This window comes from Streptosporangium sp. NPDC053982 (assembly GCF_055585205.1).
This window is the reverse complement of the sequence record NZ_JBVJKQ010000011.1, coordinates 54558-110335: the sequence shown is the minus strand read 5'-3', so window position 1 is coordinate 110335 and position 55778 is coordinate 54558. Positions and strand designations below refer to the sequence as shown.

50 protein-coding genes and 1 tRNA gene (1 of these 51 only partly in view) are annotated in these 55778 nt (G+C 72.8%); 29 read left to right on the top strand and 22 right to left on the bottom strand.

Annotated elements, in window-relative coordinates:
• Positions 1–53: 53 nt before the first annotated feature.
• Entirely contained in the window at positions 54–896 is an 843-nt protein-coding gene (locus tag ACZ6W9_RS21185; RefSeq protein ID WP_389966766.1) for an AraC family transcriptional regulator, read from the top strand.
• A gap of 32 nt (positions 897–928) precedes the next feature.
• On the opposite strand, the gene ACZ6W9_RS21180 is transcribed toward ACZ6W9_RS21185, so the two are convergent.
• The 3 genes from ACZ6W9_RS21180 to ACZ6W9_RS21170 all read right to left on the bottom strand — a co-directional run bounded on the left by ACZ6W9_RS21180 (position 929) and on the right by ACZ6W9_RS21170 (position 4389).
• Positions 929–1768, bottom strand: a complete 840-nt coding sequence (locus ACZ6W9_RS21180; RefSeq protein WP_389966763.1) for a class I SAM-dependent methyltransferase — start codon at positions 1766–1768, stop codon at positions 929–931.
• A gap of 643 nt (positions 1769–2411) precedes the next feature.
• A complete protein-coding gene (locus tag ACZ6W9_RS21175) occupies positions 2412–3731 on the bottom strand; it encodes a carotenoid oxygenase family protein (RefSeq protein WP_389966760.1) in 1320 nt (439 codons plus the stop codon).
• A 37-nt stretch (positions 3732–3768) separates the two neighbouring features.
• Positions 3769–4389, bottom strand: a complete 621-nt coding sequence (locus ACZ6W9_RS21170) for a hypothetical protein (RefSeq protein ID WP_389966757.1) — start codon at positions 4387–4389, stop codon at positions 3769–3771.
• An 87-nt stretch (positions 4390–4476) separates the two neighbouring features.
• Between ACZ6W9_RS21170 and ACZ6W9_RS21165 the strand changes: the two genes are divergently transcribed.
• The gene (locus ACZ6W9_RS21165; RefSeq protein WP_470119180.1) at positions 4477–5061 is read left to right on the top strand and encodes a PadR family transcriptional regulator; all 585 of its coding nucleotides are present in this window, start codon (positions 4477–4479) and stop codon (positions 5059–5061) included.
• Positions 5062–5214: 153 nt separating this feature from the next.
• Here the strand turns inward: ACZ6W9_RS21165 and ACZ6W9_RS21160 are convergent, their stop codons facing one another.
• Complete coding sequence (locus ACZ6W9_RS21160; protein WP_362941322.1) at positions 5215–5616, bottom strand: hypothetical protein; 402 nt, start codon at positions 5614–5616, stop codon at positions 5215–5217.
• 308 nt (positions 5617–5924) lie between these two features.
• On the opposite strand from ACZ6W9_RS21160, the gene ACZ6W9_RS21155 reads away from it, so the two are divergent.
• The 4 genes from ACZ6W9_RS21155 (at position 5925) to ACZ6W9_RS21140 (ending at position 9846) form a co-directional block, all read left to right on the top strand.
• Positions 5925–6317 (top strand): anti-sigma factor antagonist, encoded by a 393-nt coding sequence (locus tag ACZ6W9_RS21155; RefSeq protein WP_362941320.1) that lies wholly within the window; start codon positions 5925–5927, stop codon positions 6315–6317.
• Positions 6318–6467: 150 nt separating this feature from the next.
• Positions 6468–6974 (top strand): MarR family winged helix-turn-helix transcriptional regulator, encoded by a 507-nt coding sequence (locus tag ACZ6W9_RS21150; RefSeq protein ID WP_362941317.1) that lies wholly within the window; start codon positions 6468–6470, stop codon positions 6972–6974.
• 293 nt (positions 6975–7267) lie between these two features.
• Positions 7268–8500, top strand: a complete 1233-nt coding sequence (locus ACZ6W9_RS21145; RefSeq protein ID WP_470119434.1) for an FxsB family cyclophane-forming radical SAM/SPASM peptide maturase — start codon at positions 7268–7270, stop codon at positions 8498–8500.
• Positions 8497–9846, top strand: a complete 1350-nt coding sequence (locus tag ACZ6W9_RS21140) for an HEXXH motif domain-containing protein (RefSeq protein WP_362941314.1) — start codon at positions 8497–8499, stop codon at positions 9844–9846. The genes ACZ6W9_RS21145 and ACZ6W9_RS21140 overlap by 4 nt, the downstream gene beginning before the upstream one ends.
• Before the next feature lie 130 nt (positions 9847–9976).
• Here the strand turns inward: ACZ6W9_RS21140 and fxsT are convergent, their stop codons facing one another.
• Positions 9977–12523 (bottom strand): FxSxx-COOH system tetratricopeptide repeat protein, encoded by a 2547-nt coding sequence (gene fxsT, locus ACZ6W9_RS21135; protein ID WP_470119177.1) that lies wholly within the window; start codon positions 12521–12523, stop codon positions 9977–9979.
• 237 nt (positions 12524–12760) lie between these two features.
• On the opposite strand from fxsT, the gene fxsA reads away from it, so the two are divergent.
• Positions 12761–12931, top strand: coding sequence for an FxSxx-COOH cyclophane-containing RiPP peptide (fxsA, locus tag ACZ6W9_RS21130; protein ID WP_362941308.1), 171 nt, complete (start codon positions 12761–12763; stop codon positions 12929–12931).
• Positions 12932–13234: 303 nt separating this feature from the next.
• Complete coding sequence (locus ACZ6W9_RS21125) at positions 13235–15256, top strand: nSTAND1 domain-containing NTPase (RefSeq protein ID WP_470119175.1); 2022 nt, start codon at positions 13235–13237, stop codon at positions 15254–15256.
• 21 nt (positions 15257–15277) lie between these two features.
• Here the strand turns inward: ACZ6W9_RS21125 and ACZ6W9_RS21120 are convergent, their stop codons facing one another.
• Complete coding sequence (locus ACZ6W9_RS21120; RefSeq protein WP_470119173.1) at positions 15278–15868, bottom strand: hypothetical protein; 591 nt, start codon at positions 15866–15868, stop codon at positions 15278–15280.
• Entirely contained in the window at positions 15861–18212 is a 2352-nt protein-coding gene (locus tag ACZ6W9_RS21115) for an AfsR/SARP family transcriptional regulator (protein ID WP_470119171.1), read from the bottom strand. Before ACZ6W9_RS21115 ends, ACZ6W9_RS21120 begins: the two co-directional genes overlap by 8 nt.
• Positions 18213–18803: 591 nt before the next feature.
• On the opposite strand from ACZ6W9_RS21115, the gene ACZ6W9_RS21110 reads away from it, so the two are divergent.
• The 3 genes from ACZ6W9_RS21110 (at position 18804) to ACZ6W9_RS21100 (ending at position 23470) form a co-directional block, all read left to right on the top strand.
• Positions 18804–20102 carry a hypothetical protein gene (locus ACZ6W9_RS21110; RefSeq protein ID WP_389966724.1) on the top strand — a complete coding sequence of 433 codons (1299 nt, stop codon included), beginning with the start codon at positions 18804–18806 and terminating at the stop codon, positions 20100–20102.
• Between the two features lie 12 nt (positions 20103–20114).
• Positions 20115–22235: a tetratricopeptide repeat protein gene (locus ACZ6W9_RS21105; protein WP_389966721.1), complete on the top strand. Its 2121-nt coding sequence runs from the start codon at positions 20115–20117 to the stop codon at positions 22233–22235.
• Between the two features lie 164 nt (positions 22236–22399).
• A complete protein-coding gene (locus tag ACZ6W9_RS21100) occupies positions 22400–23470 on the top strand; it encodes an alkene reductase (protein ID WP_389966718.1) in 1071 nt (356 codons plus the stop codon).
• Between the two features lie 120 nt (positions 23471–23590).
• On the opposite strand, the gene aspS is transcribed toward ACZ6W9_RS21100, so the two are convergent.
• From aspS to ACZ6W9_RS21085, 3 genes are all read right to left on the bottom strand, one after another.
• A complete protein-coding gene (gene aspS / locus ACZ6W9_RS21095; RefSeq protein ID WP_389966715.1) occupies positions 23591–24877 on the bottom strand; it encodes an aspartate--tRNA(Asn) ligase in 1287 nt (428 codons plus the stop codon).
• A 563-nt stretch (positions 24878–25440) separates the two neighbouring features.
• Positions 25441–25514: transfer RNA gene (locus ACZ6W9_RS21090), tRNA-Pro, on the bottom strand.
• Between the two features lie 33 nt (positions 25515–25547).
• Positions 25548–26471, bottom strand: coding sequence for a metallophosphoesterase (locus ACZ6W9_RS21085; RefSeq protein WP_362941250.1), 924 nt, complete (start codon positions 26469–26471; stop codon positions 25548–25550).
• Between the two features lie 80 nt (positions 26472–26551).
• Here ACZ6W9_RS21085 and ACZ6W9_RS21080 point away from each other — a divergent pair, with 80 nt between their 5' ends.
• Complete coding sequence (locus tag ACZ6W9_RS21080) at positions 26552–27007, top strand: GatB/YqeY domain-containing protein (protein WP_362941247.1); 456 nt, start codon at positions 26552–26554, stop codon at positions 27005–27007.
• 101 nt (positions 27008–27108) lie between these two features.
• Here the strand turns inward: ACZ6W9_RS21080 and ACZ6W9_RS21075 are convergent, their stop codons facing one another.
• Positions 27109–29370 carry a transglycosylase domain-containing protein gene (locus ACZ6W9_RS21075; protein ID WP_389966711.1) on the bottom strand — a complete coding sequence of 754 codons (2262 nt, stop codon included), beginning with the start codon at positions 29368–29370 and terminating at the stop codon, positions 27109–27111.
• A gap of 317 nt (positions 29371–29687) precedes the next feature.
• Between ACZ6W9_RS21075 and ACZ6W9_RS21070 the strand changes: the two genes are divergently transcribed.
• Positions 29688–29984, top strand: coding sequence for a WhiB family transcriptional regulator (locus ACZ6W9_RS21070; protein ID WP_179820724.1), 297 nt, complete (start codon positions 29688–29690; stop codon positions 29982–29984).
• A gap of 193 nt (positions 29985–30177) precedes the next feature.
• Here ACZ6W9_RS21070 and bagB read toward each other — a convergent pair whose 3' ends face one another.
• Together bagB and bagA are read right to left on the bottom strand one after the other, a co-directional pair.
• Positions 30178–31326 carry an ATPase BagB gene (bagB, locus tag ACZ6W9_RS21065; protein ID WP_389966707.1) on the bottom strand — a complete coding sequence of 383 codons (1149 nt, stop codon included), beginning with the start codon at positions 31324–31326 and terminating at the stop codon, positions 30178–30180.
• Positions 31323–32327, bottom strand: coding sequence for an ATPase BagA (gene bagA / locus ACZ6W9_RS21060; protein WP_389966704.1), 1005 nt, complete (start codon positions 32325–32327; stop codon positions 31323–31325). Before bagA ends, bagB begins: the two co-directional genes overlap by 4 nt.
• A gap of 205 nt (positions 32328–32532) precedes the next feature.
• Here bagA and ACZ6W9_RS21055 point away from each other — a divergent pair, with 205 nt between their 5' ends.
• The 4 genes from ACZ6W9_RS21055 to ACZ6W9_RS21040 all read left to right on the top strand — a co-directional run bounded on the left by ACZ6W9_RS21055 (position 32533) and on the right by ACZ6W9_RS21040 (position 35168).
• Positions 32533–32688 carry a DUF4177 domain-containing protein gene (locus ACZ6W9_RS21055; protein ID WP_012887236.1) on the top strand — a complete coding sequence of 52 codons (156 nt, stop codon included), beginning with the start codon at positions 32533–32535 and terminating at the stop codon, positions 32686–32688.
• A complete protein-coding gene (locus ACZ6W9_RS21050; RefSeq protein ID WP_389966701.1) occupies positions 32685–33143 on the top strand; it encodes a RidA family protein in 459 nt (152 codons plus the stop codon). Before ACZ6W9_RS21055 ends, ACZ6W9_RS21050 begins: the two co-directional genes overlap by 4 nt.
• Before the next feature lie 125 nt (positions 33144–33268).
• The gene (locus ACZ6W9_RS21045) at positions 33269–34210 is read left to right on the top strand and encodes an NUDIX hydrolase (protein ID WP_470119165.1); all 942 of its coding nucleotides are present in this window, start codon (positions 33269–33271) and stop codon (positions 34208–34210) included.
• A 160-nt stretch (positions 34211–34370) separates the two neighbouring features.
• Positions 34371–35168 carry an MBL fold metallo-hydrolase gene (locus ACZ6W9_RS21040; protein ID WP_389966695.1) on the top strand — a complete coding sequence of 266 codons (798 nt, stop codon included), beginning with the start codon at positions 34371–34373 and terminating at the stop codon, positions 35166–35168.
• Between the two features lie 124 nt (positions 35169–35292).
• Here the strand turns inward: ACZ6W9_RS21040 and ACZ6W9_RS21035 are convergent, their stop codons facing one another.
• Positions 35293–35973, bottom strand: coding sequence for a Crp/Fnr family transcriptional regulator (locus ACZ6W9_RS21035; protein ID WP_179820706.1), 681 nt, complete (start codon positions 35971–35973; stop codon positions 35293–35295).
• 87 nt (positions 35974–36060) lie between these two features.
• Between ACZ6W9_RS21035 and nth the strand changes: the two genes are divergently transcribed.
• On the top strand, positions 36061–36780 hold the full coding sequence (nth, locus tag ACZ6W9_RS21030) for an endonuclease III (protein WP_362941226.1): 720 nt from the start codon (positions 36061–36063) through the stop codon (positions 36778–36780).
• A 176-nt stretch (positions 36781–36956) separates the two neighbouring features.
• A complete protein-coding gene (locus ACZ6W9_RS21025; protein WP_470119162.1) occupies positions 36957–37598 on the top strand; it encodes an NUDIX hydrolase in 642 nt (213 codons plus the stop codon).
• Here ACZ6W9_RS21025 and ACZ6W9_RS21020 read toward each other — a convergent pair.
• Complete coding sequence (locus ACZ6W9_RS21020) at positions 37548–38273, bottom strand: HEAT repeat domain-containing protein (protein WP_470119160.1); 726 nt, start codon at positions 38271–38273, stop codon at positions 37548–37550. The genes ACZ6W9_RS21025 and ACZ6W9_RS21020 overlap by 51 nt on opposite strands.
• 72 nt (positions 38274–38345) lie before the next feature.
• On the opposite strand from ACZ6W9_RS21020, the gene ACZ6W9_RS21015 reads away from it, so the two are divergent.
• Positions 38346–39548, top strand: a complete 1203-nt coding sequence (locus ACZ6W9_RS21015) for a MarP family serine protease (RefSeq protein WP_362941217.1) — start codon at positions 38346–38348, stop codon at positions 39546–39548.
• 8 nt (positions 39549–39556) lie between these two features.
• On the opposite strand, the gene ACZ6W9_RS21010 is transcribed toward ACZ6W9_RS21015, so the two are convergent.
• The 5 genes from ACZ6W9_RS21010 to acs all read right to left on the bottom strand — a co-directional run bounded on the left by ACZ6W9_RS21010 (position 39557) and on the right by acs (position 44863).
• Positions 39557–39997, bottom strand: a complete 441-nt coding sequence (locus ACZ6W9_RS21010) for a DUF309 domain-containing protein (RefSeq protein WP_470119158.1) — start codon at positions 39995–39997, stop codon at positions 39557–39559.
• Between the two features lie 61 nt (positions 39998–40058).
• Positions 40059–40982 carry an alpha/beta fold hydrolase gene (locus ACZ6W9_RS21005; protein ID WP_389966682.1) on the bottom strand — a complete coding sequence of 308 codons (924 nt, stop codon included), beginning with the start codon at positions 40980–40982 and terminating at the stop codon, positions 40059–40061.
• Positions 40979–41452, bottom strand: a complete 474-nt coding sequence (locus ACZ6W9_RS21000) for a phage holin family protein (RefSeq protein WP_389966679.1) — start codon at positions 41450–41452, stop codon at positions 40979–40981. The genes ACZ6W9_RS21005 and ACZ6W9_RS21000 overlap by 4 nt, the downstream gene beginning before the upstream one ends.
• Positions 41453–41465: 13 nt before the next feature.
• A complete protein-coding gene (gene nhaA, locus ACZ6W9_RS20995) occupies positions 41466–42716 on the bottom strand; it encodes a Na+/H+ antiporter NhaA (RefSeq protein WP_389966676.1) in 1251 nt (416 codons plus the stop codon).
• Between the two features lie 161 nt (positions 42717–42877).
• Positions 42878–44863 carry an acetate--CoA ligase gene (gene acs / locus ACZ6W9_RS20990; protein WP_389966672.1) on the bottom strand — a complete coding sequence of 662 codons (1986 nt, stop codon included), beginning with the start codon at positions 44861–44863 and terminating at the stop codon, positions 42878–42880.
• A gap of 715 nt (positions 44864–45578) precedes the next feature.
• Here acs and ACZ6W9_RS20985 point away from each other — a divergent pair.
• From ACZ6W9_RS20985 to ACZ6W9_RS20965, 5 genes are all read left to right on the top strand, one after another.
• Complete coding sequence (locus tag ACZ6W9_RS20985) at positions 45579–46352, top strand: Fic family protein (protein ID WP_389966669.1); 774 nt, start codon at positions 45579–45581, stop codon at positions 46350–46352.
• Between the two features lie 1074 nt (positions 46353–47426).
• Positions 47427–48485 (top strand): septum site-determining protein Ssd, encoded by a 1059-nt coding sequence (gene ssd, locus ACZ6W9_RS20980; RefSeq protein WP_470119155.1) that lies wholly within the window; start codon positions 47427–47429, stop codon positions 48483–48485.
• Complete coding sequence (locus tag ACZ6W9_RS20975; RefSeq protein ID WP_389966663.1) at positions 48482–49801, top strand: TadA family conjugal transfer-associated ATPase; 1320 nt, start codon at positions 48482–48484, stop codon at positions 49799–49801. The genes ssd and ACZ6W9_RS20975 overlap by 4 nt, the downstream gene beginning before the upstream one ends.
• Entirely contained in the window at positions 49792–50502 is a 711-nt protein-coding gene (locus ACZ6W9_RS20970) for a type II secretion system F family protein (protein ID WP_389966660.1), read from the top strand. The genes ACZ6W9_RS20975 and ACZ6W9_RS20970 overlap by 10 nt, the downstream gene beginning before the upstream one ends.
• A 690-nt stretch (positions 50503–51192) precedes the next feature.
• A complete protein-coding gene (locus tag ACZ6W9_RS20965; RefSeq protein WP_389966657.1) occupies positions 51193–51630 on the top strand; it encodes a type II secretion system F family protein in 438 nt (145 codons plus the stop codon).
• A gap of 39 nt (positions 51631–51669) precedes the next feature.
• Here the strand turns inward: ACZ6W9_RS20965 and ACZ6W9_RS20960 are convergent, their stop codons facing one another.
• The gene (locus ACZ6W9_RS20960) at positions 51670–52947 is read right to left on the bottom strand and encodes an alpha/beta hydrolase (RefSeq protein WP_470119152.1); all 1278 of its coding nucleotides are present in this window, start codon (positions 52945–52947) and stop codon (positions 51670–51672) included.
• Between the two features lie 117 nt (positions 52948–53064).
• Between ACZ6W9_RS20960 and ACZ6W9_RS20955 the strand changes: the two genes are divergently transcribed.
• The 4 genes from ACZ6W9_RS20955 (at position 53065) to ACZ6W9_RS20940 (ending at position 55221) form a co-directional block, all read left to right on the top strand.
• Positions 53065–53649 (top strand): TetR/AcrR family transcriptional regulator, encoded by a 585-nt coding sequence (locus ACZ6W9_RS20955; RefSeq protein ID WP_389966651.1) that lies wholly within the window; start codon positions 53065–53067, stop codon positions 53647–53649.
• A 212-nt stretch (positions 53650–53861) separates the two neighbouring features.
• Entirely contained in the window at positions 53862–54200 is a 339-nt protein-coding gene (locus ACZ6W9_RS20950) for a DUF4244 domain-containing protein (protein WP_362941178.1), read from the top strand.
• A gap of 185 nt (positions 54201–54385) precedes the next feature.
• Positions 54386–54763: a TadE family type IV pilus minor pilin gene (locus ACZ6W9_RS20945; protein ID WP_470119150.1), complete on the top strand. Its 378-nt coding sequence runs from the start codon at positions 54386–54388 to the stop codon at positions 54761–54763.
• The gene (locus tag ACZ6W9_RS20940) at positions 54760–55221 is read left to right on the top strand and encodes an Rv3654c family TadE-like protein (RefSeq protein WP_470119148.1); all 462 of its coding nucleotides are present in this window, start codon (positions 54760–54762) and stop codon (positions 55219–55221) included. Before ACZ6W9_RS20945 ends, ACZ6W9_RS20940 begins: the two co-directional genes overlap by 4 nt.
• A gap of 87 nt (positions 55222–55308) precedes the next feature.
• Here ACZ6W9_RS20940 and ACZ6W9_RS20935 read toward each other — a convergent pair whose 3' ends face one another.
• A protein-coding gene (locus tag ACZ6W9_RS20935; RefSeq protein ID WP_470119146.1) for a DEAD/DEAH box helicase crosses the window boundary here: on the bottom strand, positions 55309–55778 show its 3' portion. 1858 nt of this gene lie beyond the right edge of the window; 470 of the gene's 2328 nt are visible here — the last part of the coding sequence; its start codon lies beyond the right edge, outside the window; its stop codon occupies positions 55309–55311.

The window sequence follows — 55778 nt, the reverse complement described above, 5'->3', positions numbered from 1 at the left end:
CACAGGACAGGCGGCACGGGCGGTTCGGGCGGTTCAGGCGGGACAATGGACGCATGCCGCGTGACTGGTCCCGGTACTGGAGATCGCCCCGCCCGGGGCTGGAGGCGATGCACGCCCACTTCGAGCGGCACACCTACCACCGTCACAGCCACGAGACCTACTCGTTCGGGGTCACCGACGCCGGGGTGCAGGCGTTCACCTGCCGGGGCGGGCGACACCGGAGCACGGCTGGGATGGTGCTGGCGTTCAACCCCGACGAGCCGCACGACGGCCGGGCCGGCGACGAGCTGGGGTTCACCTACCGGATCGTCCACCTCGCCCCCGAACTCGTCGCCGGCGCGCTGTCCGACGCCGCGGGCCGCCCGGTGGGTCTTCCGCTGTTCCCCGATCCGGTCGTCCACGACCCGGTCCTCGCGACGGCGCTGCGCCGATTGCACGCGGCGCTGCTCGGCGGGGCTCCCGCGCTGCTCCGCGACGAGCTGCTCGACGCCGCCGTACGCGCCATGGCCGCCCGCGCCGCCGCTTCGGGCCCCGCCTCCGGTCCCCGGTGGAGCCGCGGGGCCCCGGCTTCCCGCGGCGCGGCAGTCCTCGCCGCGCGGGCGGCCGAGGCGCTGCGGGCGGACTACCGGGCCGACATCACCGCCGACGAGCTGGCCGTGGCGGCAGGCTCCAGCCGCTTCGCCGTCTACCGCGCCTTCCGGGCGGTGTACGGCATGGCGCCGAGCGACTACCGGCGGCAGCTCCGCCTGCGGGCGGCCCGCGACCTGCTGGCTGGCGGCGTGCCGATCGCCGACGCCGCGGCGGAGACCGGGTTCACCGACCAGGGGCATCTGACCCGGTGGTTCGTCCGCTGTTACGGGGTGACTCCGGGCGCCTACCGTCGGGCCGTGGCCTGAGGAGCCGCCCGGGTTCTCCGGATCCGGAGCCGTCAGCGCTGGACCCCGGCGGCGGGAGCCTGGGGAGGGACCGCCGCGACGCCCGGACGGGGGAGATCGGCGGTGACACGGTCCGGGAACGTGATACGGATCTTGGACTGCCTGTGGGAGAGCCTCTCCCAGTCGTCCATGAACGTCGCCCGCAGGCCGTGCTTCCCGGCGAGGGTGACCAGGGTCTCGGTGCGGTAGTAGAAGTCCTCGCCGAGGACCTGGTGCTCCTCGCCCTCGGTACGGTCGAAGGTGAAGTCGAACCAGCCGTCCGGCTTCATGATCCGCCCGATGTGCGCGAAGCACTCCTCGATCACCTCGGGCGGGGAGTGGGAGAACACGCTGTGCGCGTGCACCACGTCGAACATCGCGTCGGGCAGGAAGTCGAAGCGCATGTCCCTGATCACGGTGAGGTGGGGGAGCTTCTCGCGCAGGCCGTGGCCGGCGACGACGTCCTGGGCGGCGAACAGGATGTCGGGGGAGATGTCCACGCCGTAGTAGTCGCCGGTGCCCAGGTGGCCGATGAACAGGCGTCCGGCGCGCAGGTTGCCGCAGCCGATCTCCAGCATGCGGTGGCCGGGTGCGAGGCCGTGCCGTACGAGGTAGTCGAACTGCATCTGACCGGCGGCCAGCCAGCGCCGGTGCGCCTTGCCGCCGACGGCCGCGTGGGCGCCGCGGGCGGCGTCGGACCTCATGATGGCGCGGTAGTAGCCGACATGGTCGGAGGTGCGCAGCCGGAGCCAGGCGTTCCTGGTCGCGCGCCGCAGGTGCCGGGGGATCCGCCCGGGGCGGCGGAGGGCGTACCGGATCTGGTGGGCGAGGCTCGCCCGATTGTGGTTCTTCACGTCTCTCCCCACGTCGAGACCGTGTTCCGATGATCATGACAGGGATCCGATCGTATCGGAGAGTGATCGTCATGGGTCTCAACGTGAGGTTCGCGGGAGTGGCGGGCGCGCCGCCCGGCCCGTCCGCCCCGGTGAGCCTCCGGACGGTCCACGGACCCACTCGGGGGCGCCGGCGTTCTGGACCCGCTCGGGGGCGCCGGTGCCTGGACTGAGGAGAGCCGCGAGGGGCGCCGGTGTCTGGACTGAGGAACGCAGCCGCGGAGCGGCGGAGTGACGAGGGAAGACACCGGGTCAAGAGCCCCGAGCCGCGACACGCAGTGTCGCCATGAGCCCGCGAGGGGCGCCGGTGTCTGGACTGAGGAACGCAGCCGCGGAGCGGCGGAGTGACGAGGGAAGACATCGGGTCAAGAGCCCCGAGCCGCGACGCGCAGTGTCGCCATGAACAGGGAGCGCAGCGAGTGATCGACGAGGGAAGGCACCGGGTAAGAGCCCCCGAGCCGCGACGCGCAGCGTCGCCATGAGCCCGCGAGGGGGCGCCGGTGTCTGGACTGAGGAACGCAGCCGCGAAGCGGCGGAGAGACGAGGGAAGACACCGGATCAAGAGCCCCCGAGCCGCGACGCGCAGCGTCGCCATGAGCACGGTTCAGTCGTTCCCGTCGGGGATCCAGGAGCCGTGGAAGCCCGCAGGGACGCGGCGCGGGAGCCGTACGGAGGCCGTGAAGTCCAGCCCGGCGGCGTCGAGGACGAGCAGCTCGGAGCTCTCGCCCCGCCGGTCGGTGACGATCGACAGCAGCCAGCCGTCGTCCTCGGACCGGGCGGCGGAGGCGGGCACGAAGACCGTCTCGCCGGGCCGCCCGTCCAGCTCGACGGCCCGGCTCGTGCCGGTCTCGGTGTCGTACTTGACCACCGCGCCGGACGAGACCGCGTAGCGGAACCTGCTCGCCCTCCCGACGTGGGCGTCGTTCAGCGTGGGGAACTCCACGGGGCGGTCGTCGAGCTGCTCCTCGGCGGCCGTGCCGCTCACCGGGTCGAGCGTCCAGCGGTGCAGCACGGCGCCGCCGGTGCGGGAGGCGGGGTCGGGGCCGCCGCCGACGAGAGGCCAGATCCCGGTGAAGGCGTCGCGGGAGTAGCGGACGGCGTCCAGCGTGATCCGGCCCGCGGCGTCCTCGCGGGCGTTGCCGACGTGGAAGACGTAGCCGGGGTCGACCTCGAACCAGGTCACCCGCCCCGCGCGGTCCATCGCGCCGATCCTGGCGCCGTAGGCGTCGTCCCAGCGGTACGGCAGGCCGCCGCGTCCGGCGAGCTCCATGTCGAAGACGACGGGCAGGTCCAGCCACACGACGTGGTGCTCGGTGATCGCGAAGTCGTGCATCATGGTCGGCCCCGGCACGTCCACGACCCGGCTCTCCACCAGCTCGCCGCCGGCCGACAGGCGGTGGTAGGTCAGGTAGGGGGCGGTGAAGCCGTACCCGAAGAAGTGGAGCTCCCCGGTGACCGGGTCCTGCTTGGGGTGCGCGGTCATCGCGGTGGTGAGCCGGCCGCCGAAGTCGCACGGCCCGACCGTGCCCAGCTCGGGCGTCACCTCGTACGGCAGGCCGTTCTCGACGAGCGCGAGGATCCTGCCGGAGTGGTGGACGACGTGGGTGTTGGCGGGGACGGCCGTGCGGTCCACGGTGCCGTCGACGTGGATGAAGGGCGCGCCCTCGGTGAGGCGCCGGGTGCGGACCCAGCGGTTGCGGTACCACTCGGCGCGGCCGTCGCGGAGCCGCACGCCGTGGAGCATCCCGTGGCCGGTGAACCAGTGGCCCGGGTCCTGTCCGGGCAGCGGGTTGGGGCCGTTGCGGAGGTAGCGGCCGGTCAGCTCGGCCGGGAGCGCGCCGGTGACCGGCAGGTCGGCGGCGTCGATCTCGTCGGGGACGGGGGCGAGGTGGCCCGCCAGGTAGAACGGTGTCTCGGTGGTCATGTGCGGCTCCGGATCTCGCGGTCTCGGTTCGTGCGGATCAGGCGGTGTGGCCGGTGGCGTGGTCGGTCGTCCGGCCGGTGGTCCGGTCGGCGGCGTGGCCGGCGGCCCGGTGGCGCCGGGCGACGGCCTTCGGGTAGCGGACGGTGAAGACCGCCGGGGCGGCGAAGCTGAGGACCTTGACGGCGACGACGGCGGCGGTCGCGTGCGGGGCCTCGTGGAGCAGGACGGCGAGCGTGACGGCGGCGGCGGTGAAAGCCGCCCCCCACACCATGGTGATGACGGCGTTGACCCGGAGGAACAGCGGGGTCCGCCACACCTCGGGCGGGGTCGTCCGGCGGGCGATGCCGAGGGTGAACGGCCTGCGCACGGCCAGCGACCCCCAGGCGGTGAGCGCGAGCCAGGCGTTGACCAGGGCCGGGCCGTACGGCATGAGCGGGGAGCCGGGGTCGGCGAAGGAGAGCAGGGTGACCAGCAGGAAGAACACCGCGGCGCTGACCTCGATCACCATCTGGTCCCACGTGCTGCCGGTCCGGCGGTCGGCGACGATCACCCCGGCGGCGATCACGAGCCCCAGGATCGCGCCGTAGCGCCACTCGTCGCTCGTGGCGACGACGGCGTAGGCGATCCACGGAAGGAAGCCGAGCAGACTGCGGACCATGTGGGGGCTCCTGACGTTCCTGTTTAGACATGTCGAGACTAGAACCTCCTGTCACGACATGTCAACGCAGGAATATAGGGTGGGCTCATGAGCCTTCGACACGCGCTGCTGGGCCTTCTGTCCGGAGAGCCCGCCAGTGGCTACGACCTGCTGAAGATCTTCAATGTCTCACTGGCCAACGTGTGGCCCGCCACCCAGAGCCAGGTCTACGCGGAGCTGGGCCGTCTGGCGGAGGCCGGCCTGGTGGAGGTGGTCGCCGAGGGGCCGAGGGGCCGCAAGGAGTACGCCATCGCCGAATCCGGCCGCGCCGAGCTCCGGCACTGGCTGACGGAGGTCGCGCCGGTGCGGACGGGCCGCAGCGAGACGCTCCTGCGCGTGTTCTTCCTGGGGCAGGTCGAGCCCGAGCAGGCGCGCGCCTACCTGCGGCGGCTGGCGGAGACCGCCGAGCGGTCCGGGCGTGACCTCGCGGCGCTGAGCGACGCCGTCTCGGCGGAGGAGGACGACCTGGCGTTCTACGGCCGGCTCGCCCTGGAATGGGGCCTGCGCTTCAGCGCCATGCAGCGCGAGTGGGCGGACTGGGCCGAACGGCGGATCGAGGAGCGCGGCGCGGCGCTCCAGGCGGTGGGGCCGCCCGGAGCATCCGGAGCGCCCGGCCGCCTGGAGGGCCCGTGACCGTGCCGGGCGTCCGGGCCGCGACCGCCCGACCGCCCGGGACGCTGGACCGCCCGGAGCGCCTGACCACCCGGGCGGCCCGTGAGCGCGGCCTGCACCCGGACGGTGTCGTGGCGGAAGCGGAACCCCGCCGGCCCCGGCGGAGGCGGTTCGTCAGACTCCGGGCCGGAGCCGGAGCAGGCCGTCGGCGAACGCCTTCTGGCTGAGCGCGCCGAGCCGTACGACGGAGCTGGGGTAGGGGCCTTCGCAGCTCGTGTCCTGGGCGACGAGGTCCGGGCGGATCACGGCCGAGTCGATCACGCCCTGGCCGTACCCCATGAGGAAGGAACGCAGCTCAACGGGGCCGGGGCGGTCGCCCTCCCGCCGCAGGGTCTCGTCGATGACGGCGACCTCGCGGGCGATCGCGTCGGACAGGGCCCGGTCCGTGGCGGCCCTGGCCAGGATCTCGCGGCCGAAATGAACGTACAGATACTCCAGGGATGTGGCCGGGAGGTGGCTCGTCAGAGTCCGCGCCCGCATCATGCGCAGGGTGTGGGCCAGCCGAAGCATCAGCATCTTCATGCTTCTCTGAGACGGTCGCGGGCTCCGCCGGGATGGCGGTGACAGCGAATCGTTATCCGGCGGATACCGGTCGCCCCCGGCCCGCCCTGATGCGGTGGGAGGCCCGCACCGCGGTGAACCCGCTGGTCACCGAGCGCGCGACAGGGGCGCGGCCTGGTCGGGGGGCCTTTTCCCGGTTCAATTGCACTGTGCAATGATGGATCGGCAAGCCGCTCGGGCCGCACGCGGACGGTCCAGGGTGAAACGGACGAAGGGCCGCTCGGGCGCGACCGCCGCCCAGACGAGCGGGCGAAGAGGATGTCGTGCGGGAAAGAACGGGCCACGGTCGACCTGCCGCCTTCTCCGTGACCACCGGGCTGCGCGGCGACGTCGTCATCCTGCGTCTGGCCGGCGAGCTCGACCTCGCCGCGGCGCCCCTCCTGCGGGCACGCCTCTCGGAGGCGATGGCGCTCATCACCCCGCCGCATATCGTCATCGACACCGAGGAGCTCCTCTTCTGCGACTCGTCGGGGCTGAGCGTCCTGGTGGGCGGGCTGCGCGGCGTGCTGGCCGCGGGCGGGCGGCTGGTTCTCAGCGGGGTCCGGCCGCGCTTCGCCCGCCTGCTCGCGCTCACCGGCCTGACCCGGGAGCTCCGGGCGTACGCGACGGTCGACGAGGCCGCCGAGCACCTGGCGCCGTTCCGGGAGGACAGGTGACGACGCCCGGGGCGACCGGGCGCGGCGGATCGGGACCCGCGAGGGTGTCGGGACGGCCGGGGCGGCGCGGGGCCGGTGGGCGGCGACGCCCGCGGTGGAACAGGCCAGGTGAAGACGGGTCTGACGGACCCGCCGTGTAGAACAGAACCTATGTCGGAGCATCAGGCGAGCCGGGTGGGCACGGACGGGGAGGACCCCTCCGCGGTCGTCTCGGCGGTGCTCACCGGCTCGCGCCTGCTCGTCGCCATCGCCGCCCGGTCCCTCGGCGCGGTCGAGGACAAGGTCACCCTGCCGCAGTTCCGCATGCTCGTCGTCCTGGCGGGCCACGGGGACACCAAGCTCGTCACGATGGCGGAGCGGCTCAACGTCAACCCCTCGACGGCGATGCGGATGGCCGACCGCCTCGCCGCCTCCCGGCTGGTGGTCCGCGAGGTCAATCCGCGGAACCGGCGGGAGACCCTGATGCGCCTCACCGAGGAGGGGCGGCGCATCGTCGACGAGGTCACCGCCCACCGCCGCCAGGAGATCGCCGACATCGTCTCCCGGATGTCCGCCGGCCAGCGCCACGCCCTCGTCTCGGCGATGACCGCCTTCAACGAGGCGGGCGGCGAGCCGCCGGTGGGCGCCGCCCACCCCCTCGGCTGGCCCGACGTCTAGACGGCGTCCGTCCCCATGCCCCGTCCCCCGGGAGCGGGGTTTCGGACGCCGGATATGAAAAGGCCGTTACTCCGATTTCTCTTTTCTCTCATCTCCTCGCTTCTCCGGCTCGCAGATAAGTGCCGCGGGAAAGGAGTCACCTTTGGGGAAGAAGGGAGGGCATCGGGTTTTGATGGGGTTTAGCGTATTGTGTCTGACTCTGAGTTTTGCGATCCTCGAAACAGAACGGACAGGACGGCGGCGAACCCGGCCGCTCGGGCGGATCGCGGACGAGAGGCGGATCGCGCGTGGCCATGCGTGCCCAGCGGCCCTTCTCCGCCGAGGGCGGGAAGGAATGGCCCGCGACACTGGACGTTCCGGCCCTGACCGCGGCGGGCTGGCGCCCCACCCCGTTCCGGGAGTTCATCGTCAAGATCCACAGCCGGTGCGACCTCGCGTGCGACTACTGCTACGTCTACGAAATGGCGGACCAGACGTGGCGCTCCCGCCCCGTCCGGATGTCCCCGCAGACCCTCGACCGGGTCGCCGCCCGCGTCGCCGAGCACGTACGGTCCCACGGGCTGACCGCGATCCGGGTCGTGCTGCACGGCGGTGAGCCCCTGCTCGCCGGGCCCACGGCGATCCGCCGCCTGGTGGACGCCCTGCGAGCGGAGATCGGCTCCTCCGCGCGGACGGACGTGGTCGTCCAGACGAACGCGGTCCGCCTCACCGAGGACTACCTCCGCCTGTTCGACGAGCTCGGCGTCCGGGTGGGGGTCAGCCTGGACGGCACGGCCGAGGCGCACGACCGGCACCGCCGCCGCGCGGACGGCGGAGGCAGCCACGCGTCCGTGCGGGCCGCCCTCGAACGGCTGACGAGCCCCCGTCACCGGCACCTGTTCGCCGGCCTGCTGTGCGCCGTGGACCTGCGCAACGACCCGCTGGACACCTACGAGGCCCTGGTGGAGTTCCGGCCGCCGGTCATCGACCTGCTGCTTCCCCATGGGAACTGGGACGACCCGCCGCCGGGCCGCGGGCCGGACCGCTCCGCCACGCCGTACGGGGACTGGCTCGTCGCGGTCTTCGACCGGTGGTACCGGGAGCCCCGGCAGAGGACGCGGGTGCGTCTGTTCGGTGAGATCCTCCATCTCCTCTTCGGCGGGGCGTCCACCAGCGAGGCGATCGGGCTCTCACCGGTGGGAGTGCTGGTCATCGAGACCGATGGAAGCATCGAGCAGTCCGATGTGCTGAAGTCCGCCTATCACGGGGCTCCGCACACCGGTCTGCACGTGGACCGCGACCCCTTCGACGCGGCGCTGTCGCTGCCGGCGGTGGTGGCCAGGCAACTCGGAACCGGGGCGCTGTCGGCGACGTGCCTGGCCTGCCCGGTGCACCGGGTGTGCGGGGCGGGACTGTACGCGCATCGCTATCGGTCCGGCACCGGGTTCGCCAACCCGTCGGTCTACTGCCCGGACCTGTTTCGCCTGGTCACCCATGTGAAGCGGGTCGTCGAGGCGGATCTGGCCGTACGGCTGGGCCGCCCATGAACCTCGGCGCGCACCGCCTAGGAGAGACCGTTTTCCGGGCTCTCGCGGCGGGAGGCGGCGGTGCCGCGGTCCGCGACCTGGCCGCAGCCCAGCACAGCAGGCACATCCTGTTGATCCGCGGGGTCGTGGACGCCGCGGCCGGAACCGGCCACCCTCAGGCCGCCCGGGTCCGCCGGGCCTACGACCTGCTCGCGGACGTGCAGGCCCACGCGCCCGCGGAGACCGAGGCGGTGATCCGGCATCCGGGCACGGGCGCGTGGGCCCGCCGTACGCTGCGCGCTCTGCACGCCGGGGCGGCGGCTCCGGACGGCGGGAGTCCGCAGCGGGCCCCGGCCGTTCCCGAGGGCCTCGCGGCCGTCGCCGTCGCGGCGGCGATCAGGGCGGGTTTCGCGGCCGTCATCGAGGTGCCCCTTCATGAGGGGACCGTCGTGCTGCCCACTCTCGGCCGTGCCGTCCTGGTCCCCGGCGGGGACGCTGACCGCGCGGTCGTGCGGGTCACTCCGCATCGTGAGACGGAGATCATGGCCGGTGACGACCGCGTGCGGGTGCCGGCGGACCATCGGACCGACGCCCCGGGCTGGCATGGCGTGCGCCGGTTGTCAGCCGAGGTGGGAGGGACCGGGATCGAGCTGCTCCTCGACGACGTGGACGCGCACTGCCTGCCCGCGGCGACGACCGCGGCCGGCCGGTTGACGGGAGCCGAGGCCGGGAACTGGTGGACGCTCCTCGACGGAGCGTGGGAGCTGCTCGTCAAGCACCACTGGACCGTCGCCGCGGAGATCGGCGAGATCGTCAGGGTGCTGGCACCGCTGGCTCCACCGGCGAGCGGGCAGGTGAGCGTGTCGTCCCGGGAGACGTTCGGTTGCGTGGCGCTCTCCACGCCGGAGGACGAGAGGGTGCTGGCCGTGACGCTGGCCCACGAGGTCCAGCACGCCAAGCTCACGGCGTTGCTCGATCTGGTGCCGCTGACCCTGCCGGACACCGGGGCACGCTACTACGCGCCGTGGCGCGACGACCCTCGGCCGGTGAGCGGCCTGCTGCAGGGGGTCTACGCGCACCTGGGGGTGGCCGGGTTCTGGCGACGTCAGCGCCTTCACGAATACGGGAACTCGGCGATCAGGGCGAACGCCGAGTTCGCCCGCTGGCGGGACGCCGCGGCTGAGGCCGTGCGGACGCTCACGGCGAGCGGGGCGCTGACCCCCGAGGGGACGGCGTTCGTCTCCGCGATGGGCCGGACGCTGGCCGGCTGGTGCGGGGAGTCGGTGCCGGACACGGCTCTCGGGCTCGCCCGCCGCGCCGCCGAACGGCACCGGCGGGACTGGCGCCTGCGCAACGGTTCGCCCTGACCGGCCCGGTACGGCCCGTCCGCGTGGCTCACGGGGCGCGCCCGGGTCACCCACCCGCCTACTGCCCGGCACACACGACCCGCCCGGTCCGCTCATCAGGGCGGACCGGGCGGGATCCGGCGGGTCCGGATCAGATCGGCGGAGGGTCGAAGTCGAGGTCGAGGTGCCTGCCCTCCAGGGCGACCCTGGTATCCGGATGGTCGGGCCCGAGGGTCCGGGCGTAGGCGTCCAGGGTCTCCTCGGAGAGACTCTTCGCCTCCCCCTCGGCACCCGCCCGGTACAGGTCGGCCACGAGGTTCGCCGCGCCCGCCAGGGCGACGGGGTGCTCGCGGCCGAGGATGGTCCGCAACCGCTCCAGGGTGTCGCGCCGCAGTGGGATGGCCTCGTCCAGTTCCCCCAGCATGACCAGGTCTGTGGCGAGGTTGGTCGCGATGGTGAGGCTGTAGTGGTGGTCGCGCGAGAGCCGGGCGTCCAGGGCGGCGAGCGAGGCCCGGTCGAGGTCGCGGGCACCGATCACGTCACCCCGCACCCGGCGCAGTACGGCCAGGTTGCCGGCGCAGCCGTGGCGGTAGGGGTGGTCCGCGCCGTAGACGGCGGGGTACCGCTCGAGGGTGTCCTCGGCGAGGTGGAAGGCGTCATCGATGTCGCCGTTGCTGCGCAGCGCGTTGGCCAGGCTCATCGCGGCGGCGAGGGTGTCCGGGTGGTCCTTGCCGAAGATCCGCTCGTAGCGGGAGAGAATGTCCCGGGCGAGCTCGATGGCCTCTGGGATCCGGCCGGTCCGCCGCAGAGCGATGGACAGGTCCTTGGCGGTGCGGAGCGTCCAGGGATGCTCGGCGCCGAGTTCCTGCACGCCGTAGGCGTGGGCGTCCTCACCCAGGTCACGGGCCTCGGGGTAGTCGCCGCACAACCGCACCACCCGGGACAGGCCGTTCCAGGAGGAGAGCACGTCGGTTCTGCTGACGCCGTTGACGCCGACGTTCTGCTGCTGAAGGAGGTAGGTGTCCTCGTGCAGCTCGCGGGCCCGCTGGTACCGGCTGATCAGGCCGTAGTCGACCGCGAGGTTGTTCATCATGTTGAGTGTCCAGGGGTGGACCGGGCCGAGTACCGCCTCGTGCCGCCGCCGGGCCTCCTCGTCGACTTCCAGAGCCGCGGCGAAGTCGCCTCGGGCGCGCAGGTCGGCGGCGTGGATGTTGGTGACGACCAGCGTCTGTGGGTGGTCCGGTCCCAGGACCCGCGTCATCTGCTCCAGCGTCCGGCTGTTGAGGTCGTACGCCTCGCGGTACTCGCCCAACTCGCGCAGGACGTCGCCCAGATGCCGCTGCGCGGCCAGCACGTCGGGGTGGTCGGGGTCTGAATCTGCCCGCCAGCGCTGCAGGAACTGCTCGGCGAAGGCGCGCGCGGACTGGTAGCCGCCGGAGACGAACAGGTAGCGGAGGAGGTCCAGCGCCATCCGCCGGACGGCAGGGTTCCTGCTCTCCGGCACCAGCGCCGGCGTCACGTGGGCGAGGAGGTCGGCGTATCGCGGCCAGTTGGCCGTGTCGTCGGGGTCGAGCGGCGCTCCGGCGGCGAGCAGGAGGTGGACCTCACCGCGGTAGCGGGCCTGCTCCCGGGCGGTCAGCTCGTCGCGGATCAGCGCCTGGATCAGCCGGTGCACCTGGATGGTCCGGCTGGGGGAGTCGATGCGGGCCAGGGCGAACCGGCCGAGCTCCCGGATGGCCCTGCTGAGCAGGATGGGGTTGCCGAGGATACGGCGCAGGGCGCCGGCGGCCTGCGGGCCGTCCACGTCGGCCGTGTCGCCGGACAGCGGCCGGAACACATCTCGGGGGATGGGTTCGGCGCCGAAGAACGCGCAGCAGCGGAGCAGCTCGACCGCCTCGGGGAGCTGCTCCTTCAGCCGCTCCACCGATAGCGACCACGCCGCGGTCATCGACAGGGGGTACTCCGAGGGCTTGCTCTCGGCCAGCAACTGGCTGGTCTTCTCGGTGAGCAGCCGGAGGTACTCGTCGACGGACATTCCCGTCTCGGCCTGCAGGGCGCCGGCCTGCTCCAGCGCCAGCGGCAGGTCGCCCAGCTCATCGGCCAGACGGCCCGCGTCGACGGTGCTGATGGCCTTGGGCACGCGGCGGTTGAGGAACTCCACGCTCTCCGCCCGGTCGAAGACGTCGACGGCGAGCGTGTCGACGACTCCCTCCCACCGGTGGTTGCGGGAGGTGATCAACACGTGCCCGGGGCCTCGAGGGATGATCTCGTTGATGTCCTCGGGCTGGTCGGCGTTGTCGAAGATGAGTAGCCACCGGGAGTAGGGCTCGCCCCGACGCAGCGCGTCGAGGACGGCGGCGGAGGCGTCCTCGATGCCGGTGACCGCCGCCGAGGGCAGCTTGAGGTGGGGTGCGAGGGCGGCGAGCGACGAGCGTACGAGGAGGGGTTGGTCGGCGGAGATCCACCAGACGAGCTCGTAGTCGCCCTGGTAGCGATAGGCGTACTCGACGGCGAGCTGAGTCTTCCCGACGCCGCCGATGCCGTGGAGCGCGTGAGGCAGAACGGCGGTGACGTCCATCGTGATGCCTTCGCGCAGACGGGAGAGAAGGTCTTCCCTGCCCGTGAAGTTCATGTTGCGCTGGGGTACTTTGCCCCAAACGTGTGGAATACGCCCGTGTTCAGCCTTCACAATGGCCATCCTAAGCGCGCGACCCCCCGATCGTCGAAGAGGCGGGCGTTTCATCGGTGTCTGCTGTGGGGGAATATAGAGGGCGTCGCCCCCGTTGTCCAGAATGATACGATTAATCATTGCATGTGAATTTATCTGCGACATTCGACCGAATTTGGACATGCGCAAACGGGCGCGTGACCATGGTCGGGCGGCGTGCGAAGATAGAGGAGCGGAGCACCGGGAGCGAAGGTGACGGGAGCGCCTATGTCGGATGAAGACGTCACGCGGGACAGTGGGCTCATCGACGTCTCGGGGCTTTCTCTGAGAGATCTCGACCGGCTCGACGAGACCGCCCTGGCGCATGCGCTTCGTAGGCTCATGGAGGTCGAGGAGCGGGACGCCGACCCGGTCGCGGGTCACCAGTCGTCCGTGTGACGCCCCGCGCGCCGCGGACGGGTCCCGTCGATGACAGGTGGGTGATGAGGGTGCGGTCGATGCCCGCTCCGCGGTCAGCGGAGCCGGCGTGTCATCGTCCGCTCGCGGTACGGCGGAAGCCGTGCTCCCGATGGGCGCGCGCGGATGAGGCGGAAGCAAGGATGCGTAAAACTCGTGCACACATTCCATTTGGTCACTCGGGACACCGCTCCGCTATTTCGGCAGTGACGCAGGATTCGGTCGACGAGTGGTTGTATTGCACCGGATGGGATCGATGTGACCGTTGAGACTCTGATCGATACCGTGGACCACGGTCCTTACATCGGCCTGCGCGCGTTCCGTACCGAGGAGAGCCGCCTGTTCTTCGGGCGGGAACGGGAGTCCCGGCAGGTCGCCGGGCTCTGGAAAGCCGACCGGCTGACCCTTCTCACCGGGGGACCGGGGGTCGGCAAGACCTCGCTGCTGAACGCTGGCGTCCGCCCGCTGCTGGCGCCGGAGCGGATGCGGATCCTCCCCCTCGGCCGCCTGACGTACGCATCCTCCTTCCCCATCGTGGCGCTGCCCGAGCACAACCCCTACGTCCTCGCACTGCTGGCGTCCTGGTTCCCCCACGAGTCGCCGGCTCGACTGGCCGCGACGACGATCTCCGGACACCTGCGCAGATACGAGGCGGTCACCGGCCGCTTCACCGCCTCGGGGCCGCTGATGGCCGCCATCGACCAGGCGGAGGAGCTGTTCAACGACCGCGAGGACCGGCGGCACGTCGGCGCGTTCGTCGGCGAGCTCGCCGCGGCTCTGGACGACCATCCGGGACTGCACCTGCTGCTCGCGGGCGGGGAGGAGTTCGCCGACCTCTTCGAGCCCTACCGCGCCCGGTTCGGGGCGGCCGCAGGCTCGGAGGTCGTCCTGGCGCCCCTGGACCGCGACGCGGCGACACGGGCGGTCCGCGGCCCTTCGGAGTCCCGGGGCCGTCCGTTCGCGCCCGGCGCGGCGGAGGAACTGGTCGACGACCTCCGCTCGGTGACGCTCCTCGACGACATAGGAAGACCGGTCGCCTCCCCGGCCGATGCGGTGTACCCGGCGCTGGTCCAGATGGCGTGCTCCTCGCTGTGGGAGACGTTCTCCGGCGCCGACGTCATCACCGGACCGCACCTGCGCCGGGAGGGCGGTGCCGAGCGGTTCCTCGGCGAAACCTGGCGGCGCGTCGTCTCCGGGGTCGCCACTGATCATGACCTGTACTCCGAACGGCTGCTCAACTGGCTGGGACGGGCGCTCACCGCCGGTCCCTCCGGACGCGCGCAGGTCGGCGAACGGGAGGCGGAGGCGTCCGGCGTGCCCGGCTCCGTGCTGCGGGCACTGGCCGCCCTCCATCTCCTCCGGTCCGAAGCGGGCGCGGCCGGTTCGCGGGAGTACACGCTGTACGACGACCGTCTCGCCGCGGTCGTCCGCGGACTCGCCGCCGGCGGCCCGGTTCCGGCGGTTCCTCCGGCGCCGACGTCCTCCGCGGCGTCGCTGCACGCCGCGGTCCAGGCCCTCGCCCGGGGGGAGACCGCGCTCGCGCGCGGGCATGTCCGCAGGATCGTGGAAGCCGGTGACGACGAGCTGCGCCCGCGTGCCGAGGCGTGGTCCCTGCTCGGCAACATCGCCTGCGAGGAGGGCGACCTGGAGGCGGCCGTCCGGTCCTACGACACGGCCACGACCATGTTCGAGGCCCTGGGGGACACCTCCGCGGTGGGACGGCTGCTGGCGGCGACCGGCCGGCTGCGCCTGCGGCAGGGGGACGGAGCTCTCGCCCTCACTCTGCTGCGCGCGGCCGTCGAGCGGGTGCCCAACGACCTGACGGTGCAGACCCAGCTCGGGCGGGCGCTCGGGGAGCTGGGCCGCTCGCGGGCCGCTGTGGCGGTGCTCAACGGGGTGCTGGCCGTCGACGGGAACACGCCGGACGCCCTGCGCGTACGCGGGGAGATCCTCGCCGACCTCGGCGAGGCCGAGGAGGCGCTGCGCGACCTGGACCGGGTGCCGCACCGCGCGGAACCCGTCACCCGGGCGGCCCGTGCCTTCGCGCTGGCCACGCTGCACGACTTCGGGGCCGCCGACGGCGAACTGGCCGCCGTGCTCGCCGACGCTCCACACGAGGGTTCCGTACTGCTGTACGGCGCGCGGGCACGGGCGGCGGAGGGAGACCGGGCCGGCGCCGCCGACCTCGCGGGCAGGGCGCTGACGGCCGCCGGCCCGCCGTTGCCGCCTCACCGGCGCGAGGTCGCTCTGGGACTGCTGGCGGCCTCGGAGCCGGACGAGCCGTACCGTGACGATCCGGGGCCATGACGGCGCGAAGCCGTACGGCGTTCACTCCGCCCGGCGCGTCACCTCTCCGCCCCGGCGTCGCTCCGCGCCGGGGTCCGGCGTGTTCCCCGTCTCCGGGCCGCCGGTCACCTCGCGCCTGGCGGCGAGTTGGAAGGCGGCGAGACGGGCGTCGAGGTCACGCAGGTCGGGAGCGCTCCTCATCTGGCCGCCCAGGCAGATGTCGTCCTGGAAGGCCAGGTCGATCGACTTCACCGCGGTGGCGGCGCTCCGGCCGGCCGACTCGGCCAGGGCCAGCGCGGCGGACGCCACCTCCTCGGGGGCCGTCAGCGACACCTGTGCGGCGTGCAGCCCCGTGGCCGTCGCGTGTTCCTGGACGGCGCCTAGCCTGACGTCCATGTCCCGCCAGTGACGCTGGGCCGCGATCTCGATCGTCATTTTAAGCTGTGCGGCTGATTCGGACAGGTTCGCGCACGCCCGCTGGAGCTCGTCGCACCGTCGGTCGCGCCGGTCGCGCTCCGCCTGGCGCCTTTCGCGCCGGGCGGAGGTTCCCTGGGTCAGCGCCACTCCTCCCAGAGCGCCCAGAAGCGTCCCTACCGTCGATATCACCGTCGTGACGACAGATGGGTCAGGCATAGGTAGATCGTGCCATCGGCGGGTCATTCTCCGCAGGCCCCTGCGGTTGTTCCGTTCCGCCCCGGGCCGTCACCAGAACCTCGTCCCCTTCCCGGCAGTGCTCGCGCCCCCGCCGCGCTTCGGCCAGCCCACGCAGCGCCACGCTCTCGCCGAGCCGGTCCCCGGACCGGCGGCAGGCCGCCAGGGCGACCCGGAGGGCCCGCTCCACACCGGTCCAGGACGACCGCAGCGCCGCGTCGTTCAGCATCGCGGCGGCCAGCTCCCAGCACAGCTCGTCCAGACCGCGGACCGACGCCTGCAGCACGGCGGCGACCAGGGATTCGCGCTCGCTCTCGAACCAGGCGAGGGGGTCGGCGAGCAGCTTCTCGCGGACCCGCGCCGGGGGCGGCCAGCGTGGCGCCCTGCCCCGTATCGGGGTGTACCGGGCCGACGGCAGACGCTCGTCGGCCTCCTGCGCCAGGGTGAGGAAGGTGGCGAGCGTGCGGATGACCACCACGTCGACGGCGGTGTCGCTCTCCTCCAGTACGGCCTGCTCGCGGGCGTAGCGGCGGACGAGTTCGTGGAACCGGTAGCGGGTCTGGCCGGCGGCGTCCGGCTCGGTGGTCTCCAGCATGCGGGCGTCGGTGAGGGAGTCGGCGAGCTCCTCCGCCGCCTCCTGGGACGTCTCCAGCGCCATCGCGATGGTCCACGGGGCGAAGGAGGGAAGGTCCAGGACGCCGAGGAGGCGGACGGCCCGCCGCGCCGCCTCGTCCAGCCGGTGGTAGCCGGCGGCGATGCCGGTTCTGACGTCCGGGTCACCGAGGGCGAGTTCGTCCAGGCCGTCGCGGTCCAGCCGCTCGGCGAACCGGGCGAGCGTCCAGTGCGTACGGCCGGCCAGCCGCGTCCCCGCCGCCCGCAGCGCCAGCGGCAGGCGCCCGCACAGCCGGGCCACCTCCGCGGCGGCCTCGGGTTCCGCGGCGACGCGCTCGCGGCCCAGGACGCTCGCCAGCATGTCCGCCGCCTCCCCCGGCTCCAGCGGTTCCAGCTCGAAGCGGGCGGCGCCCGGCCAGCCGGGCAGCCGGGAACGGCTGGTCACGATGACCGAGCAGGTGGGTGAGCCGGGCAGCAACGGCCTGGCCTGCGCGTGGTCGGCGACGTCGTCGAGCACCACGAGCATCCGGCGGCCGGCGAGCCGGCTGCGATAAAGGTCGATCCGCTCCTCCAGGTCGTGGGGGACGGCGGACGCGTGGACGCCGAGGGCGCGCAGGAACCGGGCCAGCACCCGTGACGGGTCCGCGGGGCACGTGCCGGAGCCCTGCATGTCGGCGTGGAGCTGGCCGTCCGGGAACGCCTCGCCCAGCCGGTGGGCCACGTGCAGGGCCGTTGCGGTCTTGCCCACGCCGCCCTGCCCGGTGACGAGCGCCACGGCGACGGACCCGGTGCCGCGGGAGGTCAACGCCCCGCGGAGCCGGCCGACCGTCTTCTCCCGCCCGGTGAAGTCGGCGACGTCGGGAGGGAGGAGGGACGGGCGGAACGTTCCACCGGAGGGGGCGGGCTCATAGGACTCGTAGAGCTCGTAGGGCTCGCGGGGTTCGTAGGAGGAGGCCGGGCCCGTCTCCTGCCGCAGCACCTGAAGGTGCGCCGCGCGCAGCTGCGGGCCGGGATCGATGCCGAGTTCGTCCGCCAGCCTCCTGCGGGTCGCCTCGTACTCGGCCAGCGCCTCGGCCTGCGCCCCGGCTCCCGCGAGGGCGAGCACGAGCCAGGAGTGCACCGCCTCGTTCAGCGGCTCGGCCGCCGCGACGGCCCGCAGCTGCGGGATGACCTCGCAGGTCAGACCGGTCTGGAGGGCGAACTTGGCCGCCTCCAGCAGGACGTCCACGCGTTCCTGGTCGGCCGCGCGGACCCAGGGGTGCCCCCGGACCGCGTGACCGAGGTCGGACAGGCACGGACCCTGCCAGAGCTGCAGGGCGCGCAGCAACAGCTCCAGGGTCTCCCTGGGGGAGCCGGCCCGTCCGGCCCGCGCCACCGCCGTCCGGAAGCGGACCAGGTCGGTGTCGCACCGGTCGAGCCGGATCGCGTACGCGGGTCCCAGGCCGGCGAGCCAGGAGGCGCCGGACCGGGCCACGTGGGACGGATCGACGCGGCGGCGCAGCCGTCCCACGTAGGTCTGGACGAGGTTGACCACGGAGTCCGGGACTCCCTCGCTCCACACGGCGTCGATGATCTCCTGGCGGTGGACGGGCGTCCCCGCCTTCAGCAGCAGCAGAGCGAGAACGGTCCGTTGTTTGTCCGAGCTGATCGCAACCTCGGTATCCCCGCGCCATACCCGTAGTGAACCGAGCAGGCTGAACCGTATGTTCGCCATTTCTCTCCTGAAAAAGCCCACGGTCAGTGCCGGAAATCTGGAGAATCATATGTTTTGACGGAAAGTAAGGCGAGATTGTGATGTGTCCAATCCCGGCCATCACCGCTGTCACTTACTCCCCTTTCCGGTCGCCGGGGGACCGCCCCGCCGCAGGACCGCGCCGGGTCCACTGGCGATTCACTGACGGTTCACTGGCCGCGCCGCCCGCCCGTGCGCGCGCCGGGTTCAGTGCCGCGGCGACACCGCTCCAGCGGCGGCGGCCATCGTTGGCAACGACCTTCGGACCTCGGGAGGAGGTGCACGATGAAGAAGATCAAGATCCGTAAGGCCGGCCCGGTCCGCCTGACCGCCGCCGCCTGCTCGATCTACAAGAACGTGAGCTGACGTCGGCTCCCGGCGGTGCGCCGGGTACGGCACGCCCGCACCCGGCGCTCCGCCCCACGCCGCGGAAAGCCACCGCCGCGGAAAGCCACCGCCGCGGAAAGCCACCGCCGTGGAAAGCCACCGCCGCGGGACCCACCGCTCGTGGTCCCGCTCGTCGCACGACCTCGTCCACCACCCTCGCGCGACACCACCTGGGAGGGCTGCCCGTTGACCGACGCAGAGGCCGTGACCGGCGGCCCCGCGACCCGCCACGACCCCGACCGGCCGCTCCCGCTGCATCCCCTGGTCTACCTGGAGGACGGGGAGGAGGTGACGGTCGGCCGTCCGGACACCGACTCCTACGCGATCTTCCCGGTGGACGGAGCCGAACTGCTGCGCAGACTCCAGGAGGGACTCCCCCCGCGCGCGGCGGCCGCCTGGTACGCCGAGCGCTACCACGAGGACCCCGACATCGACGACCTGGTCGCGGCGCTCGGCGAACTCGGCTTCATCCGCGAGCCCGGAGAGCCCGGTGGGACCGGCGCGTCCGGCGACCCCGGCGAGCAGACCGGCGCGGCGGGCGGGCCGTACGCTCCCGACCGGCCGGTCCGCTGGCGGCGGCTCGGCGCGGCCCTCTTCTCCGTCCCCGCCTGGATCTGCTACGCGGCCGTCGTCGCGTGGGCGGTGGTCGCGATGGCGCGCCGGCCCGACCTGGTGCCGAGCTACCGCAACGTCTTCTTCACCGAGTACTACACCGTCATCCAGGCGGCGCTGTTCGTCGTGGCCATCCCGCAGCTGCTGCTGCACGAGAGCTTCCACGCGCTCGCCGGACGGCGGCTGGGTCTGCGCTCCAGCCTGCGGATCTCCCGCAGGTTCTACTTCGTCGTGCTGGAGACGTCGCTGGACGGGCTGGTCGCGGTGCCCCGGCGGAAACGGTACCTGCCGATCGTGGCCGGGATGCTGGCGGACGTGGTCGTGATGGCGGTCCTGACGATCACGGCCGACCTCACCAGGCAGCCGGGGGGCGCGCTCTCCTTCGCCGGGCGGTTCTGCCTGGCGTTCGCCTTCGCCGTGCTGCTCCGGATCCTCTGGCAGTTCTCCCTCTACCTCCGCACCGACCTCTACGTCCTCGTCTCCACCGCGCTGGGCTGCGTCGACCTGCACACCACGGCCCGGCAGATGCTGGCCAACCGGATGAACCGGCTGCTCGGCCGGCGCGACCGGCTCGTCGAGGAGTCCGACTGGCACCCCGTCGACCGGCGCGTCGCCCGGTGGTACTCCTGGCTGATCGTCGCCGGCTACACGGTGAGCCTGACCACGTTCCTCGTCGCGGTCGCCCCGATCGTCTACGAGATGTTCACCGGGATCCTCGGCCGGTTCACCGGCCACGGCGCGTCCTGGCCGGAGCTGCTGGACTCGCTCGTCTTCTGCGGATTCATCCTCGCGCAGCTCGTCGTTCTCGCCTGGGTGGCGGCCCGGGAGCGATACCGCGACCGGAGACAGCGGCTCGAACACGTCATCACCTGAAAGGGACGCACCATGGGTAACCACCACTGGATCCGGGCCGCCCGGCGCCGCGACCGCGACCTGCTGCGGGAAGGACTCGGCCTGCCGCCGGTGCTGATGGTGCTCGACGCCCACCGGCGGCTGCGCGGGCCGTACACGGCGGCCGGCACGCTGATGCGGGCGATCGCGCCGCAGGCGCTGGAACGCCGGCCCGAGCTGGGGCCCGCCCACAACATCGAGATCCTGACCAGCACCCCGGAGCTGGCCCACCTGGTGCCGCCCGCCTGGACCTCGCTGGAGTGGCAGGCCGGCAAGGGGGAGCGCACCCGCTTCTACTCCCGGCTGCACACCCTGAACATCGCCAACGGCCTGGCCGAGCTGCTGCGCGACCACCTGGAGGCGCTGGGCGGAGGGCCCCGCACCCTCGTCTTCGAGAACGTGCACCACGCCGACCCGACCGACCAGGAGCTCGTCGCCGTGCTGCTGCGCCGCGGGGACCTGGACGGGCTGACCGTCGTCGTCGGCACCGGGCCCGAGCCTGTCCCCGACCCGCCGGGGGAGGTCACGATCTCCCTGGCGCGTGTCCTCGCCCGCCACGCCGTACCGGTGGACGCCCCCGCCGTTCCGGAGGCCGGACCGGAGACCGCTGACGGGCCGGCTGCCGCGCGAGCCTACGTCGAGGGCGACTGCACCGGCGACGATCCCCGGCTGCTCGCCGCCTACGAGGCGCTGCCCGCCGCCGAACGCGCGCGGCTGCACGACGAGCGGGCGGCGGCGCTGGCCGGCCGGGGCGAGTTCTCCCTGTCGCTGGGCGCGATCCCGTACCACGCCGAGCACGGCACCGACCCGTCCGGCACCGGCCTCGCCGCCCTGCGACTGGCGATGGACCACTGCCGGGGCATCGGCCTCTACCAGGCCGCGGCCGACCTGGGCCTGCGCGGCAGGGCGCTGGTGGACCGGTCGACGCAGGAGGAGCTGTGGTGGCACTTCACCAACGCCACCAGCACCACGCTCGCCTCCCTCGGCCGGGCCGACGAGGCGATGACCATCTACGACGAGGCGCGGGCGGTCAGCGCCGACCCCATCGTCCACATGGAGCTGGCCTACAGCACCGCCATGCTGTACGCCCGGCACTATCCCGAGCCGCGGCGCGACTACCAGCGGGCGCGGATGTGGATGAACATGTCCATCGCGATCGCCTCGCTGGTGGAGGACCCGAAGAAGCGGGCCTTCCACTCGGTGTTCGGCCACAACGGTCTCGCGCTGGTCGAGGTGCGCCAGAAGCGGGCGGACGAGGCGCTGCGGATGCTGGAGGACGGCATGGCCCGGCTGGACCGGGAGCTGGAACCCGGCGAGCACGCCCTGCACCGCGCGGTGCTGCGCTACAACCGCGCCCAGGTCCTCGGCATGATGGGCAGGCTGGAGGAGTCGCTGAGCGACTACCTCGAGGTCGTCGAACTCGACCCCGACTTCCCCGAGCACCACTTCAACGTCGGCAACATCCTGCGGCGGCTCGGCCGCGACGAGGAGGCGATCGCCGCCTACGAGCGCGCGCTGCGCCTGTCGCCGCCGTTCCCCGAGGCGTACTACAACCTCGGCGACGCCCGCCTCGAACTCGGCGACGTGCGCGGGGCGCTGGCCGACTTCGGCTACACCATCGAACTCGACCCCGCCCACCTCGACGCCCGGGTGAACCGCGCCGGGCTGCTGTGCGACCTGGGCGAGACCGACGCCGCCTGGCGGGACGTCACCGAGGGGCTGGAGCTCGCGCCGGACAACGCCCACCTGCTGTGCCTGAAGGGGCGGCTGCTCGCCGAGCGGGACGACCCCGCCGCGGCCCGCGAGGCGCTGTCGGCCGCGATCGGACGCGACGATCGGCTCGCCGAGGCGTGGGCGCTGCGCGGCGAGCTCGCCTACGCGGCCGGGGACCTCACCGGGGCCGCCCACGACCTGGACCGGGCGGTCGAGCTGGGCGGCACGCCCGAGATGCGGTTCAACCGGGCCGTCGTCCACCAGGAGTCGGGCCGCTACGCCGAGGCCGTCGCCGACTACGAGCTCGTGCTGGCCGCGACCGGCGACGAGGACAGCCGGGAACGGCTGGACGCCTGCCGGGCGGCGCTGGGCGAACCCGCCACGGCCGACGTGCCGGCCTGAGCCGGCGCGCCCGGCTCAGGCCGACCTGCCGGTCTGAGCCGGGCACGCCGGTTCGGGAACGCCCCGCGGCCGCTGCGCCGGCCCGGCAACGATCCGGTGCGCCGGCCCGGGAACGACCTACGACCGGCGTGGGCCGCAAGAACGATCCGCGGAAGGGACGCACCATGCCAGACCTGTTCGAGCCCGCGCGGCTGGGACGGCTCCGCCTGCCCAACCGGCTGGTGATGTCACCGATGACCCGCAGCCGCGCCGACCACCGCGGGGTGCCCGCGGCGGAGACGGCCGTGTACTACGCGCAGCGGGCCACCGCGGGGTTGATCATCTCCGAGGGAGCCCAGCCCAGCCCGGCCGGGCAGGGGCACCCGGGAACCCCGGGCCTGCACACCGCCGAGCAGGCCGGGGCGTGGCAGGAGGTGACCGGCGCGGTGCACGCGGCCGGCGGCCGGATCTTCGCCCAGCTCATGCACGCGGGCCGCATCGGCCACGAGAGCGTCAACGGGCTGCGGCCCGTGGCGCCGTCGCCGGTGCGGGCCGCCGGGCGGATCTTCACCCTCGACGGGCACCGGGACCTGCCCGTCCCCCGGGAGCTGAGCACCGCCGAGACGCGGGCGACGATCGGCGACTTCGCCCGCGCCGCCCGGCTGGCCGTCGACGCCGGGTTCGACGGGGTCGAGCTGCACGGCGGCAACGGCTACCTGATCCACCAGTTCCTCGCCCCGGGCACCAACCGCCGCGGTGACCTCTACGGACGCGACCGCCTCCGCTTCGCCGTCGAGCTCGCCGCGGCCGTGGCGGAAGCGGTCGGCGGGGACCGGGTGGGGCTGCGCGTCACCCCGGGCGACCCGCACAACGACATCGCCGAGGACGACATCGAACTGGTCTACCCGGCGCTGGCCGCCGCCCTCGCCCCGCTCGGCCTGGCGTACTTCCACCTCGCGGGCGTCGCGCCCGGCACACCGCTCGCCGCCCGGATCCGGGCGGCCTGGCCCGGCGCCCTGGTGGTGGCGCCGCGGTCGGGAGGAGAGTTCCCCGGTGACGGCGGCCGGGCCGCCGCCGAGGAGTGGCTCGCCGCCGGGGCCGACCTCATCGCCTTCGGCCGGGCCTTCCTGGCGAATCCCGACCTGGTGGAACGGCTGCGCACCGGCGCGCCGCTGAACCGCCCCGACCCCGCGACCTACTACGGCGGCGGCCGGCACGGCTACACCGACTACTCCTTCGCCTCCTCCCGCCGCTGACCTCACCGCGACGCCCACCCGCGGCCGGCCGTACGGTTCCGGACGTGCCGGCCGTACGCTCCCGCCGTGAACCGTGTGGACCGGCCGATCCGTCGAGCACGGGCCGGCCGGTCCACGGTGTCACGGGCTGAGGCGGTGCAGGTCGCGGGGGAACAGGGTGGTCTGGCGGACGTTGGCGGCGCCCGTCAGGCGGGAGGTCCACCGTTCCAGGCCGATGGCGAAGCCGCCGTGCGGCGGCATGCCGTGGGCGAACGCCGCGAGGTACCCCTCGTACGCCTCCGGGTCCTCGCCCCGGGCGGCGAGCGCGGCCAGGTAGTCGGCGTGCCGGTGCAGCCGCTGGCCGCCCGTCACCAGCTCCAGCCCCCGGAACAGCAGGTCGAAGCTGCGTGAGCGCTCCGGCGCGGTCGGGTCGGGGTGGGTGTAGAAGGGCCGCTTGACCATCGGGTAGCCCGTGACGAACAGGAACTCCGAGCCGTGCTCGCGCAGCGCCCACTCGCCGAGCCACCGCTCGTGCGCCGGGGCCAGGTCGGGCTCGCCGCGGGGGTCCTCCCCGGTGTGCCGGGCGAGGAGCTCCTGCGCCTCGGCGAAGTCGATCGCGGGGATCTCCTCCGGGACCTTCGGCGTCTCGATCCCCAGCAGGGCGACGGCGGCCCCGGCGCGTTCGGCGACGGCCGCGTGCATGCCGCCGAGCGCGAGGGTGAGCACCGCCATGACGTCGCGGTGGTCGCGGACGAAGCCCAGTTCGGCGTCCAGGCTCGTGTACTGCGCCAGGTGCCGGGCGGTGTCGTGCGGCTCGGCCCGGAAGACCGGCCCGACCTCGTAGACCCGCTCGAACACCCCGACAAGGGCCTGCTTGAAGAACTGCGGCGACTGGGCCAGGAAGGCGGGCCGGCCGAAGTAGTCGATGCCGAAGACGTTCGCGCCCGACTCCGTCGCCGAGGCCACGATCTTCGGGGTGGACGTCTCGACGAACCCGAGCCCGTCCAGGACGGCCCGGAACCCGGCGACCCCGGCGGCGGCGATCTCGAACGGCGCCCGCAGCCGGGGATGCCGCAGCGCCGCCGGCGCGTGGTCGAGGACCGTGGGCAGCGTGCCGGAGACGACGGGCCGGTACAGGTCGAACGGCGGCGGCTCGACCGGCTCGGAGAGCACGTCGATCACCGGGTCGGCCAGCTCGGCCCCGCCGGGGGCCTGCGGGTTGGCGGAGACGGTCCCGGTGACCTCGACGACGGTCTCCTCGGCCAGGTGGACCGGCTCGCGCAGCACGACCTGCGCGAGACCGGAGCGGTCCCTGACCACCAGGAACGACACGGACTTCAGCTCGCGGCGGCGATGCAGCCAGCCGGCGATCCGTACGGTGCGGCCGACGTGCGCGGGCAGGTCGGCGGCGAGGATACGAGAGATCATCACACTCCTCGTGGAATATGAGCGGATCCCTTGGGAGTGCGGGGGAGAAGGGTGCTCCCGGTGCCACCGCACTTTCGCCGCCGCCTGGGCGGCGGCCTCATCGCGGCCCGATCACGGGGGCCGGCCGGCGGGGCATGGGGCGGGTGCGCCGTTCCTCCCCGCACTCGGGAGGGTCTTCGCCCCGGGGCGCGGGACCGCCTTCGCAGCTGCCGGCGGCTCTCTGACCCGCGTGATCCCGGGACTACTCGTCTCCGTCATCGCGTTGCGGCCAGTCTAACGCGATCACCGCCGGGGAGCGGTGCCCGCTTCATGCCGCCGGGGACGGAAGTCCGTGGTCCGGACGAACGGCCTGACCGAAAGCATGGCGTCGGCCGGTATGCGGTTCTCGTCGGACAGGAGGCTCACGGCGTCGATCACCGTGGATGAAACGGCGGTGTCGATTCCGCAGGCCGTGAGACGCCGGGACCGGGCATTCGAGCGGGACGCGGTGGGACGCGGTGAAACGACCAGGGGCCCGATCGCTGTCTCCAGCGATCGGGCCCCTGGTGTCGGGAATCCAAGCGTCGGGGTGACAGGATTTGAACCTGCGACCTCTTCGTCCCGAACGAAGCGCGCTACCAAGCTGCGCTACACCCCGGTGCACGACGGGCTTGCTCGTGCTTGAGAAAGTCTAGCGGACTTCGCGGGTGCTTGCGTCATTCCGGCGTCGCGGTACCAGGGTCAGCAGACTCGCCTCGGGGAAGCAGGCGAACCGCGCCGGAGCGTAGGGGCTGGTGCCCAGGCCGGCCGAGACGTGGAGGAACGCCGAGTCGTGACGGCTCAGGCCCTTGACCCGGGCGCGGTCGATGCCGCAGTTGGTGACCAGCGCGCCGTAGAACGGGACGCAGAGCTGGCCGCCGTGGGTGTGGCCGGCCAGCAGCAGTTGGTAGCCGTCGGCGGCGAAGCGGGTCATGTTGCGCGGCTCGGGGGAGTGCATCACGCCCAGTCGGAGGTCCGCCTCCTCGGGCGCGGGCCCGGCGATCAGGTCGTAACGGTCGCGGTTGATGTGGGAGTCGTGGATGCCGCCCACGGCCACGTCGAGATCGCCCACCTTGAGGCGGGCCGTGGTGTTGTTCATGTCCAGCCAGCCCTCGGCGGACATGGCCGCGCCCAGCTCCTCCCAGGGAAGCGAGGGGATCTTCTGGACGTGGTCGCCCTTGGAGGTGCGCCACAGGTAGCGGGCCGGGTTCTTGGGGCGCGGCGCGTACATGTCGTTGGAGCCGTAGACGAACAGGCCCGGACGGGTCAGCAGCGGCTCCAGGGCCTCCATCAGCGGGCCGACGGCGTCGGGGTGGGCGATGGAGTCGCCGGTGTTGACCACCAGGTCGGGCTGGAGCTCGCCCAGCGAGCGGACCCAGTTGATCAGCATTCGCCTGCGCGGGGTGAGGTGCAGGTCGGACAGGTGCAGGATCCGCACCGGACGCCGGCCGGGCGGCAGCACTGGCACGTCGAACCGCCGTAGGCGGAACGCGTTGCGCTCGACGACCGAGGCGTAGGCGAGGCCGGTAAGGCCGACGCCGAGCAGGGACAGGGGCACCGCGGCTGCTTTCCTCACACCCTCATCATGCCCGACACCCGGCACCCTGGGAGAAACCCTGGATACACCGGGACCGGTGAGACGGCAAGATGGACCGCATGAGCACATTGAAGGACAAGCTGAAGGCCGACCTCACGGCCGCGATGAAGGGCCGCGACGAGGTCCGCACCCGGACCATCCGCATGGCCCTGGCGGCCGTGAACGTCGAGGAGGTGGCCGGCAAGACGGCGCGCGAGCTCTCCGACGACGAGATCGTCAAGGTGCTGACCAAGGAGGCCAAGAAGCGCCGGGAGGCGGCGGAGGCGTTCAGCGGCGCGGGCCGCGCCGAGCAGGCGCAGGCCGAGCTGGACGAGCAGGCGGTGCTGGAGGAGTACCTCCCCGCCCAGCTCTCCGACGACGAGATCGCCGGGCTGGTGGACGAGGCCATCGCCGAGACCGGCGCCTCCGGGCCCAGGGAGATGGGCCAGGTCATGAAGGTCCTGAACCCCAAGGTCGCGGGGCGGGCCGAGGGCGGCCGGGTGGCGCAGATCGTGCGGACCCGCCTGAGCGCCTAAGCCCGCTCCGGAGAACACCGGGAGCCCTCCCGCGATGCGGGGAGGGCTCCGACGGTCCGGCCGCCGGTCCCTGGAAGGACCGGCGGGGCGTCCACGGGTTCCTAGCGGGTGCCCTCGTTGACGACGCCGCCGTTACCCCGGCCCCGGCCCCGTCCGTTGCCCCGGCCGAAGCCGGGCCCGAAGGTGCCGCCGTCGTTGACGACCGTGTTGTCGCCGCCGTCGTCGCCGAAGTCGCCGCCGACGTCACCCGGCTTCTTCGGCGGCGGCTTGGGCGCGCAGTTGCCGGAGCAGCCGCCGAAGCGGTCCATGTTGACCGAGTGGAAGGAGGTCGGGTCGACGCCCTTCAGCGCGCCGGGCATGGACAGCTTCCAGATCTTCCCGGAGATGGTGGCGCCGTAGACGTAGCCGTAGTAGCGGCCGCCGATCGTCACGCCCGTCAGGTCGTGGGTGAAGGCGCCGCGCGGGTCGCCGAGGCTGACCGCGGAGGCGAGGTCGGGGGTGAACCCGGCGAACCAGGCGGCGGTGTAGGCGTCGGTGGTGCCGGTCTTGCCCGCCGCCGGCCGGCCGATGCCGCCGATCTCGCTCATCGTGCCCTTGGTGAACACCCCGGACATGATGTGGGTGGCCGCGTCGGCGACCTCCTCGTCGAGGACCTCCTCGCACTTCGGCTTGTACGGCGTGGCCTTGCCGTAGCGGTCGCGGATCTCGGTGATGGCCATCGGCTCGCAGTAGGTGCCGCGGGCCGCGATGGTCGCGTAGGCGGCGGAGACCGTCACCGGGTCCATCTCGTTGACGCCGAGGGTGAAGGTCTCGACCTCGCGCAGCGGGCCGCCGTCGGACCGCTGGATGCCGAGCTTCTTGGCCGTCTTGACGACGTTGCAGAGGCCGACCTTCTCCTCCAGCTTCATGAAGAAGGTGTTCACCGAGCCCAGCGTGCCGGTGGTCAGCGACTTGAAGCCGCCGCCGCCCTCGCTGGAGTTGAAGACGTCATGAGTGGGCTCGCCGACCGCGTTGCCCTTGCAGTCGCGGAACGCGCCGTGGCTGGGGGCGTTGTAGGACTTGCCGGTGGTGTTGCCGTCGTTGAGCTTCATCCCCTGGTCGAGCGCGGTGAGCAGGGTGAAGGCCTTGAACGTCGAGCCCGCCTGGAAGCCGATGCCGCCGCCGTGCTGGGCGTCGGCGGCGAAGTTGATGCTGCTCTCGTTCTTCTTCTTGCTCGTGCCGAACTTCCGGCTGGAGGCCATCGCCCTGATGGCGCCGGTGCCGGGGACGACCATCGCCTGCGAGGCGACCGGCTTGTCGCTCGCGTGGACCATCTGCTTGATGGCCTTCTCCGAGGACTTCTGCGCCTGCGGGTCGAGCGTCGTCTTGATCGTCAGGCCGCCGCGCTGGAGCAGCTTCTCGCGCGCCTCGGGGGACTTGCCGAACAGCTTGTTGTGGCGGATCTCCTCGCGCACGTAGACGCAGAAGTAGGGGTACTTGCTGGTCTCGCAGCCGCCCGGGGCCGAGACGTCCTTGAACCCGAGCTTCTTGGCCTTGGCCTCGTCGGCCTCCTGCTTCGTGATCTTGCCGAGCTCGTACATGCGGTTCAGGACGGTGTTGCGCCGCTCCAGCAGCTTCTGCTGGCGGGCCTTCCAGGGCTTGGAGGACTCGCCCTGGTGCCGGGCCGGGTCGGTGCCGTTGGGGTCCTGTACGGCGCCGGCCAGCGTGGCGGCCTGCCACAGTTCCAGCTTGGACGCCGGCTTGCCGAAGAACCGCTTGGCCGCCGCCTGGATGCCGTGGGCGCCGGCGCCGAAGTAGGAGATGTTGAGATATTTCTCCAGGATCTCCGACTTGGTGTACTTCTCCTCGACCGCCAGGGCGTAGCGCAGCTCGTTGAGTTTCCGGGAGATGGTCGGCGCGATCGCGGCCTGCTTCTCCTCGGGGGTCTCGGCGCTGTTGAAGAGCACCTGCTTGACGTACTGCTGGGTGATCGAGGAGCCGCCCTGCGTGGAGCTGCCGCCCGCGTTCCGCACCGCCGCGCGCATGGTGCCCTCGATGTCGATGGCGCCGTGCTCGTAGAACCGGAAGTCCTCGATCGAGATGATCGCGGTCTTCATGACGTCGGCGATCTCGTCGAGCTTCACCGACTCGCGGTTCTCGTAGTAGAACTGCGCGAACGGCTTGCCGTCGGCGTCCAGCAGGACGGTCTTCTCCGGCAGCGGGGGTTCCTTGAGCGCCTCAGGGCGTAGGTGCAGCTCCTCTGTGACGGAGTTCACGCCGAGTCCCGCGCCCCCGACCGCCGGGAACGCGACGCCGGCCGCCAGAAGACCCGCGGCGGCGCCCGCGGCGACCAGCCGCAGAACCTTTCCGACCGCGCCTATCACCGTTACATGATCTTTGCCCTGAGCTTGCACACGTCAAGAGTACGTCGGACGGATGTCCCAAACGGTAACGGATCGCCAATCAGACTTGACCCGGTCATGTATCGAGTCAGGCGACGGCCGCGCACCGAGTCAGGTGACTAGTCATTCCCGGCCACGTGGCCGCTGATGACCATGCGGGAAATTGGTCCCGCCGGGGTCTGTCGGCTCGAACGTCTGATTGCGTACGTTCTCTTTCTGCGGCAACTGAATACGGAGGCCCGACGCCCGCGCCCGTCGGCCCCAAGTCACGACTGACCACCTAAGGGGAGTGGGGTCGAATGTGGATCACGGATTGGACCTCCCGTGCGGCCTGTAAGGGTGCGGATCCTGACGCGTTGTTCGTTCAGGGCGCTGCCCAGAACCGGGCGAAGCTGATCTGCCGGGGATGCCCGGTCCGTACCGAGTGCCTCGCCGATGCACTGGACAACCGCATCGAGTTCGGGGTGTGGGGCGGGATGACCGAGCGCGAGCGCCGCGCGTTGCTGCGCCGGCGACCTGACGTCGACTCCTGGCGCGATCTGCTGGAGATGGCCAAGGAGGAGTACGAGCGGACGAACGAGCTGATCGCCGGCTGACGTCCGTTCCGATCACGTATGTACGGCCGGCGCCTCGGCGCCGGCCGTATCCGCGTGTTCCGGGGCGTGTTCCGGGGGAGGCCCCGAGGCGTCACCGGACGGCCGGGAGCCCGCCGGCCTGAAGGCCTCCGGGGCACTGACCGGGGCGCCACCGGGCGGCCGGGACCGGGGCACCGCGGCCGGGACCGGTGCGCTACTGGGCTGCCAGGAGCTTGCCGATCTGGCGGAGACCCTCCAGATCGTGCACGTCCTCCCACATGGCCGGCACCTCCGCGACGGGCACCGTCGGGTGGGCGGTGACGAAGTGCTCGCGCTCGCGGTGCTCGCGGGCGGCGAGCTGCATCCGGCCGGCGTGCAGCCGGAGCACGGCGGCGGCCAGATCGTGCCCGCCCCGCGACTCCAGCTCCTCGGCGGCGGCGGCGCTGCGCGCGGCCGACAGGCCCTCAGCGGGCGAGCGGTGCACCCGGTTGATCACGACGCCCGCCAGGGGCATCCGCTCCTCGGCGAGCCGTTCCACGAAGTACGACGCCTCACGCATCGCGTCGCGCTCGGGCGCGGCCACGACGACGAACGCGGTCCCGGGGGCCTGCAACAGCCGGTAGGTCTGCTCGGCGCGCGCCCGGAAGCCGCCGAAGACGGCGTCCAGCGCGGAGACGAACGTCTGCAGGTCCTTGAGCACCTGCGCGCCCAGCAGCTTGGTCATGGCCCCGGCGATCAGGCCGAAGCCCGCGTTGAACAGCTTGAACGCGCTCCGCCCGCCCGCCTTGGCGGGGGCGGTCAGCACGCGGATCAGCCGGCCGTCCAGGAAGCGGCCGAGCCGTTCCGGCGCGTCCAGGAAGTCGAGCGCGGACCGCGACGGCGGGGTGTCCACGATGATGAGGTCCCACTCACCCGACCGGCGCAGCTGGCCGAGCTTCTCCATCGCCATGTACTCCTGGGTGCCGGAGAAGCTGGACGACAGCGACTGGTAGAAGGGGTTCGTCAGGATCTGCCGGGCCCGCTCCGGGTCGGCGTGGGCCTCGATGATCTCGTCGAAGGTCCGCTTCATGTCGAGCATCATGGCGTGCAGCGTGCCGTCGCCCGCCACGTCCTCGACCGGCCGCGGGACGTTGTCCAGCTCGGTGAGGCCCATCGACTGCGCGAGCCGCCGCGCCGGATCGACGGTGAGCACGACGGCCGCCCGGCCGCGCTCGGCCGCGCGCAGCCCCAGCGCGGCCGCGGTGGTGGTCTTGCCGACGCCGCCGGAGCCGCAGCAGACGATGATCCGGGTGTCCGGGTCGTCGACGATCGCGTCGAGGTCGAGGACCGGGACGTCCCGGTGCCCGCCGGGTCGCTCGCTCATGCTGCTCCCTGGTTGCGGATCGATTCGGCCAGCTCGTACAGCCCGGCGAGGTCGACCCCGTCGGCCAGCAACGGCAGCTCGTAGCGGGGGCGGCCGGACGCGTTGAGCGACTCCCGCTCCCGCTGCTCCAGCCCGGTGCGGTGGGCGTGCTCGACGATCTCCTCGGCGAGCGCCTCGGCCACCGCGGCGGCGTCGGAGGTGCCGTCGGCGAGCCCCGCGGCCTTGAGACCGAGCGCCAGCTCGGCCGGGTCGAACCGGCCGCCGGCCGCGGCGTCCAGCACGGAGGCGGGGAGCAGCGACTCCCTGACCATGTTCGTGAAGATCCCGCCGGGCGGGAGCCCGGCGGCGGTCAGCTCGGCGAGCCCGTCGAGGGTCTCCTGGACCGGCATCTCCTCCAGGAGCGTGACGAAGTGCACGGCGGTCTCCGGGGAGGCCACCACGCCGTTCACCAGGTCGGCGTGGTTCTTGATGGGGCCGACCCTGGCCAGGCCCGCCACCTCGTTGGTGACGTTGAGGAAGCGGGTGATCCGCCCGGTCGGGGGCGCGTCGAGCACGACCGCGTCGTAGACGCGCCTGCCGTCCTTGTTCTTGCGGCGGACCGCCTCGGTGGTCTTGCCGGTCACCAGGACGTCGCGGAAGCCGGGGGCGACGGTGGTGGCGAAGTCGACGATGCCCATCTTGGTCAGGGCCTTGCCCGCCCGGCGCATGCCGTAGAACATCTCGAGGTAGTCGAGCATGGCCTCTTCGGGATCGACGGCCAGGGCGTGGACGTCCCCGCCCCCCGGCGCGACGGCGACCCGCCGCTCCTCGTACGGCAGCGGCGGCAGGTCGAAGACCTGCGCGATGCCCTGCCGGCCCTCGACCTCGACCAGCAGGACCTTGCGTCCGCCCGCGGCGAGGGCAAGGGCGAGCGCGGCGGCCACCGTGGTCTTGCCGGTGCCGCCCTTCCCGGTGACGACGTGGAGGCGTACGCCGTCCCAGTCGGTGTCGCGAGCTCTCACGTCTCGAAGGCTACCCAACCGTCACCTCACGATTCGCCCGGACCGTCCTGCTCCGGGACCCATCACGGTGATCCCGATCACTTCCGCGGCGCGCGGCCGGCCGTACGGCCCCGAAACGGGGACGGACCAGGGGCGGAACGGGCGCGCGATCGCGGGGCGGCGTAGGGCGGACGCCGGCCGGGCCCGCCTCGCTAATGTGTCCCCCATGACGAAATGGGAGTACTCGACGGTGCCACTGCTGGTCCACGCGACCAAGCAGATCCTCGACAACTGGGGCCAGGACGGCTGGGAGCTCGTCCAGGTCGTGCCGGGGCCGAACCCCGAGCAGCTGGTCGCCTACCTGAAGCGGCCCAAGCAGTGACGCCGCAGCAGAGGCTGGACGAGCTGGGCATCGCGCTGCCGGAGGTCGCGGCGCCGCTGGCGTCCTACGTCCCGGCCGTCCGGACGGGCAACCACGTCTACACCTCGGGCCAGCTCCCGATGGTGGACGGCGGGCTCGTGGCGACGGGCAAGGTCGGCGAGAAGCTGACCGCGGAGGAGGCCGCCGGCCTCGCCGGGATCTGCGCGCTGAACGCTCTGGCCGCCGCGGCGTCGGCGGCGGGCGGCGTGGACAACATCGTGCGGATCGTCAAGGTCGTCGGCTTCGTGGCCAGCGCCCCCGACTTCACCGGGCAGCCGCAGGTGATCAACGGCGCGAGCGACCTGCTCGGCAGGGTGTTCGCCGAGACCGGCGGGCACGCCCGCAGCGCGGTGGGCGTGGCGGTCCTCCCGCTGGACGCGCCGGTGGAGGTCGAGCTGATCGCCGAGGTCCGCTGACGGCGGCTCGCCGGTGGCCGGGCCGGTCCCGGCCCGGCCGCCGGGGCCGGCCGCGATTGTCCGGAGCGGCGGACCTGCCACATGATGGTCACCGAGACCGACTGTTGTTCTGGTGGAGGATCTGAATGGGCGGGTTCCCGCTTTCCGGCGCGGACGGCGAGCGCGCGCGCGACATCCTGGCCGGGCGGGCGCGGCCCGTTCCGGCCCGGGACGCCGCCACCGTGGTCCTGCTGCGCGAGGGCACCGCGAACGCCGAGGGCGTTGAGAGCGCCGGGGACGTTGAGAGCGCTGGGGGCGCGGGAGACTCCGGGAGCGCCGGAGGCATCGACGCCGGGGGGTCCGGGCACGGGGGCGTGGAGGTCTACCTGCTCCGGCGCACGGCCGCGATGGCCTTCGCGGCGGGCGCCTACGTCTTCCCCGGCGGGTCGGTGGACCCCCGGGACGCCGACCACGCGGTCGCATGGGCCGGGCCGTCGCCCGCCGAGTGGGGCGAGGTCTTCGGGGCGGACGAGAAGCTCGCCCGCGGCCTGGTGTGCGCCGCGGTGCGCGAGACGTTCGAGGAGTCGGGCGTCCTGCTCGCCGGCTCGTCCCCGACGTCCGTCGTTGCCGACACCACCGGCGACAACTGGGAGGCCGACCGGCTGGCCCTGATCGACCGGAGCCTGTCGTTCGCCGACTTCCTCGCCGGGCGCGGACTGGTCCTCCGCTCCGACCTGCTGCGGCCCTGGGGCCACTGGATCACCCCGGTGGTCGAGCCCCGGCGCTTCGACACCCGCTTCTTCGTCGCCGCCCTCCCCTCGGGCCAGCGCACCCGCGACGTCGGCGGCGAGGCCGACCAGGTGACCTGGGCCCGGCCCGCCGACGCGCTCGCCGGGGCCAGGGACGGGCGGATCCTCCTGATGCCCCCGACCTACCGCACGCTCGGCGAGCTCGCCGGGTACGCGACCGTGGCCGACGTGCTCGCCGTACGGCGGGAGATCGTCACGCTCATGCCGGAGGTCGCCGAGGTGGACGGGGAGCTGTGCCTGGTGCTCGACGGCGAGTACTTCAGGCAGGGCCGCCGGTGAGCGCGGGCGCACTTCAGGCCGGACCCCCGGTGAGCGCGGGCGCGCGAGGGGTCACGGCGAGCGGGGCGCCCGGAGGACCGGAGACCGCCCGGCGGTCCGGGGGCATGCGGCGGTCCGGGGGCATGCGGCGGTCCGGGGACGTGCGGCGGGAGGAGAGGGTGTGAGCGGGCTGCGGATACCCCTGGGCGGGCCGGACGGCTCCGGCACGGCCCACACCCTGGCGCTGCTGGCGCCCAACCCGTCCCCGATGACGCTGGACGGCACGAACACGTGGGTGATCGGCCGTGAGGACGTGGAGGAGGACGTGCTCGTCGTCGATCCCGGGCCGGACGACGAGGCGCATCTCGCGCGGGTCGCCGCCCGCCTGGCCGGGCGCAGGGTGGCGGCGATCCTGCTGACCCACGGTCACGACGACCACAGCGGCGGCGCACGGAGGTTCGCCGGGCTGGTGGGCGCGCCGGTCAGGGCGCTGGACCCCCGGCACCGTCTCGGCGACGAGGGCCTCGCCGACGGCGACGTGGTCACCGCCGGCGACCTGGAGCTGCACGTCGTCGGCACCCCCGGCCACTCGTTCGACTCGCTGTGCTTCTGGCTGCCGGAGGACCGGGCGATGCTGACCGGCGACACCGTCCTCGGCCGGGGCACCACCGTGATCGCCCCGGACGGCGACCTGGCCGACTACCTGCGGTCGCTGGACCGGCTGCGGGCGACGGCCGAACGGGCCGGGGCCGAGGCCCTGCTGCCCGGTCACGGTCCGGTGCTGGCCGATCCGGTCGGCGCGCTGGACGGCTACGTCGCGCACCGCAGGCGGCGGCTGGACCAGATCCGGGCGGCCCGCGCCCGGGGCGCGGCGACGCCGCGGGAGATCGTCGAGATCGTCTACGCGGACGTCGACCCGTCGCTCTGGCCGGCCGCCGAGATGTCGGTCCGCGCCCAGCTCGGCTACCTGGAGGGCTGACCGCGCCGTGGCCCGCCCGCCCGTACGGCCGGCCGGCCGGGCCGGCCGCGTGGGCCCGGTCGGCCACGTGGTCCGGCCGGTCGTGGGAACGCCGTGGGAACGGTCCCAACGGTCCCGGCGGGTCCTACCGGGAGCGGTTGTGCAGGCGCTCCAGATCGAGGATGACCACGGCCTTGGCCTCGATCCGCAGCCAGCCGCGCTGGGCGAAGTCGGCGAGGGCCTTGTTCACCGTCTCCCGGGACGCGCCGACGAGCTGGGCCAGCTCCTCCTGGGTGAGGTCGTGGTGGACGCGGATGCCGTCGTCGATCCGCTGGCCGAAGCGGTCGGCCAGGTCGAGCAGCGCCTTGGCGACCCGCCCCGGGACGTCGGTGAAGACCAGGTCGGCCAGCACGTCGTTGGTGCGGCGCAGCCGCTGGGCCAGCGCCCGCAGCAGGTGCAGGGCGACCTCGGGACGGCCCGTCAGCCAGGGACGCAGGTCGTCGTGCCCGAGCCCGGCCAGCCGGACGTCGGTCAGGGCGATGGCGGAGGCGGTGCGGGGACGGGGGTCGAACAGCGACAGCTCGCCGAACATCTCACCCGGGCCGAGCACGCTCAGCAGGTTCTCCCGGCCGTCCGGCGCGGTCCTGGACAGCTTGATCTTGCCTTCGAGCACCACGTAGAGGCGGTCGCCCGTCTCGTTCTCGCTGAAGAGCGTCTGCCCCTTGGACAGGGTGACCTCGGAGATGCTCGTGCGCAGCGCCGCGGCGCTCTCACGGTCGAGCGCCGCGAACAGAGGTGCCTTGCCCAGCACGTCGTCGGTGTTCACAGTGCCTCCTGTTTCACGGCTCACGCAGTCATTGTGACGTATCCCACCGCGCGGTCCCAAAGGGGGCCGTACGCGTAGGCTGTCGGGGTGGCCCGCAACATCATCCCCGCTGGTGAGACCCGGCTCGCCCTGGTCCGTCGTGCCCGGCGAATGGACCGGATCCTGGCGGAGACCTACCCCGACGCGCACTGTGAACTCGACTTCCGCGACCCGCTCGAACTGCTGGTCGCGACGATCCTGTCCGCGCAGTGCACCGACAAAAGGGTCAATCTAGTCACTCCAGCTCTTTTTATGAAATATAGAACAGCGGAGGACTACGCCGCCGCCGACCGGGCCGAGCTGGAGGAGCTGATCCGGTCCACCGGCTTCTTCCGCGCCAAGGCCGCCAGCATCGTCGGCATGGCCCAGGCCGTCTGCGAGCGTCACGGCGGCGAGGTCCCCCGCAGGCTCGCCGACCTCGTCAAGCTGCCCGGCGTGGGCCGCAAGACGGCGAACGTCGTGCTGGGCAACGCGTACGGTGTCCCCGGCATCACCGTGGACACCCACTTCCAGCGCCTGGCCGGCCGGTTCGGCTGGACCACGGAGACCGACCCGGTGAAGATCGAGAAGGTCGTGGGGGAGCTGATCCCCAGACGCGATTGGACGATGGCGTCCCACCGCATGATCTGGCACGGCCGCCGCATGTGCCACGCGCGTAAACCCGCCTGCGGCGTCTGCCCGCTCGCCGCCCTCTGCCCCTCGTACGGCATCGGCCCGGTCGATCCCGTCCAGGCCGGGAAACTGGTGCGGCCCGGACCGTTCTCCTGATCCGGCCGCCCGGCCCTCCCGCGGACGGGCCGGAGAGGCGGGCGGGCCGGAGAGGATCATGGAACCCGCGCGCCCTCGGCCCCCGCAGCCCCGGCTTCCGCGAACCCTCCGGAAGCGGCGGGACCCGGGAAGCAACCGGCCGGGCCGAGGTGTTGCAGAAGATCGGAGGTGTACCCGTGGAAGTTCCCGGATGGTTGGAAACCCTCGCCAGAAGAGTCGCCAAGGCGCCGGTTCCCCCGATGCTGCGCCCGCCCGCCTCCGGAGGGCGCGCCGCCGCGGTGCTGCTGCTGTTCGGTGAGGGCCCTCTCGGCCCCGACGTGCTGCTGATCCAGCGCAGCCGGCGCGGGCGTCTGCACGCGGGCCAGCCCGCGTTCCCCGGCGGCGGGGTCGATCCCGTCGACGGCGGCCCGGTCGCCGCCGCGCTGCGCGAGGCGCGGGAGGAGACCGGCCTCGACCCGGCGGGGGTGCACGTCGTCGGCACGATGCCGGAGCTGTACGTCTCGCACAGCCACAACCGGGTGACCCCGGTGCTGGGCTGGTGGCACACCCCGTGCGCGGTCCACGCGGCCTCGCCCGACGAGGTGGAGTCGGTGGAGCGGGTCCCGGTGGCCGAGCTGGTCGACCCGGTCAACCGCCTCCGGTTGCGCCACCCGAGCGGCTACAGCGGCCCGGCGTTCCGGGTGCGGGGGCTGCTGGTGTGGGGCTTCACCGCCGGAGTGCTCGACGGCGTGCTCGCCGGATCGGGATTCGAGCGGCCCTGGGACCGCTCACGGGTCGAGGACATCCCCCCGGACGTCGTCAACCTCGCCACCCGCTGACGGCCGCCCGCCGTCCCCGCCGTCTGACGGCCGCCCGGCGCGGGCCCCGCCATCGCCTGGCGACCGTCCGCCGGTCCCGCCGCCTGACGGCCGCGCGCTCTCCTCGCCGGCGGTCGCCGGCCGCCCGTCACCGGTCGCGGCGGCCGGCCGGACGCCGTCGATCGCGCCGCCCGTCGACAGCGCCAGGCCCAGGCAGGCCCACTCGGCCACGTCGTCGTCGGGGTCGGCGGCCAGCCGCCGCAGCGCCGCGAGGCCCGTGGGGTCCGGCGGTCTGCCCACGATGTTCGGCAGCGCGTAGGCCGCGCCGTACCGCACCCTCGGGTCGGGATGCTCGCTCAGGCGGATCACCGACGGCAGCGCGCGGCGGTCGTGGAGATGGCCGAAGGCGATCAGCACCGAGTACAGGACCGTCCGGTCCTCCTCGCGGGCGGCCAGCGCGCGCAGGATGGGCAGGCCGCGGTCGTTGAGGCCCAGACGGCCGAGGATGTCGGCCCCGAGCGTCCGCTCGGCCACCGTCCCGCCGTCGCACAGCCGCCGCGCCGCGGCGAGGGTCTCCAGGTCGTGCCGCTCGCCCAGCAGCCCGATCACGTGCCAGCGGACCTCGCCGTCCTCCTGGTCCCGCAGCGCGGTCTCTATGAGAGCCGCCACGGGCGCCGACCCCCCGATCGTTGCCATACGGCCACGATAACGGGCCGCACGTCACCGAAGGAGTGCACGCGCGGGCCGGTCGGTGGATACCGTAAAGGGGTGAGTGGTGATCTCCTCGACCTTATCCTGATCGCACTGATGGTGGCCTTCGCGGTGTCGGGATACCGGCAGGGGTTCATCATCGGGGCGCTGAGCTTCGTCGGATTCGTCGGCGGAGGGCTGCTGGGCATGTTCATCGCCCCGCCGATCGCGGCCGCCGTGGTCGACGGGGAGACCGAGCGGGCGCTGCTCGCCATCGTCATCGTGTTCCTCAGCGCGACCATCGGGCAGTTCGCCTCCTCGACGATCGGCGCGGTGGTCCGCAGCCACGTCACCTGGGAGCCCGCGAAGGTCGTCGACGCGGTGGGCGGCACCTTCGCCAGCGCGTTCTCGGTGCTGGTCACCGCCTGGCTGATCGGATCGCTGCTGGCCTCCTCGCAGTTCACGCTGCTCAGCGAGCAGGTCAACAAGTCGCTGCTGATCAGCACCGTCGACCAGGCGCTGCCCACCGCGGCGAAGGACTTCCAGAAGCCGTTCAAGAGCTTCATCGACACCTCCGGCTTCCCCAAGGTCTTCGACGCCATAGGGGCGGGCCAGTTCGTCGAGGTGCCGCCGCCCGACCAGGGCGTGCTGAAGGGATCGCAGCTCTCGCGGGCCCGCCGGGGCATCGTCAAGGTCCAGGGCATCGCCACGAGCTGCCGCAGGCACATCGAGGGCACCGGCTTCGTCTACTCCCAGAACCGGATCATGACCAACGCCCACGTGGTCGCGGGCGTCGACCAGGGCCTGCAGGTCACCGACTACCTCAACAACGTCCACGACGCCAGGGTCGTGCTCTACAACCCCGACCGGGACATCGCGATCCTCTACGTCCCCGGCCTGAACCTCCCGGTCCTGCGCTTCGACGGCGGCGCCGAGAAGGGAGACGACGCGATCGTCGCGGGCTTCCCGCACGGCCACGGCTTCACACCCAACGTCGCCCGCATCCGGGGCCAGCAGAAGGCGAAGGGGCCTGACATCTACGACCGCAAGACGGTCTTCCGCGACGTCTACGCGATCCGCGGCCTGGTACGGCAGGGCAACTCCGGCGGGCCGCTGCTCTCCCCCGAGGGCAAGGTCTACGGCGTCGTCTTCGCCGCGGCCCTCGACCAGCGCGAGACGGGATACGTCCTCACCGCCGCCGAGGTCACGCCGGACGCCCAGGACGGCTCGCGGCTGGTCAACCGGGTCAGCACCCAGGAGTGCGACCAGAGCGGCGGCTGACCGGCCCTTTAGAGGAGGTCCCGGATCGCGGCGACGGCCGTCCCGGCGTCCGCGTCCCCCAGGGTCCGGGCGGTCCGGGCGACCTCTTCGTACGGCGCGCCGTACCCCTCGACCCGGTCCGCTCCCCGGGCGAGCAGCGCCGCGGCCCCGCGACGGTTGCCGCGCTGGAGGTGGGTGAGGCCGACGCAGATCTGCGCCAGCCCCTGCCACAGCTCCCGCTCCCCGGCCGGGGAGTTCTTCCACCGGCCCTCGAACACCTCGTGGGCGTGGAACGGCCGGCCCTCGCCGAGCAGCCGCCGCGCCTCCGACAGGGCTTCGGCGGCGCTCGGCGCGTAGTCGTCGGGGACGCGCTCGACGCCCTCGGCGTCGTGCGGCAGCGGCCTGCCGAAGGCGTCCCGGGGCCGCCGGTTGCGCGGCCGTCCCTCCGGGTCGCGGTCTCTGGGGATCACCGGCCGGACTCCTTCGCCGTACAGCGGGCCGGGGACGCCCCGGGGACGCGGTCGCGTGGGATCACCGGCCCGGCTCCGGATCGGCCAGCCACGAGATCAGCTCGGCGTCGAACTCCTCCGGGCGCTCCTCGTGCGGGAAGTGCCCGGCGCCGTCGATCATCTTCCACCGGTAGGGGCCGGTCACGTAGCGGCCCGAGCCGTGGGCGGTGCGCGGCAGGGCGTGGGGGTCCAGCGCGCCGTGCAGTTGCAGCGTGGGCGCGTCGATCCCCTTCCGCATCATCCTGGCGTACCGCAGCCCGTCGGGACGGAGCTGGGAGCGGGCGAACCAGCGGTGATACTCCACCGCGCAGTGGGAGACCGTGGGGATGCGGAACACCTCGCGGTAGGTCCTCGCCACGTCCTCCTCCGGCCAGCCCGGCCCCGACCACTCGTCGAGCATCCGGCCGACCTTCGCCCCGCCCCCGGCCGTCAGGAGGCGCTCGGGCAGGAACGGAAGCTGGAAGCCCAGCGCGTAGGAGGCCGCCCGAAGCTGGCCGAACGGCTCGCCGAACAGGGCCGCGCGGAGCCTGCGCGGGTGCGGGGCCGACACCGTCACCAGCCGCAGGACCGCCTTGGGGTCGCACACCGCCATCGTCCAGGCCAGCAGCCCGCCCCAGTCGTGGCCGACCACGACGGCGCCGCTCTCGCCCAGCGCCCGGATCAGCCCGGCCGCGTCACCGGCCAGCGTGGGCAGGTCGTAGCCGCGCGGCGGCTTGTCGCTGCCGCCGTAGCCGCGCAGGTCGACGGCGACGGCGCGGTATCCCGCCGCGGGCAGCGAGACGAGCTGGTTGCGCCAGGTCCACCAGAACTGCGGGAACCCGTGCAGCAGCAGCACGAGCGGCCCCTCACCGGCCTCCACCACGTGGAAGCGGGTCCCGCCGGCGTGCACCGAGCGGTGGGTCCAGGGGCCTTCGACCCGTACCAGGGACTCGTCGGGGGCGTTCACAGGTCCCGGCTCACCGGCTCACGGTGCGAACCGACCTGGCCCGCCGTCGGGGGGACGGGCGCCGCCGCGACGGGGAGGTCGCTCTCGCCGCTCTTGAGCGTCTTCAGCGAGTGCAGCGTCCGCTTCATCCCGGTCAGGCCCTTGAGCCGGCGGATGCCGAGGTAGACGAACAGGCCCGCCACCACCAGGTAGAACACCGTGACGATCGCGAACGCCAGCCACGTCCAGACGCCGAGGGCGACCAGCCCGTAGGCGATGGCGAACGAGGCCAGGATCAGGCAGAGGTGGGCCATGAACGCGGCGGCGCCGAACAGACCGGCCGCCACGCCGGCCCGCTTGGCGTCGAACCTGAGCTCGGACTTGGCCAGCTCGATCTCGGCGCGGACCAGGGTGGAGATCTGGTCGGTGGCCGCGGCGACCAGCGAGCCCAGCGACTCCTCCTGGGGTTCCGCGGGTGGGATCTGCGTCATTAGGGTTCTCCAATCAAGCACCGGTGTCGACCATCATCCTGCGTGCGGAGTGTTCGCGCACGCGCACCCTGAGCAGGACCGCCGCCAGGACCGAGGCGATGAGGCTCGCCGCCAGCACGCCGACGGTCACGGCGTTCGCCCGCCCCGGGTCGCCGCCGTAGGCCAGGTCTCCGATGAGCAGGGAGACGGTGAAGCCGATTCCCGCCAGGGTGGACACGGCCGCCATGTCCCGCCAGCTCAGCTCCGCGGCCAGCCTCGCCAGGCCGAGCCGTACGGCCAGCCAGGCGCCGCCGAAGACGCCGATGAACTTGCCGACGACCAGGCCCGCGACCACGCCGAGCACCACCCGGTCGCCGGCCGCGTCGCCGAGCCCGGCCAGGTCGAGCGGGACCCCGGCGGACAGCAACGCGAAGACGGGCACGGCGAGGCCCGCCGAGAGGGGGCGGATCCGGTGGTCGGCCCGTTCGGCGGGGGAGCCCGTCTCACCCGGCGCGGCGTGCACTCGCGTCATCAGTCCCAGCGCTACCCCGGCGACGGTCGGGTGAACACCGCTGATCTCCACGGCGTACCAGGCGGCCAGGGCGAGCGGGAGATAGATCCACAGACCGCGGACCCGGCGGGCCTGGAGCAGGCCGTACAGGGCGATGATCGCCGCTCCGGCCAGCAGGGCGAGGAGGTTCAGGTCGTGGCTGAAGAAGACGGCGATGACGGTGATCGCCCCGAGGTCGTCCACGACGGCGCAGGTCAGCAGGAACGCCCGGAGTGCGGCCGGCATCGCGCTCGCGGTCACGGCGAGCACGGCGAGGGCGAAGGCGATGTCGGTGGCGGTGGGGATGGCCCAGCCGCGGGCCGCGTCCGGCGCGCCCCGGCTCACCACGAGGTAGACCAGGGCGGGCACGACCATCCCGGCGATCGCCGCGATGACGGGCAGCGCGGCCTTGCGGAGGTTGGCGAGCTCGCCGTGGACGAACTCCTCCTTGACCTCGACGCCGGCGACGAAGAAGAAGACCGCGAGCAGGCCGTGCTGGGCCCACCGGTACAGCTCCAGATCGAGGCCCAGGGCCTGTGGGCCGAAGGAGGCGGCGCGCAGCGCCTCGTAGGAGTCGTGGGAGACGTTGGCCCAGACCAGCGCGGCGACCGCGGCCAGCAGCATGACGACGCCGCCGACGGTCTCGGCGCGCAGCGCCTCGGCGACCTGGCGGCTGTACCGGATGGTGGGTCCGAAAGGCCAGATCTCGGCGGGACGGCGTGCGGGACGGGGCATGGGACCTCCTGGCAACGCGGCGGAGGTCGTTCCCCCACCGGCCGACCAGACTTCCCGGCACACCTGCCCGTCAGCCTACATGGGGTGGAAAATCCCTTTTCGGCCCGTGTGGCCCCGCGGGTCCGTGGATTCACGGCCCGCGGGGCCACACGGGCCGGGGGTCACTCGTCGCTCTTGGCGCTGGGGAGTTTCTCGGAGATGAGGTTCATCACCGTGCTGTCGGCGAGCGTGGTGACGTCGCCGATGCTGCGGTTCTCGGCCACGTCGCGCAGGAGACGCCGCATGATCTTGCCGGAGCGGGTCTTCGGCAGCTCGGGGACCACCAGGATCTGCCGCGGCTTGGCGATCGGGCCCAGCGTCTTCGCCACGTGGTTCCGCAGCTCGGCGGCGACGTCGTCGCTCTCCTCGGCGTTGCCGCGCAGGATCACGAACGCCACGATGGCCTGGCCGGTGACCGGGTCGGTGGCGCCGACCACCGCGGCCTCGGCGACCTTCGGGTGGGAGACCAGGGCCGACTCCACCTCGGTGGTGGAGATGTTGTGGCCGGAGACGAGCATGACGTCGTCGACCCGGCCGAGCAGCCAGATGTCACCGTCCTCGTCCTTCTTGGCGCCGTCGCCCGCGAAGTACATGCCCTCGAAGCGCGACCAGTAGGTGTCGATGTAGCGCTGGTCGTCACCCCAGATCGTGCGGAGCATCGACGGCCACGGGTCGCGGATCGCGAGGTAGCCGCCACCGCCGTTGGGCACGGAGTTGCCCTGGTCGTCGACCACGTCGGCGCTGATGCCGGGCAGCGGGCGCATGGCCGCGCCGGGCTTGGCCGCGGTGACGCCGGGCAGCGGGCTGATCATGACGCCGCCGGTCTCGGTCTGCCACCAGGTGTCCACCACCGGGCATCGCTCGCCGCCGATGTGCTCGCGGTACCAGACGTACGCCTCGGGGTTGATCGGCTCGCCGACGCTTCCCAGGACGCGCAGGGACGACATGTCGTACTTGGCGGGGATGTCGTCACCCCACTTCATGAAGGTGCGGATCGCCGTGGGAGCGGTGTAGAGGATCGTGACCCCGTACTTCTGCACGATCTCCCAGAACCGGCCGCGGTGCGGGGTGTCCGGGGTGCCCTCGTAGATGACGCTGGTCGCGCCGTTGGCCAGCGGGCCGTACACGATGTAGGAGTGGCCGGTCACCCAGCCGATGTCGGCGGTGCACCAGTAGACGTCGGTGTCGGGCTTGAGGTCGAACACCGCGTCATGGGTGTAGGCGACCTGGGTGAGATAGCCGCCGGTGGTGTGCAGGATGCCCTTGGGCCTGCCGGTCGTCCCGCTGGTGTAGAGGATGAACAGCGGGTCCTCGGCGCCGTTCGCCTGGACCTCGTGGGTCTCGGACTGCCGGTCCACCAGGTCGTGCCACCAGACGTCCTTGTCGGTCCAGTCCACCTCCTGGCCGGTCCGCCGCACGACCAGGACGTGCTCGATGCCGGGGCACTCCTTGACCGCCTCGTCCACGGTCGGCTTGAGAGCGCTGGGGGCGCCTCTGCGGTAGCCGCCGTCGGCGGTCACCACGAGCTTGGCGTCGGCGTCCTTGATCCGGCCGCTGAGCGCGCTCGCGGAGAAGCCGCCGAACACCACCGAGTGGATCGCGCCGATGCGGGCGCAGGCCAGCATCGTGATCGGCAGCTCGGGGATCATGGGCATGTAGACGGCGACCCGGTCGCCCCTGCCCACGCCCAGCTCCCGCAGCGCGTTCGCCGTCTTGGAGACCTCGCGCTGCAGGTCGGCGTAGGTGAGGGTACGGCTGTCGCCCTCGGGCTCGCCCTCCCAGTGGTAGGCGACCTTGTCGCCGCGGCCCGCCTCGACATGGCGGTCGACGCAGTTGTAGGCGACGTTGAGCTCTCCGCCGACGAACCACTTGGCGAAGGGCGGGTTCCACTCCAGCGTGGTGTCCCAGCGCCTGGACCAGGCGAGCCGGTCGGCCTGCTTCTCCCAGAACGCCAGGCGGTCCGCCTCGGCCTCCGTGTAGGCGTCGGCCGTCACGTTGGCGGCCGCGGCGAGGGCGGCGGGAGGCGCGAACCGCCGGGTCTCCTGCAGCAGGTTCGACAAGGTCTCCTGGGTCTCACGCGACTCGGAACCAGGGGTCTCCGGGGTCACTGCGCACTCCTTACGTACGGCCGGTCGGTCTGGACGGTCCCACTTCACCAGGCTGGCGGTGCCCGCCACAAGAGGTCTAGACAGGTCTGTACCAACCGGTGATAGGGGGTCGGCGCGGTTCACAAAGGTCTCGACGGCCGATGACGCGCGTCGGAAAACCGTTGTGCTTTCGACACCATAAGAATGGATAAAGCGTTATTCACATGGTTTTACAGGGGGTTGCGGTGGGCGGTGGTATGCGTTCGCCGAACGGCGTGGCGCGCGTTTCCCGTCGCACGCACCGGGCGTTTCGGCGACGGGCCAAATCGGCCCGACGATCCGATCCGGTCCGGTCCGGCCCCGGCCGGAGACCGGCGGCGCCGTATCGGGGGCAGGAGGAGGAACGGAGACTGGGCGCGGGGAGAGGGGAGAACGGTGCGATGCCACCCGGAGCGCGGGCCGGATGCTCCGCCGGATGTTCTGCCGCTCGCTTCGCCGGGCGAGGGCCGGGTTTCGCCGCTCGCTTCGCCGGGTGAGGGCCGGGTTTCGCCGTACGGGGCGCGCGGCCGGAGACCGCCACGGGGACGCGCGGCCACAGGCCCGGCGGGCCGGGACGCCCGGCCGTGGGCTCGCCACGCGGATCCCTCGGGGTTCGGGGCCCGGGGTTCGGAGCGGTCCCGGGATCGTCCGGCGGGCGGCGGCGGTCCTTTGTTGACCGGCCGGTAGGGTCGGGGACGTGAACGACCCATTGGCTGCCATCTCCGAGCTCCCCGGGGTGCCCGAGGCCGTCGCCGAGGCGCGCGCGGCCGTGGACCGGCTCTACCGGCATCGCGTGCTGCGGCGCAAGAGCCCGCAGGTGTCGGCCATGTCCGCGCTGCACGGGGCACGCGCGTCCGCCGCGCTGGACGGTGCGGACGTCCCCCTCGAAGCCATCCCCGAGGCCACCGACCCGGTCGTCCAGGGCGCGCTGCGCGTCTCGGCCGAGCTCGGCCGGCTCGGCCCCACGTGGCGTACGGCGCCGCGCCAGGTGCTGGCCAGGCTGCACACCCTCGCCGCGACCGGCCTGACCGAGGACCTCGGGCGGCCCCGGACCGCCGCGGAGGCGCCCGACCCCCTGGGAGTGGGCCCCGCGCCCGGCCCTGAGGAGACGGTGGCCCGGGTGGACGGGCTGGTGGGCCTCGTCACGGGGACGTCCACGGCGCCGGCCCTGGTGCTCGCCGCCATCGTGCACGCGGAGCTGGCGGTGCTGCGGCCGTTCGGGTCGGCGGACGGCGTGGTCGCCCGGGCCGCGGAGCGGCTGAGCCTGGTGGAGTTCGGCCTCGACCCCAAGTCCCTGGTGGCCGTCGAGGTGGGTCACGCCGAGCTCGGTTCCGGCTACCCGGAGGCCCTGCGTTCCTACCTCCTCGGCACCCCGGAAGGGGTGGCGCGCTGGGTGCGGCACTGCGCCTCGGCGGTGACCCTCGGAGTGCGGGAGGCCACGGCGATCTGCGAGTCCATGCAGCGCGGCTGACCGGACCCCGGATGCGCCGGGGCCTCCCGCACTCCGAAGCGGACGGCGTGCCGGTGGGACGTCCGGTTCGATCGGGTACGCCGGTGGGGCGTTCGGTCCGGTCAGGTGTGCCGGTGGGGCGTCCGGTCCGGTCACAGGCGCGGCCCGGCCGCAGTCGCGTCCCGGTCACAGGCGCGGCCCGGCCCCGGTCGCGGACATAGCAGACGGCGCTCCTGGTGTGGAGCGCCGTCGCTGGCACGTCCAGACGGGTTACCAGGCGTGCACCCTGATGTCACTGAGCGGGTTGGAGCCCGCTCCGACATGCCTCCCGCGGCTCGGCGGCACGTGGGTGCCCGATGGCCATGCCCCGGACAAGTGGTCCGTTGAACCCTTTCTATGCCGGATCGAGGCGGATGGGAACCCCTGAGACCAAGACCTTTACAGCCCGAGGGACATTCATGGACCAACCTCACTTGTCCGACATAGGGGACATGAGAGTACAAACTGGGAATCGTGTCTGCCATGTCACTCTTCGTGTCCGCGGGGCCTCAACGGTGGGGAGCGGTGAATGAGCAGTTCCTCGCGACGGAATCGTTACCTTAGAAAAACCGTAAGAAATCGCCGTTTACTCCTCGACGAAACTCAAGTCGATCGGGCAGCATTAGGGCGTATCCCCGTACCGGGGCGGCAACGGACGAGTTCGTTCGGAAGTGATCCCGTTCCGCCTCGGATACCGCTGAAGGCTTTCTTCTGAAACGGGACCGGCTCTACCCCCCCAGAGCCGGACCGATCGGCGACCCCCGCTCTCCCCCCTGCGGGGGTCGCCGCTTTTCCGGCCTCAGTCCCGGTCGTCTTCCCGGCGGTCTCTCCGGCCTGGTTCCGGCTCCGTTCTCCCCTCCGCCCGCGTGCTCGTACCCCTTCGCGGCCCCGGGCCCCTTCGGAGCAGGGCGCACGGGTCCGTCCGTACGGCGCGCCGATCCTGCTGTCCACAGGGGGTGGCCGCGCCGCCGGAGTTTTCCACAGAGCGGTGTTCGGCGCCCCGGGGACGGGCGCCTTCCCCGGAAAGTGGGCCTTCCGCATTTCAGGGAGGCACCCATGGACCGCCCGCTGGTCATCACCGAAGACCCCGACCTGCTCGACGACCTGCTCCGCGTCGCGGCCGCAGCCGGAGCCGAGTTGGACGTCGCCCACGCCCCGGCACACGCCCGGCCCTACTGGAACCGCGCGCCGCTGGTCGTGGTCGGCAGCGACCTGGCCGACGCCCTGGCCGCCACCGGGCCACCACCCAGACCTCGCGTCCTGCTGGTCACCCGCGCTCCGGACGAACCCGACACCTGGCGCAGATGTGTGGCGGTCGGCGCCCAGTCCGTCCTCGAACTGCCGTCGGCCGAGCGGCGACTGGTCGACGAGTTCGCCGACGTCGTGGAGCCGGCCGAGCGAGCGGGGCGCGTGGTCTGCGTCGTGGGCGGGAGCGGCGGGGCGGGGGCCAGCGTCCTGGCCGCGTCGCTGGCGCTGAGCGCCTCCCGTCGCCGCCTCCGTACCCTCCTGGTGGACGCCGATCCGCTCGGCGGCGGCCTCGACCTGCTCCTCGGCCAGGAGGAGGCCGAAGGGGCCCGCTGGCCCGACCTGGTCGCCCGCGAGGGCAGGATCAGCTTCACCGCCCTCCAGGCCGCCCTGCCCTCCTTCGCCGAGCTGACCCTGCTCTCCTTCCACCGCGGGGAGGCCCAGGCCATCCCCGCCGAGGCGATGCGTTCGGTCCTCGAATCGGGCACGCGGGGTTTCGATCTGGTGATCGTCGATCTCCCTCGCCGCCTCGATCCGGCCGCGGCGGAGGCGCTCGGCCGGGCCGCCTTCACCCTGCTCGTGGTCACTGCCGATGTGCGCGGCGTGCTGGCCGCCGCCCAGGTCCTGACCGGGCTGCGCGAGCACACGGGTGAGGTGCGCGTCGTCGTGCGCGGCGGGGTCCTCGAAGAGAGCATGGTCACCGCCTCGCTGGGCGTCCCCTCCGTGGGCGTCCTGCCCGACCAGCCCCGGCTCGCCGCCGCGCTCAACCGCGGTGACGCCCCGCCGGTCGGCCGCCGCACCTCCCTCGGCCGTTTCTGCTCCTCGTTCCTGAACTCGCTGTACGGGCCCGAGAACGGCGCCGGGGCATGAGCCGGGAACCGGCTGTGGGCCGTGCCGGCGACCGCTCCGCGGGCACGGCCGCGGCCGTCTCACCCGACCTGGTGGAAGCGGTCCGCGTACGGCTGGCCCGGGCCGGCGTCGAGCCCAGCGCCGCGCACGTCGCCGCCGCACTCAGAGCCGAGCGCGCGGTGCTCGGTGACGCCGAGATACTGGCGGTCGCCCGGGCCCTGTGCGCGGACCTGATCGGAGCGGGCCCGCTGGAGCCCCTGCTGGCCGAGACCGAGGTCACCGACGTGCTGGTGAACGGCCCGCGCGAGGTGTGGGTCGACGACGGATGCGGTCTGCGCCGGACGCCGATCGTCTTCCCCGGCGAGGACGCGGTCCGGCGGCTCGCCCAGCGCCTCGCCGCGGCGGCGGGGCGGCGACTTGACGACGCCTGCCCCTACGTCGACGCCCGGCTCCCCGGCGGCGTCCGGCTCCACGCCGTCCTGCCGCCGGTGGCGCCCGGGGGCACCTGCCTGTCCCTGCGACTCCCACCCCGCCGCGCCTTCGCCCTCGCCGACCTCGTCGAGGCGGGCGCGATCGGAGCCGGCACCGTCCCGGTGCTCACCGCGGTGGTCGAGTCCAGGCTCGCCTTCCTCGTCACCGGCGGCACCGGCACGGGCAAGACCACACTGCTGTCGAGCCTGCTGTCCCTCGCCGACCCCGGTGACCGGCTGCTGCTCGTGGAGGACTCCGCGGAGCTGAGGCCGGAGCACCCGCACGTGGTGCGCCTGGAATCCCGCCCGGCCAACCTTGAGGGAGTGGGCGGCGTCTGCCTGCGCGACCTCGTCCGCCAGGCACTCCGGATGCGCCCGGACCGCCTTGTCGTCGGCGAGGTGCGGGGTGCCGAGGTCGTCGACCTCCTCGCCGCGCTGAACACCGGGCACGAGGGCGGCTGCGGCACCCTCCACGCCAACACCGCGACCGATGTGCCGCCCCGGCTGGAGGCCCTGGCGTGCGCCGCGGGTCTCAGCCGCGAGGCCGTCCACAGTCAGATCGCCGCCGCTCTGGACGTCGTCATCCACCTTGTCCGCGACCACGCCGACGGCCGCCGCCGGGTGGCCGAGATCTGCATGATGATCCGCCGCCCTTCGGGTCTGGTGGAGGCCGAACCGGCCCTCACCTTCCCGTCCGGGGGCGAGGTGATCCCCGGCCCCGGGTTCGTGGCCCTCAGCGCGCGGATCCCTGACATCACCACCGTGGCGGCCCGTCCGGTGTGCCGGGTCTCCACCCCCGAGCGTCACACCCCCGGTCCTCCCGCCTCCGGGCCTCCTGGCCACGGCACGTCGGAGGCATGGCCGTGACGGCGGCGGCCGTGTTCCTCGTCTCCCTGGCAGTCTGGCTGTGGACCGGGCCGGACCCGGGGACGGCGCGTCTCCTCCGGATGGGCCGTCGTCCGTTCCTCCGGGTTTCCTCCCTGAAGGAGAGGGTCACCCGCCGTTCCAGGCCCGCCAGACGCGCCGCGGCCTGGCGGGCCGCCTCCTTGGAGCTGTGCCAGGGGCTGGCGGCGGAGCTGACCGCGGGGCGGACACCCGGTGAGGCGCTGGCCCGGGCCGCGGCGGTCGCGGAGTTCCCCGACCCGGTGGCGGTCCGGCCGCTGGTGGCGGCGGCCAGAGACGGGGGCGACGTTCCGGCCGCCCTGCTGGCCGCCGCACCGGAGCAAGGGGGAGAGGCGTTCCGCGGTCTGGCCGCCTGCTGGCGGGTGAGTGCGACCGCAGGGGCGGGATTGTCGGCCCTCGTCGACCGGGTGACCGCTTCGCTGAGGGAGGCCCAGGCGCATCGCCAGGAGGTCACCGCCCAGCTCGCCGGCCCGCGTGCCACCGCACGCCTACTGGCGGTCCTGCCGGCCCTCGGCCTGATCATGGCCACCGGGCTCGGCATGCGGCCGCTGCGCTTCCTGTTCGGCGGCCCGGCGGGGTTCGGCTGCCTGCTCGCCGGGCTGGCGCTCGACGGCTGCGGCCTGTGGTGGACCCACCGCCTGGCGGCTCGCGCGGAACGCTCCTGACCGTGGAGCGGGAGCGGCCACCAGAAGGCCACCAGAAGGCCGGCGGAAGGAGCGGCGGAAGGAGGGGCCACGGACCGGGAAGCGGCGGGCTCAGGCGGCCACGGGCACCGGAGGCGGTGCGCTCCGGGGCGGTGAGCCCGCGAAGGCACGAAAGCCGGAGAGTCGCGGGGTCCGGAAAGCGCGGGGTGCCGGAAGTCCGGGGTGCCGGAAGTTCGAGGTTCGGAAGCGTGAGGAACGACTCGGGAGAGGCAGATGATCGGACTGATCACCGTCATGCTCACCGCGCTCGCGGGATGGCTGTGGATACCACCTGACGACCCGGCTCGGCGCGTCCACCGGATTCACCGGGCCGGGCGAGCCAAGGGCCCATCAAGTCCGTCAGGCCCGCCGGGCTCACCGGGCTCACCGGGATCGGTGGCTCCGGCGAGCCCGTGGAGCCCGTGGAACCTGGGGACGTCGCGGGCGGAAGGCGGGGCGTCCCTGTTCCGGCCCCCCACGGCGGACGGCGCTCCGGCCGCGAGGCGACGACCCGGCCGGGGAGAGGCGCTGCTCTGCGCCGCCGTGGGTGTCGCGGTTCTCCTCCTTGTCGGAAGCGTCCCGGGGGTCGCCGCGGGAGCGCTCGGCACCGCGGTCACATGGGTGTCGCTCCGCAGGCGAGAGCCTCCCGGATCACGTCGTGAGCAGGACCGTGTGGCGGCGGACCTGCCGCTGGCCGCGGATCTCATGGTCGCCTGCCTTCGCGCGGGACAACCGGTCACCGGAGCCGTCGACGTCACGGCCGAGGCGATCGGCGGGCCCATCGCGGAACGGCTGGCCTGGGTGAGCGGGCAGTTGAGGCTGGGAGCGGCGCCGGAGAGCGCCTGGCGGGCCCTCGCCGCCGAACGCCCGCTGGCGCCTCTCGCACGGACGATGAGCCGGGCGGCTCTCAGCGGTGCTCCGGTGGCCGATGTCCTCAGCCGGTTGGCCGACGACTCCCGTCACGAGGCACGGGCCGTGTCCTCCGCCGCGGCCCGTCGAGTCGGAGTTCAGGCCGTCGCACCGCTCGGCCTCTGTTTCCTGCCCGCCTTCGTCCTCCTCGGGATCATCCCCGTCGTCGCGGGTCTCGCCGACGAGGTGCTCCTTCCCTGACGTCCGGCGGGGTGCGGTGAAGGAACCTATGACGTCCGGTCAGGGTGTGGTGGGGGGACGCAGGAAGCCGAGGACCACGTGCCTGGCGATCTGGCTGCCGAAACCGCCCCACGACAGGTCGAACTGGTGATCCGCGTAAGGGATCTCCACGAGCTCGGTTCCGACTCCGGCGCCGGTCAGCCGGGTGGCGAGAGCCCTGGTGTCCTCCGCGGGCTGGAGGATGTCACGTCCGCCCTGGATCAACAGCGTTCGCGGCAGTCCCGCCCGGATGTGATGACGTGGCGACGCGCGGATCCGATCCTCGTCGGCCAGCCGCCATGTCTCCTCGGTGAGCTGCCGCCGTACCGGCTCGGAGAGCCGGAAGGCCGGGGGCATCTCGGCGGTCATGTCGCTCGGCGCGTACCAGGCGATGACGCCGTCCAGCTCGGCTTCGGGCACCTCGCAGGTGGGAGGGAGTTCGGCGGCGGTGGTGTACGCGGCCAGCAGGGCGAGATAGCCGCCGGCCGACTGGCCCATCAGGGTGATCCGTTTCGGGTCGGCGCCGTAACGTTCGGCATTGCGCGCCACCCAGCCGATCGCGCACTTGACGTCGCCGGGAGACGACCGCCAGTCGTAGTCCCGGAAGAAGCGGTAGTCCACGTCGAACACCACGTGGCCGGCGTCGGCCAGCCAGGTGTCCCATCGGGGAAAGGGGCTTTGCGGCGTGTCCTGCGCCCCGCCGTGCACGTTGATCACCACTGGCAACGGCCCCGAACCCGCCTTCGGGTTCGCCGGTCGCCAGACGTCGAGCATGAGGTCCGTGCCACCCGCTCGCGCGTACCGTACGGTCGCGTCGGGGCCGCGTTCGGCGGTGTCGGACAACCCGTCGAGATAGCCCGCCAGGCTCAGGGGGGCATCGTGGTCCTGGGCGGTCCGCCACGCCGAGACCGCCGGGAGGAGGGCGGCGACGAGCACCACCGCGTTCAGCGCGCCCGCGGCCGTCGCGGCCACCCGGCGACCGGTCCGTCCGGCTCCGCCTCCGGAGCGTGGGCGGCCCGTCGGCGGGGCTTCGTGCCCGGCGGACTCCGTCTCCGCGGAGTTCGGTACGGCGGCGGCCCTCCCACGTGCGGCGATCACCGCCAGGACGACGCCCACCAGGGCGAGCGGCACAAGGAGCAGGCTGAACTCCAGCGCCAGAAGGCCCATGGCCCACAGGGACAGGCTGGGCATCGGCAGCAGTGCCGTGCTCGCCGCCGTCGCCGTCACGAGGGCCATGAGCCAGGCTCCGGCCAGGGCGAGCCACCGTCCCGCCATCCGCTTACGTGTCCGCTGGTTCATCGTAAAACCTCGTCCACTTTAGAATACGAACGTATTTAATACTACTGTATTTGATAAGACGTGCGGGAGACTGGACGAGTGCCAAAGGTCGTCGATCATCAGGAGCGCCGTCGTCATATGACGGCCGCCCTGCTGCGCATCACCGAACGCGAGGGCCTCGAAGCGGTCAGCGTCCGTACGGTGGCCGCCGAGGCGGGTTGTTCCGTTGGGGCGGTGCAGCGCTACTTCACCACCAAGGACGAGATGCTGGCCTTCGCCCTGCACGCCGTCGTCACCGCGGAGAGAGAGCGTCTGCGGCATATCCGGTTGGATCCGGCCGGGATGACCTTCCCCGACGCGCTGCGTGCCACGATCATGGAACTGCTGCCGCTCGACGCGCGCAGGCGGGGCGAGGCCCGTGTCTGGGCCGCCTTCTACGCCAGGGCCGTCGTCCATCCCGAGTTCGCCGCATCGATCGAGGAACTGAACCGGGAGGCCCGCGAGAACCTCGGCAGGGTCTTCGGCTACGCCGAGTCCGTCGGCGAACTGCGTTCAGGGATCGACCACGACGCGCTCGCCCGGATCATTCTTTCGATCATCGACGGGCTCATGTGGGCGATCCTCATGAGCCCGTCCGAAGATCCAGGGATTCATGAGGCGACCGTGGACGCCGCGGTCCGCCTCGTCACCGAGCCGGTCAGGCGGATCCAGGAAGACCTCTGACCTCGCCCTCGACGATTTCGGGTATCTGTCCAGGCCTCGTCATCGCTCGCCGTGCGCCTCGGGCGGGGGAGCGGAGTTTTCCACAGGGAGCTCCCTCGGCCTCCGAGTTGTCCCCAGAACGTCGTTCGGCTCCTTCGGCGTCCACCCGCATCGGCGACCCTGGCTTCGCAGGCACCGGGCATGGGGTCCGGTCGCGGCATCCAGGAGGAGACATGGTTCGTTCGCCGAGCTCACCCGCCGCCGGCTCGCTCTCCGGCGGCGTCCGGAGGGGGCCGTTGCGCAGCGTGCCGGCGCTCCCGCCGGGCGGATGGCACGCGCGGTCGCGGCGCTGGGCGGAGAGGTTGTCCGCGCGGGCGCGCAAGGCTCTGGCCCGGCGGACGGCCGCCCTCACCGGCCCCGGCCGTGACCGGGGCATGTCCACCGCGGAGTACGCCGTCGGCACGATCGCCGCCTGTGCGTTCGCCGCACTTCTCTTCAAAGTGGTCACGAGCCCGGAGGTCCAGGAGCTGATCTCCAAGCTGATCAACCGAGCGCTGAACGTGGCGGGATGAGCCCGGCGAACGCCTTCGCTCCTCCTCGTCCGAGATCTCGTGCCCGTATCCACCCGAAGCCGGGTGCCCGAGCTCCTCGGCCCGCCGGGCTCCGCCGGTTCACCCGGTCCCGGCGGTCCGCCCGGTTCCACCGGCTTGGGAGGCCGGTCGGCGTCCTCGCCCGCCCGCACCGGTCCGGGGGATCGGTGACCGCCGAGACCGCCGTGGTGCTGCCCGCCGTCGTGGTGGTGCTGGCCGCCGCTCTGTGGGCGGTGGCGACGGTCGGGGCGCAGCTTCAATGCGTCGACGCGGCCCGGGCGGGTGCCCGGGCCGCGGCCCGGGGTGAGCCCGTGGAGCGGGTGCGTGCCGACGTCCTCGCCCTCGTCCCGATGGGAGCGGTGGTCAGGGTGGACGTGACCGCGGAGACCGTCCGAGTCGAGGTCGCCGCACATGTCCGGCCCCGCTGGGGTTCCCTGCTCCCCGCCGTCGAGGTCGGCTCGTCCGCCGTCGCCGCGCCGGAGCCCGGAGTCCCTGGAGTTTCCGATACGCCGGGAGCGTCCGGGGGATCCGAGGGGGAGCCGTGAGCCGGGGAGGCACGAACGACCTGACGGGCGACGGGTTGTTTCGCCGCGAGGCCGGAACGGCGGCGCGGAGCAGAGCCGAGCGAGAGCGAGGATCGGCGACGATCTGGGCGGTTGCCGTGATGGCGGCGGTATGGGCCATGGCGGCGGTGATCATGACCGTCGGCGCGGCCAGGGTGGGAAGGCATCGCGCACAGAGCGCCGCGGACCTGAGCGCGCTCGCCGCCGCCCGGCTGGCCTTCGTGGTTCCCGACCGTGGGTGCACGCGGGCCGAGGCGCTGGCCCGGGCCAATGGCGCGGAGGTCACCGGATGCGTCGTCGGCCAGGACGGCATCGCCGACATCCAGGTGACCTTACGGTTGCCGCTGCCCGGTCTCGGCTTTCGACCGATCACCGCGCTCGCCCGGGCCGGGCCGGTGTACATCGCCGAGTCCCCGGCGGAGTCGCCGGCGGGACCATGAGGCGGCTGACCGGCCGTCCGGCTCCCCCATCGCACCGGGACCTGTCCCGAGGGTCCTGTTCCGTGGTGAGGACCCACGGAACAGGACCTAGGAACCTGTCCCGAGGGAGAGCAGGACGGCGAGGAGCCGGAGCGCGCCGGCCTTGTCCAGAGGTTCGTTTCCGTTGCCGCACTTGGGTGACTGGATGCACGAGGGGCAGCCGTGGTCGCACTCGCAGGAGGCGATGGCCTCGCGGGTGGCCGTGAGCCAGTCGAGGGCCCGGGCGTAGCCGCGCTCGGCGAAGCCGGCGCCGCCTTCGTGACCGTCGTAGACGAAGACCGTGAGCAGGCCGGTGTCGGGGTGCGACTCGGTGGAGACCCCGCCGATGTCCCAGCGGTCGCAGGTGGCGAAGAGCGGCAGCAGTCCGATGGACGCGTGCTCCGCGGCGTGCGCGGCCCCGCCCAGGTCCAGGCCCTCCTCGGCCAGGGGGGTGACCACGGAGGCGGGCAGCGTCCACCAGACCGCCCGGGTACGCAGGGTGCGCGGCGGCAGGTCGAGGTCCTCGTCCCCGAGGAGTT

Excerpts from the sequence above, each read along its gene's own strand:
- ACZ6W9_RS21185 (WP_389966766.1), top strand. The coding sequence starts at position 54 with ATGCCGCGTGACTGGTCCCGGTACTGGAGATCGCCCCGCCCGGGGCTG.
- ACZ6W9_RS21175 (WP_389966760.1), bottom strand. The coding sequence starts at position 3,731 with ATGACCACCGAGACACCGTTCTACCTGGCGGGCCACCTCGCCCCCGTC.
- ACZ6W9_RS21170 (WP_389966757.1), bottom strand. The coding sequence starts at position 4,389 with ATGGTCCGCAGTCTGCTCGGCTTCCTTCCGTGGATCGCCTACGCCGTC.
- ACZ6W9_RS21165 (WP_470119180.1), top strand. The coding sequence starts at position 4,477 with ATGAGCCTTCGACACGCGCTGCTGGGCCTTCTGTCCGGAGAGCCCGCC.
- ACZ6W9_RS21160 (WP_362941322.1), bottom strand. The coding sequence starts at position 5,616 with ATGCTGATGCTTCGGCTGGCCCACACCCTGCGCATGATGCGGGCGCGG.
- ACZ6W9_RS21150 (WP_362941317.1), top strand. The coding sequence starts at position 6,468 with ATGTCGGAGCATCAGGCGAGCCGGGTGGGCACGGACGGGGAGGACCCC.
- ACZ6W9_RS21145 (WP_470119434.1), top strand. The coding sequence starts at position 7,268 with ATGCGTGCCCAGCGGCCCTTCTCCGCCGAGGGCGGGAAGGAATGGCCC.
- ACZ6W9_RS21140 (WP_362941314.1), top strand. The coding sequence starts at position 8,497 with ATGAACCTCGGCGCGCACCGCCTAGGAGAGACCGTTTTCCGGGCTCTC.
- fxsT (WP_470119177.1), bottom strand. The coding sequence starts at position 12,523 with ATGGCCATTGTGAAGGCTGAACACGGGCGTATTCCACACGTTTGGGGC.
- fxsA (WP_362941308.1), top strand. The coding sequence starts at position 12,761 with ATGTCGGATGAAGACGTCACGCGGGACAGTGGGCTCATCGACGTCTCG.
- ACZ6W9_RS21120 (WP_470119173.1), bottom strand. The coding sequence starts at position 15,868 with ATGCCTGACCCATCTGTCGTCACGACGGTGATATCGACGGTAGGGACG.
- ACZ6W9_RS21115 (WP_470119171.1), bottom strand. The coding sequence starts at position 18,212 with ATGGCGAACATACGGTTCAGCCTGCTCGGTTCACTACGGGTATGGCGC.
- ACZ6W9_RS21105 (WP_389966721.1), top strand. The coding sequence starts at position 20,115 with ATGGGTAACCACCACTGGATCCGGGCCGCCCGGCGCCGCGACCGCGAC.
- ACZ6W9_RS21100 (WP_389966718.1), top strand. The coding sequence starts at position 22,400 with ATGCCAGACCTGTTCGAGCCCGCGCGGCTGGGACGGCTCCGCCTGCCC.
- aspS (WP_389966715.1), bottom strand. The coding sequence starts at position 24,877 with ATGATCTCTCGTATCCTCGCCGCCGACCTGCCCGCGCACGTCGGCCGC.
- ACZ6W9_RS21080 (WP_362941247.1), top strand. The coding sequence starts at position 26,552 with ATGAGCACATTGAAGGACAAGCTGAAGGCCGACCTCACGGCCGCGATG.
- ACZ6W9_RS21070 (WP_179820724.1), top strand. The coding sequence starts at position 29,688 with ATGTGGATCACGGATTGGACCTCCCGTGCGGCCTGTAAGGGTGCGGAT.
- bagB (WP_389966707.1), bottom strand. The coding sequence starts at position 31,326 with ATGAGCGAGCGACCCGGCGGGCACCGGGACGTCCCGGTCCTCGACCTC.
- ACZ6W9_RS21055 (WP_012887236.1), top strand. The coding sequence starts at position 32,533 with ATGACGAAATGGGAGTACTCGACGGTGCCACTGCTGGTCCACGCGACC.
- ACZ6W9_RS21045 (WP_470119165.1), top strand. The coding sequence starts at position 33,269 with ATGGGCGGGTTCCCGCTTTCCGGCGCGGACGGCGAGCGCGCGCGCGAC.
- ACZ6W9_RS21020 (WP_470119160.1), bottom strand. The coding sequence starts at position 38,273 with ATGGCAACGATCGGGGGGTCGGCGCCCGTGGCGGCTCTCATAGAGACC.
- ACZ6W9_RS21000 (WP_389966679.1), bottom strand. The coding sequence starts at position 41,452 with ATGACGCAGATCCCACCCGCGGAACCCCAGGAGGAGTCGCTGGGCTCG.
- nhaA (WP_389966676.1), bottom strand. The coding sequence starts at position 42,716 with ATGCCCCGTCCCGCACGCCGTCCCGCCGAGATCTGGCCTTTCGGACCC.
- ssd (WP_470119155.1), top strand. The coding sequence starts at position 47,427 with ATGGACCGCCCGCTGGTCATCACCGAAGACCCCGACCTGCTCGACGAC.
- ACZ6W9_RS20975 (WP_389966663.1), top strand. The coding sequence starts at position 48,482 with ATGAGCCGGGAACCGGCTGTGGGCCGTGCCGGCGACCGCTCCGCGGGC.
- ACZ6W9_RS20970 (WP_389966660.1), top strand. The coding sequence starts at position 49,792 with ATGGCCGTGACGGCGGCGGCCGTGTTCCTCGTCTCCCTGGCAGTCTGG.
- ACZ6W9_RS20960 (WP_470119152.1), bottom strand. The coding sequence starts at position 52,947 with ATGAACCAGCGGACACGTAAGCGGATGGCGGGACGGTGGCTCGCCCTG.
- ACZ6W9_RS20955 (WP_389966651.1), top strand. The coding sequence starts at position 53,065 with ATGACGGCCGCCCTGCTGCGCATCACCGAACGCGAGGGCCTCGAAGCG.
- ACZ6W9_RS20950 (WP_362941178.1), top strand. The coding sequence starts at position 53,862 with ATGGTTCGTTCGCCGAGCTCACCCGCCGCCGGCTCGCTCTCCGGCGGC.